The 57,671-nt window shown below is 72.6% G+C and carries 53 protein-coding genes and 1 riboswitch (1 of these 54 only partly in view); of the genes, 45 read left to right on the top strand and 8 right to left on the bottom strand.

Going from position 1 to position 57,671, the window contains the following annotated elements; all coding sequences use genetic code 11:
- From secF to ABT369_RS16075, 3 genes are all read left to right on the top strand, one after another.
- A protein-coding gene (secF, locus tag ABT369_RS16085; protein ID WP_350612624.1) for a protein translocase subunit SecF crosses the window boundary here: on the top strand, positions 1-507 show its final stretch. 660 nt of this gene lie to the left of the window's left edge; only the last 507 of its 1,167 coding nucleotides appear in the window; its start codon lies off the left edge, out of view; its stop codon occupies positions 505-507.
- A gap of 62 nt (positions 508-569) precedes the next feature.
- On the top strand, positions 570-1,106 hold the full coding sequence (locus tag ABT369_RS16080) for an adenine phosphoribosyltransferase (protein ID WP_350612623.1): 537 nt from the start codon (positions 570-572) through the stop codon (positions 1,104-1,106).
- A gap of 54 nt (positions 1,107-1,160) precedes the next feature.
- The gene (locus ABT369_RS16075; protein ID WP_350612622.1) at positions 1,161-3,743 is read left to right on the top strand and encodes a RelA/SpoT family protein; all 2,583 of its coding nucleotides are present in this window, start codon (positions 1,161-1,163) and stop codon (positions 3,741-3,743) included.
- 84 nt (positions 3,744-3,827) lie between these two features.
- Here the strand turns inward: ABT369_RS16075 and ABT369_RS16070 are convergent, their stop codons facing one another.
- Together ABT369_RS16070 and ABT369_RS16065 are read right to left on the bottom strand one after the other, a co-directional pair.
- A complete protein-coding gene (locus ABT369_RS16070) occupies positions 3,828-4,709 on the bottom strand; it encodes a peptidylprolyl isomerase (RefSeq protein WP_350612620.1) in 882 nt (293 codons plus the stop codon).
- 44 nt (positions 4,710-4,753) lie between these two features.
- A complete protein-coding gene (locus ABT369_RS16065; protein WP_502891768.1) occupies positions 4,754-5,539 on the bottom strand; it encodes a peptidylprolyl isomerase in 786 nt (261 codons plus the stop codon).
- A 289-nt stretch (positions 5,540-5,828) separates the two neighbouring features.
- On the opposite strand from ABT369_RS16065, the gene ABT369_RS16060 reads away from it, so the two are divergent.
- The 14 genes from ABT369_RS16060 to aroB all read left to right on the top strand — a co-directional run bounded on the left by ABT369_RS16060 (position 5,829) and on the right by aroB (position 23,118).
- Positions 5,829-6,512: an MBL fold metallo-hydrolase gene (locus tag ABT369_RS16060; protein ID WP_350612616.1), complete on the top strand. Its 684-nt coding sequence runs from the start codon at positions 5,829-5,831 to the stop codon at positions 6,510-6,512.
- A gap of 6 nt (positions 6,513-6,518) precedes the next feature.
- Positions 6,519-7,844: a histidine--tRNA ligase gene (gene hisS, locus ABT369_RS16055; protein WP_350612614.1), complete on the top strand. Its 1,326-nt coding sequence runs from the start codon at positions 6,519-6,521 to the stop codon at positions 7,842-7,844.
- Positions 7,845-7,886: 42 nt separating this feature from the next.
- A complete protein-coding gene (gene aspS / locus ABT369_RS16050; protein WP_350612612.1) occupies positions 7,887-9,710 on the top strand; it encodes an aspartate--tRNA ligase in 1,824 nt (607 codons plus the stop codon).
- A gap of 25 nt (positions 9,711-9,735) precedes the next feature.
- Positions 9,736-11,169, top strand: a complete 1,434-nt coding sequence (locus ABT369_RS16045; protein WP_502891767.1) for a replication-associated recombination protein A — start codon at positions 9,736-9,738, stop codon at positions 11,167-11,169.
- A gap of 1,043 nt (positions 11,170-12,212) precedes the next feature.
- Positions 12,213-14,033: a hypothetical protein gene (locus ABT369_RS16040; protein WP_350612610.1), complete on the top strand. Its 1,821-nt coding sequence runs from the start codon at positions 12,213-12,215 to the stop codon at positions 14,031-14,033.
- A 119-nt stretch (positions 14,034-14,152) separates the two neighbouring features.
- The gene (locus tag ABT369_RS16035; RefSeq protein ID WP_350612832.1) at positions 14,153-14,599 is read left to right on the top strand and encodes a DUF948 domain-containing protein; all 447 of its coding nucleotides are present in this window, start codon (positions 14,153-14,155) and stop codon (positions 14,597-14,599) included.
- Positions 14,600-14,651: 52 nt separating this feature from the next.
- Positions 14,652-14,918, top strand: coding sequence for a hypothetical protein (locus tag ABT369_RS16030; RefSeq protein ID WP_350612608.1), 267 nt, complete (start codon positions 14,652-14,654; stop codon positions 14,916-14,918).
- Positions 14,915-17,575 carry an alanine--tRNA ligase gene (gene alaS / locus ABT369_RS16025; protein ID WP_350612606.1) on the top strand — a complete coding sequence of 887 codons (2,661 nt, stop codon included), beginning with the start codon at positions 14,915-14,917 and terminating at the stop codon, positions 17,573-17,575. The genes ABT369_RS16030 and alaS overlap by 4 nt, the downstream gene beginning before the upstream one ends.
- Before the next feature lie 272 nt (positions 17,576-17,847).
- Complete coding sequence (gene ruvX, locus ABT369_RS16020) at positions 17,848-18,315, top strand: Holliday junction resolvase RuvX (protein WP_350612604.1); 468 nt, start codon at positions 17,848-17,850, stop codon at positions 18,313-18,315.
- Between the two features lie 22 nt (positions 18,316-18,337).
- Positions 18,338-19,534: an endolytic transglycosylase MltG gene (gene mltG / locus ABT369_RS16015; RefSeq protein WP_350612602.1), complete on the top strand. Its 1,197-nt coding sequence runs from the start codon at positions 18,338-18,340 to the stop codon at positions 19,532-19,534.
- A gap of 15 nt (positions 19,535-19,549) precedes the next feature.
- Positions 19,550-20,335, top strand: a complete 786-nt coding sequence (locus tag ABT369_RS16010) for a shikimate dehydrogenase (protein WP_350612831.1) — start codon at positions 19,550-19,552, stop codon at positions 20,333-20,335.
- A gap of 55 nt (positions 20,336-20,390) precedes the next feature.
- Positions 20,391-21,569, top strand: coding sequence for a chorismate synthase (gene aroC / locus ABT369_RS16005; protein ID WP_350612600.1), 1,179 nt, complete (start codon positions 20,391-20,393; stop codon positions 21,567-21,569).
- Positions 21,566-22,063 carry a shikimate kinase gene (locus ABT369_RS16000; protein WP_350612598.1) on the top strand — a complete coding sequence of 166 codons (498 nt, stop codon included), beginning with the start codon at positions 21,566-21,568 and terminating at the stop codon, positions 22,061-22,063. Before aroC ends, ABT369_RS16000 begins: the two co-directional genes overlap by 4 nt.
- Positions 22,060-23,118: a 3-dehydroquinate synthase gene (gene aroB / locus ABT369_RS15995; RefSeq protein WP_350612596.1), complete on the top strand. Its 1,059-nt coding sequence runs from the start codon at positions 22,060-22,062 to the stop codon at positions 23,116-23,118. The genes ABT369_RS16000 and aroB overlap by 4 nt, the downstream gene beginning before the upstream one ends.
- 134 nt (positions 23,119-23,252) lie before the next feature.
- On the opposite strand, the gene mptB is transcribed toward aroB, so the two are convergent.
- On the bottom strand, positions 23,253-24,605 hold the full coding sequence (gene mptB, locus ABT369_RS15990; RefSeq protein ID WP_350612594.1) for a polyprenol phosphomannose-dependent alpha 1,6 mannosyltransferase MptB: 1,353 nt from the start codon (positions 24,603-24,605) through the stop codon (positions 23,253-23,255).
- Between the two features lie 192 nt (positions 24,606-24,797).
- Between mptB and efp the strand changes: the two genes are divergently transcribed.
- Both efp and nusB read left to right on the top strand, forming a co-directional pair.
- Positions 24,798-25,355, top strand: coding sequence for an elongation factor P (gene efp / locus ABT369_RS15985; RefSeq protein ID WP_350612592.1), 558 nt, complete (start codon positions 24,798-24,800; stop codon positions 25,353-25,355).
- Positions 25,356-25,479: 124 nt separating this feature from the next.
- Positions 25,480-25,887 (top strand): transcription antitermination factor NusB, encoded by a 408-nt coding sequence (gene nusB, locus ABT369_RS15980; protein ID WP_350612830.1) that lies wholly within the window; start codon positions 25,480-25,482, stop codon positions 25,885-25,887.
- Between the two features lie 169 nt (positions 25,888-26,056).
- Here the strand turns inward: nusB and bldD are convergent, their stop codons facing one another.
- Complete coding sequence (gene bldD, locus ABT369_RS15975) at positions 26,057-26,545, bottom strand: transcriptional regulator BldD (RefSeq protein WP_033356835.1); 489 nt, start codon at positions 26,543-26,545, stop codon at positions 26,057-26,059.
- A gap of 191 nt (positions 26,546-26,736) precedes the next feature.
- Between bldD and pyrR the strand changes: the two genes are divergently transcribed.
- The 12 genes from pyrR to ABT369_RS15915 all read left to right on the top strand — a co-directional run bounded on the left by pyrR (position 26,737) and on the right by ABT369_RS15915 (position 41,517).
- The gene (gene pyrR / locus ABT369_RS15970) at positions 26,737-27,306 is read left to right on the top strand and encodes a bifunctional pyr operon transcriptional regulator/uracil phosphoribosyltransferase PyrR (protein WP_350612590.1); all 570 of its coding nucleotides are present in this window, start codon (positions 26,737-26,739) and stop codon (positions 27,304-27,306) included.
- The gene (locus ABT369_RS15965) at positions 27,303-28,217 is read left to right on the top strand and encodes an aspartate carbamoyltransferase catalytic subunit (protein ID WP_350612588.1); all 915 of its coding nucleotides are present in this window, start codon (positions 27,303-27,305) and stop codon (positions 28,215-28,217) included. Before pyrR ends, ABT369_RS15965 begins: the two co-directional genes overlap by 4 nt.
- Positions 28,214-29,440 (top strand): dihydroorotase, encoded by a 1,227-nt coding sequence (locus tag ABT369_RS15960; protein ID WP_502891766.1) that lies wholly within the window; start codon positions 28,214-28,216, stop codon positions 29,438-29,440. Before ABT369_RS15965 ends, ABT369_RS15960 begins: the two co-directional genes overlap by 4 nt.
- Positions 29,437-30,549, top strand: coding sequence for a glutamine-hydrolyzing carbamoyl-phosphate synthase small subunit (carA, locus tag ABT369_RS15955; protein ID WP_350612586.1), 1,113 nt, complete (start codon positions 29,437-29,439; stop codon positions 30,547-30,549). Before ABT369_RS15960 ends, carA begins: the two co-directional genes overlap by 4 nt.
- On the top strand, positions 30,542-33,835 hold the full coding sequence (carB, locus tag ABT369_RS15950) for a carbamoyl-phosphate synthase large subunit (protein WP_350612584.1): 3,294 nt from the start codon (positions 30,542-30,544) through the stop codon (positions 33,833-33,835). The genes carA and carB overlap by 8 nt, the downstream gene beginning before the upstream one ends.
- A complete protein-coding gene (locus tag ABT369_RS15945; RefSeq protein ID WP_350612582.1) occupies positions 33,832-34,833 on the top strand; it encodes a quinone-dependent dihydroorotate dehydrogenase in 1,002 nt (333 codons plus the stop codon). The genes carB and ABT369_RS15945 overlap by 4 nt, the downstream gene beginning before the upstream one ends.
- Positions 34,830-35,672: an orotidine-5'-phosphate decarboxylase gene (pyrF, locus tag ABT369_RS15940; RefSeq protein ID WP_350612580.1), complete on the top strand. Its 843-nt coding sequence runs from the start codon at positions 34,830-34,832 to the stop codon at positions 35,670-35,672. The genes ABT369_RS15945 and pyrF overlap by 4 nt, the downstream gene beginning before the upstream one ends.
- Positions 35,673-35,791: 119 nt before the next feature.
- Positions 35,792-36,112, top strand: coding sequence for an integration host factor, actinobacterial type (mihF, locus tag ABT369_RS15935; RefSeq protein ID WP_190253177.1), 321 nt, complete (start codon positions 35,792-35,794; stop codon positions 36,110-36,112).
- Positions 36,113-36,277: 165 nt separating this feature from the next.
- Positions 36,278-36,547, top strand: coding sequence for a DNA-directed RNA polymerase subunit omega (rpoZ, locus tag ABT369_RS15930; protein WP_350612578.1), 270 nt, complete (start codon positions 36,278-36,280; stop codon positions 36,545-36,547).
- 7 nt (positions 36,548-36,554) lie between these two features.
- Positions 36,555-37,778, top strand: coding sequence for a bifunctional phosphopantothenoylcysteine decarboxylase/phosphopantothenate--cysteine ligase CoaBC (coaBC, locus tag ABT369_RS15925; RefSeq protein ID WP_350612576.1), 1,224 nt, complete (start codon positions 36,555-36,557; stop codon positions 37,776-37,778).
- Between the two features lie 126 nt (positions 37,779-37,904).
- Positions 37,905-39,098, top strand: coding sequence for a methionine adenosyltransferase (metK, locus tag ABT369_RS15920; protein WP_350612574.1), 1,194 nt, complete (start codon positions 37,905-37,907; stop codon positions 39,096-39,098).
- 304 nt (positions 39,099-39,402) lie between these two features.
- Positions 39,403-41,517 carry a primosomal protein N' gene (locus ABT369_RS15915; protein WP_350612827.1) on the top strand — a complete coding sequence of 705 codons (2,115 nt, stop codon included), beginning with the start codon at positions 39,403-39,405 and terminating at the stop codon, positions 41,515-41,517.
- 643 nt (positions 41,518-42,160) lie between these two features.
- Here ABT369_RS15915 and ABT369_RS15910 read toward each other — a convergent pair.
- Both ABT369_RS15910 and ABT369_RS15905 read right to left on the bottom strand, forming a co-directional pair.
- Positions 42,161-42,724 carry a P-loop nucleotide/nucleoside kinase family protein gene (locus ABT369_RS15910; protein ID WP_350612572.1) on the bottom strand — a complete coding sequence of 188 codons (564 nt, stop codon included), beginning with the start codon at positions 42,722-42,724 and terminating at the stop codon, positions 42,161-42,163.
- A complete protein-coding gene (locus ABT369_RS15905) occupies positions 42,721-44,448 on the bottom strand; it encodes an ABC transporter ATP-binding protein (protein ID WP_350612570.1) in 1,728 nt (575 codons plus the stop codon). Before ABT369_RS15905 ends, ABT369_RS15910 begins: the two co-directional genes overlap by 4 nt.
- 62 nt (positions 44,449-44,510) lie before the next feature.
- Between ABT369_RS15905 and def the strand changes: the two genes are divergently transcribed.
- From def to ABT369_RS15890, 3 genes are read left to right on the top strand one after another with little or no spacing between them, the layout of a single operon-like run.
- Positions 44,511-45,059, top strand: coding sequence for a peptide deformylase (gene def, locus ABT369_RS15900; RefSeq protein ID WP_350612568.1), 549 nt, complete (start codon positions 44,511-44,513; stop codon positions 45,057-45,059).
- A 7-nt stretch (positions 45,060-45,066) separates the two neighbouring features.
- The gene (fmt, locus tag ABT369_RS15895) at positions 45,067-46,014 is read left to right on the top strand and encodes a methionyl-tRNA formyltransferase (RefSeq protein ID WP_350612567.1); all 948 of its coding nucleotides are present in this window, start codon (positions 45,067-45,069) and stop codon (positions 46,012-46,014) included.
- Complete coding sequence (locus ABT369_RS15890) at positions 46,014-47,453, top strand: RsmB/NOP family class I SAM-dependent RNA methyltransferase (protein ID WP_350612565.1); 1,440 nt, start codon at positions 46,014-46,016, stop codon at positions 47,451-47,453. The genes fmt and ABT369_RS15890 overlap by 1 nt, the downstream gene beginning before the upstream one ends.
- Here the strand turns inward: ABT369_RS15890 and ABT369_RS15885 are convergent.
- Positions 47,439-47,996 carry a hemerythrin domain-containing protein gene (locus ABT369_RS15885; protein WP_350612564.1) on the bottom strand — a complete coding sequence of 186 codons (558 nt, stop codon included), beginning with the start codon at positions 47,994-47,996 and terminating at the stop codon, positions 47,439-47,441. The genes ABT369_RS15890 and ABT369_RS15885 overlap by 15 nt on opposite strands.
- Positions 47,997-48,046: 50 nt before the next feature.
- Between ABT369_RS15885 and rpe the strand changes: the two genes are divergently transcribed.
- From rpe to ribH, 6 genes are all read left to right on the top strand, one after another.
- Complete coding sequence (gene rpe / locus ABT369_RS15880) at positions 48,047-48,709, top strand: ribulose-phosphate 3-epimerase (protein WP_350612562.1); 663 nt, start codon at positions 48,047-48,049, stop codon at positions 48,707-48,709.
- 20 nt (positions 48,710-48,729) lie between these two features.
- Complete coding sequence (locus ABT369_RS15875) at positions 48,730-49,683, top strand: GGDEF domain-containing response regulator (RefSeq protein ID WP_350612560.1); 954 nt, start codon at positions 48,730-48,732, stop codon at positions 49,681-49,683.
- Positions 49,684-49,930: 247 nt separating this feature from the next.
- A riboswitch (FMN riboswitch) is annotated at positions 49,931-50,080 on the top strand.
- A gap of 123 nt (positions 50,081-50,203) precedes the next feature.
- Positions 50,204-51,232, top strand: coding sequence for a bifunctional diaminohydroxyphosphoribosylaminopyrimidine deaminase/5-amino-6-(5-phosphoribosylamino)uracil reductase RibD (gene ribD / locus ABT369_RS15870; RefSeq protein ID WP_350612558.1), 1,029 nt, complete (start codon positions 50,204-50,206; stop codon positions 51,230-51,232).
- A 3-nt stretch (positions 51,233-51,235) separates the two neighbouring features.
- On the top strand, positions 51,236-51,835 hold the full coding sequence (locus ABT369_RS15865; protein WP_350612556.1) for a riboflavin synthase: 600 nt from the start codon (positions 51,236-51,238) through the stop codon (positions 51,833-51,835).
- Positions 51,832-53,076, top strand: a complete 1,245-nt coding sequence (locus ABT369_RS15860) for a bifunctional 3,4-dihydroxy-2-butanone-4-phosphate synthase/GTP cyclohydrolase II (protein ID WP_350612555.1) — start codon at positions 51,832-51,834, stop codon at positions 53,074-53,076. The genes ABT369_RS15865 and ABT369_RS15860 overlap by 4 nt, the downstream gene beginning before the upstream one ends.
- Entirely contained in the window at positions 53,076-53,552 is a 477-nt protein-coding gene (gene ribH / locus ABT369_RS15855) for a 6,7-dimethyl-8-ribityllumazine synthase (protein ID WP_350612554.1), read from the top strand. The genes ABT369_RS15860 and ribH overlap by 1 nt, the downstream gene beginning before the upstream one ends.
- Before the next feature lie 63 nt (positions 53,553-53,615).
- On the opposite strand, the gene ABT369_RS15850 is transcribed toward ribH, so the two are convergent.
- On the bottom strand, positions 53,616-54,104 hold the full coding sequence (locus ABT369_RS15850) for a hypothetical protein (protein WP_350612553.1): 489 nt from the start codon (positions 54,102-54,104) through the stop codon (positions 53,616-53,618).
- 107 nt (positions 54,105-54,211) lie between these two features.
- Here ABT369_RS15850 and ABT369_RS15845 point away from each other — a divergent pair, with 107 nt between their 5' ends.
- The 5 genes from ABT369_RS15845 to ABT369_RS15825 all read left to right on the top strand — a co-directional run bounded on the left by ABT369_RS15845 (position 54,212) and on the right by ABT369_RS15825 (position 57,544).
- Positions 54,212-54,787, top strand: coding sequence for a SigE family RNA polymerase sigma factor (locus tag ABT369_RS15845; RefSeq protein WP_350612552.1), 576 nt, complete (start codon positions 54,212-54,214; stop codon positions 54,785-54,787).
- Complete coding sequence (locus ABT369_RS15840; protein WP_350612550.1) at positions 54,784-55,797, top strand: Gmad2 immunoglobulin-like domain-containing protein; 1,014 nt, start codon at positions 54,784-54,786, stop codon at positions 55,795-55,797. Before ABT369_RS15845 ends, ABT369_RS15840 begins: the two co-directional genes overlap by 4 nt.
- Before the next feature lie 65 nt (positions 55,798-55,862).
- A complete protein-coding gene (locus tag ABT369_RS15835; protein WP_380139083.1) occupies positions 55,863-56,126 on the top strand; it encodes a phosphoribosyl-ATP diphosphatase in 264 nt (87 codons plus the stop codon).
- A gap of 77 nt (positions 56,127-56,203) precedes the next feature.
- Entirely contained in the window at positions 56,204-57,055 is an 852-nt protein-coding gene (hisG, locus tag ABT369_RS15830) for an ATP phosphoribosyltransferase (RefSeq protein ID WP_350612548.1), read from the top strand.
- Between the two features lie 15 nt (positions 57,056-57,070).
- Positions 57,071-57,544, top strand: a complete 474-nt coding sequence (locus ABT369_RS15825) for a PH domain-containing protein (protein WP_350612547.1) — start codon at positions 57,071-57,073, stop codon at positions 57,542-57,544.
- Positions 57,545-57,671 lie beyond the last annotated feature (127 nt).

Raw genomic sequence — 57,671 nt, 5'->3', positions numbered from 1 at the left:
GGCATCACGGGCTCGAGCACCTCGACCTACTCCGAGGCGGCCAACCTCGCGGTCAACCAGACCCTGATGCGCTCCATCAACACCGGTCTGGTGGCGCTGCTGCCGGTCGGCGGCCTGCTCTTCATCGGCGCCGGCCTGCTGGGCGCCGGCACGCTGAAGGACCTCGGTCTCGTGCTCTTCATCGGCATGGGCGTCGCGGTGTACTCGTCGATCTTCTTCGCCACCCCGGTGCTGGCGGAGCTCAAGGCCCGCGAGCCGCGCCTGCAGCAGCACGCCAACCGGGTCAAGGCCAAGCGCACCGCGCAGGCCAAGGAGGCGGCGACCCGCGCGGCCGGCCCGGCCCGCGACAGCGACGGGGTGCCGATCGGCGGCCCGGCGAAGGCGGTCGAGCGCTCCGAGCTGGCCGGCGCGGCCCCCCGTCCGGGGGCTCGCCCCGCGGCGCGGCCCGGTCAGGGCAAGCGCCCGCGCGCGGGCGGCCGTCCCGCCGGGGGCGGCGGCCGGCGGTAGCCGGTCAACTGCGAAAATCAACGGGCGCCGCGGTCCTCGCGGCGCCCGTTGACGTTTTCTGGGTGAGGAGCTCCGTGGACATCGCCGAGCTGGTCGCGAGCAAGGTCCTCGACGTGCCGGACTTCCCGAAGCCGGGGATCGTGTTCAAGGACCTCATGCCGCTGTTCGCCGACGGCCGGGCGTTCGCGGCCTCCGTCGACGCGATCATCGCCGAGCACGGCGAGGAGAGCTTCGACGTCGTGGCCGGCATCGAGGCGCGCGGGTTCGTCATCGCCGCCGCGATCGCCTACGCGACGGGCAAGGGTGTCGTACCCGTCCGCAAGGCCGGCAAGCTGCCCCGTGCCACCGTCTCGGCGACCTACGCGCTGGAGTACGGCGAGGCGGCCCTGGAGGTGCACGCCGACGCGTTCATCGCGGGGGAGCGGGTGCTCGTCGTCGACGACGTGCTCGCCACCGGCGGCACCGCCGCGGCGACCCTCGGGCTGGTCGAGCGCGCCGGCGGGACGGTGAGCGGCTTCAGCGTCCTGCTGGAGCTGTCGTTCCTGGAGGGGCGGCAGAGACTCGCGCCACGTCCGGTTCATGCCCTGTTGACCGTCTGAGGGCCGCTCACGGGGGCTTCCACCCCGTTTTCCCGGCCCCTCCGCTGACGGGAAATGTCGGCCCGGACGGGTAAGCTTGCGGTTCGGAACGTTGTCGGCGATGAGGAGCGGCCGGTGACCGGCGACATCGCACCCCCCATTGAGGGTACGGTCGACCACGTGCAGGATGAACCGCAGGACGTCCGCGAATCGACCCAGCCGGAGACGGCGGAGGCCGGCGGCGTGGTGCTGCAGTTCCCGACGCCGCCCGGCACGCCCCAGCGCCGCGCGTCCGACCAGCAGCCTCCGCGTCGCACGCCCGAGGAGATCCTCAACGAGGACACCGAGGATCTGACCGACGCCGCCAGCGGGGTCACGGGCGCCATGGCCGGCCTCGTCGGGGCCGCGCCCACGGGCCGCCGCGTGCGGGCCCGCCTGGCCCGCTTCAACGCGCCCTGGCAGAGCCCCTCCGTCAGCGAGGTGCTGGAGCCGCTCATCGCCCAGCACAAGGCCAGCCACCCGAAGGCCGACGTGCGGCTGCTCCAGCGCGCCTACGACATGGCGGAGCACTTCCACAAGGGGCAATACCGCAAGTCCGGCGACCCCTACATCACGCACCCGCTCGCGGTCGCCACCATCCTCGCCGACCTGGGCATGGACACCACCACGCTGGTCGCCGCCCTGCTGCACGACACGATCGAGGACACCGAATACACGATCGAGCGCATGCAGGTCGACTTCGGCGGCGAGGTCACGCTGCTCGTCGACGGCGTGACGAAGCTCGACAAGGTGAAGCTCGGCGACGCGGCCAAGGCCGAGACCATCCGCAAGATGGTCGTCGCGATGGCCAAGGACCCGCGGGTGCTGGTGATCAAGCTCGCCGACCGGCTGCACAACATGCGCACCCTGACCTTCCTGCCGCGGCCCAAGCAGGAGCAGAAGGCCAAGGAGACGCTGGAGATCCTGGCCCCGCTCGCGCACCGGCTGGGCATGAACACGATCAAGTGGGAGCTGGAGGACCTGGCGTTCCGCACGCTGTTCCCCAAGCGCTTCGACGAGATCAGCCGGCTCATCGCCGAGCACACCCCGCAGCGCGACTCGCTGCTGCGCACCGTGACCCAGAAGGTCGCCAACGACCTCAAGGCCGCCAAGATCAAGTCGGAGACGACCGGGCGGCCGAAGCACCTGTACTCCGTCTACCAGAAGATGATCGTCCGCGGCCGCGACTTCGGCGACATCTACGATCTGGTCGGCGTGCGCATCCTGGTCGACACCGTGCGCGACTGCTACGCGGCCCTCGGCGTGATCCACGCGAACTGGCAGCCCGTCCCGGGCCGGTTCAAGGACTACATTGCCATGCCGAAGTTCAACATGTACCAGTCGCTGCACACGACGGTCATCGGACCCACCGGCAAGCCCGTCGAGCTGCAGATCCGCACCTACGCGATGCACCGCACGGCCGAATACGGCATCGCCGCGCACTGGCGCTACAAGGAGACCAAGAACGCCACGATCGCCGGGCCGCCCGCGCACATCGACGAGATGACCTGGCTGCGGCAGCTGCTGGACTGGCAGCGCGAGGCGAGCGACCCCAGCGAGTTCCTCGACGCGCTCCGGTTCGACCTGTCGAGCCAGGAGGTCTACGTCTTCACGCCGAAGGGCGACGTGATCGCGCTGCCCACCGGCTCGACGCCCGTCGACTTCGCCTACGCGGTGCACACCGAGGTCGGCCACAAGTGCATCGGCGCCCGCGTCAACGGCAAGCTCGTGCCGCTGGAGAGCACGCTGTCCAACGGCGACGTCATCGAGATCTTCACCTCGAAGTCCGAGACCGCCGGCCCGACCCAGGACTGGCTCGGCTTCGTCAAGAGCCCGCGGGCCCGGACCAAGATCCGGCAGTACTTCAACAAGGAGCGCCGCGAGGAGGCGATCGAGGCCGGCAAGGAGGCGATCGTCAAGGCCATGCGCAAGCAGGGCCTGCCGCTGCAGCGCCTGCTCACGTCCGAGTCGCTGATGACGATCGCCCGGGAGCTGCACCTCACCGACGTGGCCGCCCTCTACGCCGCCGTCGGCGACGGGCAGGCCTCGGCCCAGTCGATCGTGCAGCGCCTCGTGCAGGGCTACGGCGGCGAGGAGGGCGCGGTCGAGGACATCGCCGAGACCGCGATCCCGACGCGCCCGGCCCGCGCCCGCACCGCCGCCTCCGACCCCGGCGTCGAGGTCCTCGGCGTCGACGACGTGTGGATCAAGCTGGCCCGCTGCTGCACTCCGGTGCCGGGCGACGCCGTCTTCGGCTTCGTCACCCGCTCCGGCGGCGTCTCCGTCCACCGCGACGACTGCGCGAACGCGGCGGACCTCAAGGAGCAGCCGGAACGGGTCCTGGAGGTCAGCTGGAAGCCCACGAGCGCCTCGACGTTCCTGGTGGCCATCCAGGTGGAGGCGCTCGACCGCCACAAGCTCCTGGCCGACGTGACCCGGGTCCTGTCCGACGAGAAGGTCAACATCCTCTCGGCCACGGTCACGACCACGCGGGACCGGGTGGCCATCAGCCGCTTCAGCTTCGAGATGGCCGACCCCAAGCACCTCAACCACCTGCTGGCGGCCGTCCGGCGCATCGACGGGGTCTACGACGCCTACCGCGTCACGTCCGGCGCCTGACGCACGACAGAGCTGCCTGACGCACGACAGACACGAAAAGGGCCGCCCACCGGATTCGGTGGGCGGCCCTTTCGCTTGCGGAACTTACGGGGTCGGGGCGCTCATCGTCAGGCTCTTGATGCGCACCTCGGTCTTCGGCTTGCCCTCGCTCGGGGCTGCGGACGGGTCCGCGGCCGGCGCCGACGGGTCCGGCACCACGCCGGCCTCCGCGACCTTCTTCACCAGGTCCAGGCCCTCGGTCACCTTGCCGATGACCGTGTAGTTCGCGTCGAGCTGGGCGATGTCCTTGTAGACGATGAAGAACTGGCTGCCGGTCGAGGCGGGCTGGCCGTTGTTCGCCATCGCGACGACACCCTCGCCGTAGGCCGGGCGCTTGCCGGTCGGCAGGTTCTCCTCGGCGTAGCGGTACGAGGGGCCGCCGTAGCCGGTGGCGAACGGGTCGCCGCACTGCAGCACGTAGATGCTCTGCAGCACCAGGCGGTGGCAGGTGGTGTCGTCGAAGAACTTCTTGCTGGCCAGGTAGGTGAAACTTTCCGCCGTGCACGGGGCGTGGGCGGTGTCGACCTCGATCTTGATCGTGCCGACGCTCGTGTCCAGCGTCATCGTCTGGGTGCCGGTGCGCGCCTCACCCGTGGCCGGGGGCTTGCCCACGTCCTTGGTGTTCTTCGCCAGCTCCGGGTCCGGCGCCGCGCTCGCGCTCGGGTCGACCAGCGGCTGCCAGGCGCACGCTCCCGGCGCGCCCGCGGAGCCCGACGGGTTCGCCGAGGCCGCGTCCTTCTTGTCGTCGCCGCTGGTCAGCGCGATCACCACCCAGGCCGCGATGAGCACCACGACCAGGGCGCCCGCCCCGGCGGCGATCGTCGTGTTCCTACGGCGCCGGCTTCGGGACTGCTCGGCCCGGTCGGCCATCTCCCGTTCCAGCCGCGAACGCGCCGCGGCGCGCTGACGGTCCCGGTTGGTGCTCACGGTTGGTACTCCTTGCTCAACAGGGATGGGGTGGACTTCACGCTTCAGGAGTTGCTGGAGGCGCCGGCCGACGGCGCGGCGGAGGCGGAGGCCGAGGACGCTCCGCTCGTCGACGGGACGGGCTCGGGCTCCGCCGGCGCCTGGTCGGTGACGGTCAGCGAGCTGATCTTCACTTCCTGGTTGGGCTTGCCGCCGCCGGCCTGGATCGAGCCGTCGTTACCGGCCGCACCGATCTTCTGCAGCACGTCGAGGCCGCCGACGATCGTGCCGAAGACCGTGTAGTTCGGCGGGAACTGCTGGTCCTTGAAGACCAGGAAGAACTGGCTGCTGTTGGTGTTCGCGCCGGAGTTGGCCATCGCCAGCGTGCCGGCCGGATACAGCGCGGTGTCCGCCGCCGGGGCGGAGGCGTCGGCGGGCGCGCTCGGGTCGGCCGACGGGGCGGTCGGCGACGGCAGGTTCTCGTCCGGGAAGCGGTACGCCGGGCCGCCGCTGCCGGTGCCGGACGGGTCGCCGCACTGCAGGATGGTGTCCGTCGAACGGTGGCAGGTCGTGTTGTCGAAGAACTTCTTCCCCGCCAGGTACCGGAAACTGTTCACGGTGCACGGCGCCTTGCTCGGGTCGAGCTTCGCGGTCACCGTGCCCTGGCCGAGCGTGATCGTCATCGTCTCGACGCCGTTCTTCACGACGTCGTTCACCGGCGGCTTGCCGACGTCGACGACGCCCGTGGCCTGGTCGACGGAGGTGTACGCACACTCCGCGGCCACGGCCGGGGCGGGAGAGAAGCCGCCGGTCTTCCAGATCACTACCACGACCAGCAACGCGAGCACCACGGCCGTACCGATGCCCGCTTGCCACTGACGGCGGCGCCGCGCCGCGGCCGCCCTCCGGGCAATCTGTCGCTCGGTCTTGGCCCGCGCCAGAGCGCGCTGCCGGCTCTTACTGGAAGCCACCTGTGCTCCCCTCCAGGAAAATACATTTGGGTGCCACGTCACACGCCCGCCAGAGTGTACGGGTAGAACCCGGAATGCGGGTCGCCGCCCGGTCACGGTTCGCTGTGCCTGACCTCCGGATAGGGTCTAGCTGGTCATTGATCAGGCATCGACAGTGAGGAGCGCCGCCGTGCTGGTTGCCGGTTTCCCGGCCGAGGCGTTCGGGACCAACTGCTTCGTGGTGGCCCCCGGGCCGGGTGAGCAGTGCGTGGTCATCGATCCGGGCATCGGGGTGACGGACCGCCTCGACGAGGTGCTGGCCGAGCATCGTCTCCAGCCCGCCGCGGTGCTGCTCACGCATGGTCACCTCGACCATACGTTCTCCGTGACGCCGGTCTGCGGCGCGCGCGGCATCACCGCGTACATCCATCCCGACGACGCCGAGATGCTCGCCGACCCCACGAAGGGCCTGAGCACCGACCTCACCGCGCTGTTCGGGGGCCGGCTGACGTGGAGCGAGCCGGAGGACGTGGCGCCGCTGCAGGACGGCCTGGTGCTCAAGCTCGCCGGGCTGGAGCTGACCGTCGACCACGCGCCGGGGCACACCCGCGGCTCGGTGATGTTCCGCGGCGGCGACGGCGACGACCGGCTGTGCTTCTCCGGCGACGTGCTCTTCCGCGACTCGATCGGCCGCACCGACCTGCCCGGCGGGAGCATGGAGCAGATGATGGCGAGCCTGCGGGACAAGGTGCTGACGCTGCCCGACGAGACCGTCGTGCTGCCCGGGCACGGCCCCGAGACGACCATCGGCCGCGAGCGGGCCCGCAACCCCTATCTCCGTGAGGCGCTCGAGGCGCCGCGTAAAGGCTGGTAGACACCGATGACCCGACCCACGCCGCTGTCCGGCTTCCCGGAGTGGCTCCCCGCCCAGCGCATCGCCGAGCAGCAGGTGCTCGACCGGCTGCGCCGCACCTTCGAGCTCTACGGCTTCTCCTCGCTGGAGACCCGGGCCGTCGAGCCGCTCGACCAGCTGCTGCGCAAGGGGGAGACCTCCAAGGAGGTGTACACCCTCCGCCGCCTCCAGGCCGCCGAGGGCGAGGACGAGGTGAGCCTGGGGTTGCACTTCGATCTGACCGTTCCGTTCGCCCGCTATGTGCTTGAAAATGCCGGAAAGCTCCAGTTCCCGTTCCGGCGGTACCAGATCCAGAAGGTGTGGCGGGGCGAGAAGCCACAGGCCGGACGCTACCGCGAGTTCCTGCAGGCCGACATCGACATCGTCGACCGCGACACCCTCCCGCCCCACTATGAGGCCGAGATCCCGCTGGTCATCGGCGACGCGCTGCGCTCGCTGCCGATCCCGCCGGTCAAGATCATGGTGAACAACCGCAAGCTGTGCGAGGGCTTCTACCGCGGCCTCGGACTCTCCGACCCCGAGGAAATCCTCAGGGTAGTCGACAAGCTGGACAAGATCGGCCCGAACGCCGTCGCCCAGCTCATCGTGGCGGCCGGCGGCAGCGAGGCGCAGGCCAAGGCGTGCCTCGCGCTGGCCGAGATCCGGGCCCAGGACGCGTCCTTCGCCGACGCCGTGCGCGCGCTCGGCGTCGAGCACCCGCTGCTCGACGAGGGTGTGAGCGAGCTCGCCGCGGTCGTGGAGACGGCCCGGGAGCACAGCCCCGGCCTGGTCGAGGCCACCCTGAAGATCGCCCGTGGGCTCGACTACTACACCGGGACCGTCTACGAGACGGAGCTGGCCGGCTACGAGCAGTACGGCTCCATCTGCTCCGGCGGCCGGTACGACAACCTGGCCAGCGCGGGCAAGGACGTCTTCCCGGGCGTGGGCATCTCCATCGGCGTGTCCCGCCTGCTCGGCCTGCTCTTCGACGCCGGCGAGCTGGCCGTCAGCCGCCCCACCCCGACCGCGGTGCTCGTCGCGCTGTGGAGCGAGGAGGAGCGGGCGACCAGCAACCGCATCGCCGCCGACCTGCGCGCCCGGGGGATCGCCACCGAGGTCGCGCCCGTCCCCGCGAAGCTCGGCAAGCAGATCCGCCACGCCGAGCGCCGGGGCATCCCGTTCGTGTGGTTCCCGGCCAGCGCCTCGGCCGAGGGCGGCGATCAGGTCAAGGACATCCGCTCCGGCGAGCAGGTGCCCGCCACGAGCGCGGAGTGGAACCCCCCGGCCGAGGACATGGCGCCGAGACTGCAGTGAAAGAATGTGGGTGACTTTGCGTAGTTCGCCGAAGGAGACCTCGTGATCCGATCCCATGAGTCCGGCACCCTGCGTGGCGCCGACGCCGGAACGACCGTGACGCTGGCCGGCTGGGTGGCCCGCCGCCGCGACCACGGCGGGGTCATCTTCGTCGATCTGCGCGACGCCTCGGGCGTGGTCCAGGTCGTTTTCCGCGAGGAGATGCAGGCCGCGCACGCGCTGCGCAACGAGTACTGCGTGCTCGTCACCGGCGAGGTGCGGCTGCGCCCCGAGGGCAACGAGAACCCCGACCTGCCCACCGGTGCGGTCGAGGTCGTCGCCACCGGGCTCGAGGTGCTCTCCGAGGCCGCGCCGCTGCCGCTGCCCATCGACGACGGGGAGGCGGCAAGCGACGACGTTCGCTACCGGTACCGCTACCTCGACCTGCGCCGCTCCGGCCCGCACAAGGCCATGAAGCTGCGCAGCCGGGCCAACCAGATCGCGCGCAACCTGCTCGCCGACCGGGACTTCGTCGAGGTCGAGACCCCGACGCTGACCCGCTCCACGCCGGAGGGCGCCCGCGACTTCCTGGTGCCGGTCCGGCTGCAGCCCGGCACCTGGTATGCGCTGCCCCAGTCGCCGCAGCTGTTCAAGCAGCTGCTCATGGTCGGCGGCCTGGAGCGGTACTACCAGATCGCCCGCTGCTACCGCGACGAGGGCTTCCGGGCCGACCGCCAGCCCGAGTTCACCCAGCTCGACATCGAGATGTCGTTCGTGACCCAGGACGACATCATCGAGCTCGGCGAGTCGATCGTCCGGGCACTCTGGTCCGACCTCGCCGGGCACGAGATCAACGGCGAGATCCCGCACCTGACCTGGCACGACGCCATGGCGCGCTACGGCTCCGACAAGCCGGACCTGCGCTACTCGGTGGAGCTGACGGAGCTCACGCAGTACCTGCGCGGCACCGAGTTCCGCGTCTTCGCCGGCGCGATCGACGCGGGCGGCTACGTGGGCGCGGTCGTGATGCCCGGTGGCGCCGCGCAGACCCGCAAGGAGCTCGACGGCTGGCAGGACTGGGCCAAGGCGCGCGGTGCGAAGGGCCTGGCCTACGTGGTGCTCGACGCCGAGACGGGCGAGGCCCGCGGCCCGGTCGCCAAGAACCTCTCCGCCGAGCACCTGGGCGGCCTGGCCGACGCGGTCGGTGCCAAGCCCGGCGACGCGGTCTTCTTCGCCGCCTCGACCGAGCGGCGCGAGGCGCAGGAGCTGCTGGGCGCGGCCCGCATCGAGATCGCCAAGCGGGCCAAGCTGGTGGACGAGAGCGCGTGGGCGTTCTGCTGGATCGTCGACGCGCCGATGTTCGAGCCCACCGACCCGGAGGCCGGCGGCACCGGGGGCGGGGCCAAGGGCTGGACGGCCGTGCACCACCCGTTCACGTCGCCGAACCGCGAGTGGATCGAACGGTTCGAGGAGTCGCCCGGCGAGGCCCTCGCTTACGCGTACGACATCGTCTGCAACGGCAACGAGATCGGCGGCGGATCGGTCCGTATCCACCGCGGCGACGTGCAGCGGCGCGTGTTCGACATCCTCGGCATCACCGCCGAGGACGCCGCGGACAAGTTCGGCTTCCTGCTCGAGGCGTTCAAGTACGGCCCGCCGCCGCACGCGGGCATCGCCTTCGGCTGGGACCGCATCTGCATGCTGCTCTCCGGCGCGGAGTCGATCCGCGAGGTCATCGCGTTCCCGAAGACCGGCGGCGGCTTCGACCCGCTCACCGGCGCGCCGACCCCGATCACCAAGGAGCAGCGGGCGGAGGCCGGCGTCGACGCCAAGCCCAAGGCCCCGGTCCCGGCCGACGTGAAGGTCCCGGTCGAGCGCTCGAATTGAGCTCCGGACTGTAGGGTCGGGGGCCGTGGACGGCTTGTTCGAAGTTGGTGGCGGCCCGGAGCTCCCAGGCGGGGATCCGGGCGCCGCCAGCGGCTTCACCGAGGTGGCGGGCGACGCGCCGCTCGCGGTCCGGATGCGCCCGGCGAACCTCGACGAGCTCGTCGGCCAGCAGCACCTGCTGGCCCCGGGCGCGCCGCTGCGGCAGCTGGTCGGCGGCGCCTCGCCGATGTCGGTGATCCTCTGGGGCCCGCCCGGCTCCGGCAAGACCACCATCGCCCACCTCGTCGCCGGATCCACCGACCGGAAGTTCGTCGCGCTCTCGGCCCTGTCGGCCGGGGTCAAGGACGTGCGCGCGGTCATCGACACCGCCCGCAAGGAGCGCCGGCGCGGCGGGCCGCCCACGGTGCTGTTCATCGACGAGGTGCACCGCTTCAGCAAGACCCAGCAGGACTCGCTGCTGGCCGCGGTGGAGGACCGCACCGTGACGCTGCTCGCGGCCACCACCGAGAACCCGTACTTCTCCGTCATCTCCCCGCTGCTGTCGCGCTGCGTGCTGCTGACCCTCCAGCCGCTCACCGACGACGACGTGCGCGCGTTGCTGGACCGCGCGGTCACCGACGCCCGCGGGCTGGACGGCGCCGTGTCGCTCGACGCCGACGCGGAGGCGCATCTGGTACGGCTGGCCCGCGGCGACGTCCGCAAGGCGCTCACGGCCCTCGAGGCGGCCGCGGGGGCCGCGATCGCGCAGGGCATGGCCACCGTCGACCTCGCGACCGCCGAGAAGGCCGTGGACGTGGCCGCGCTGCGCTACGACCGCGACGGCGACGAGCACTACGACGTGGTCAGCGCCTTCATCAAGAGCATCCGCGGCTCCGACGTCGACGCGGCCCTGCACTACCTGGCCCGCATGATCACCGCGGGGGAGGACGCCCGGTTCATCGCCCGGCGCATGGTCATCTCGGCCAGCGAGGACATCGGCATGGCCGACCCGACCGCGCTGCCGATCGCGACGGCCGCCGCGCACGCCGTCGAGTACGTCGGGCTGCCCGAGGTCCAGATCGTCCTCGCCCAGGCCGTGATCCATCTCGCGCTCGCGCCGAAGTCCAACGCGGTGGTCGCGGCCATCGGCGCGGCCATGGCCGACGTGCGCTCCGGGCACGGCGGTGCAGTTCCCGCGCATTTACGCGATTCGCATTACAAGGGGGCGAGCCGGGTCGGGCACGGGAAGGGGTACAAATACCCTCACGACGATCCGCGCGGCGTGGTGCAACAGGAGTACGCCCCGGAAGGGATTCGCGACCGGGAGTACTACCGCCCGAAGGGCCATGGCGCGGAGCGCGCCGTGGCGGAACGATTGCCCAAACTGCGGCGTATCGTGCGGGGGACCGGAGCGACCGGAGCCTCCGGGGCAGGTGACGCTCCGGAGCCGAACAGCAGCGTGGAGGAGCGACACCGGTGAGTTCGGGTCGAGACGAGGCCAAGAAGCGGCGCGGCCGCGGCAAGGCCGATCCAGGCTCGAGCGAGGACGAACTCGGCTGGCTGGCCGAGCTGCGCGGCGTGGGCAACGACCCGGCGGACGACTTCGGCGCCCAGGCCCCCGGCTACGGCGCGCCGGCCGCGGCGGACGTGCTCGATGGGGTGAATCCGCGCCGTGCGGTGCCGCCGCAGTCGCGCGGTGACGCCCCGGCCAACGCCGGCCCTGGCACCGGTGGCTTCGCGCCCGGCAACTCCGGCGGCTTCCCTCCCGGCGGTGCTGGCAGCCCCGGCGGTCCTGGCAGTTCCGGTGGTGCTGGCAGTTCCGGTGGTGCTGGTCGCGGCGGTCCCGGTGGCGGTGGTCCTGGCGGTGCCGGCGGTCCCGGTGGCGGCGGTCCTGGTGGTCCTGGCGGTGCTGGTCGCGGCGGTCCCGGTGGCGGCGGCTCCGGCCCCGGTGGTGGAGCCGGCGCGCCTGATGCCGAGCCGCCGTCGGGGCGGTCGGGTGGGCGCTCCCGTTCGTCCCGGTCGGGTGCCGAGGCTCCCGCGCCGCCGGCCGAGCCGACGCAGGCCTGGCGCGTGCCGCGCGACGCCGCCGGCCCGGCCACCGAGGCGATGCCGACCTGGCGTCCCCCGCGCGACGTGCTGCGCGAGTCCACCGAGGCCGCCCCGCCGCCTCCGGCCGCCGCCGCACCAGCCGCTCCGGCGAACCCGGACGCGACGCAGGCCTGGCGCGTCCCGCGCGGAGCCGCGCGCGAGTCCACCTCGGGTTCCCGTCCGGCCGATCCCCGCCGCGAGTCCGCCACGGATCCCCGTCGGGAGTCGACGTCTGGCTCTCGCGCCGCGAACCCGGCAGAGCCGCGGCGTGAGTCGACGTCTGGTGCTCGTCCCGCGAATCCGTCGGAGCCTTGGCGTGAGCCGGCCGCGGAACCCCATCGGGAGTCCACATCGGACCCTCGCGAGCCTTGGCGCGAGCAGCGGTCCGCCGGGGGTGCCGAGGGCGGGTCGCGCGGGCGCCGTACGGCTCGCGAGATGGCCGCCGCCTGGGAAGCCACCGCCGCCGCCACGCTGGCCCCGTCCGACTCGGCGCCTTCCGGGCCTCCCGCCGCGCCGCCGGCCGGGGGCGGGCGTCGGCGTGCGCCTGAAACCGAGGTCGAGCCGCCGACCGGACGCCGGGCCTCCCACGCGCTGCCCGAGCCGCGCCGGGGGGAGACCGAGCCGCCGGCCGGACGGCGGGCGGCCGGTCCCGCCGGTGGCGGTGGTCGCCGGCACGCGGCCGAACCCGACGAGCCCGCCGCCTTCCAGCCCGGCCACCCAGGCCCGGCCCCCGACCAGCGCACCGGCGAAGTCCGCGGCGGCGATCCGCGCGGCGGCGATGTCCGCGGTGGCGGCCCTCGGACCGGCGACGTGCGCGGCCCCGATCAGCTGACCGGCGACGCGCGCGGTGGCGACTCGCGCGGCGGTGAGCCTCGCGGCGGCGATGCCCGCGGTGGCGGCCCTCGGACCGGCGATGTGCGCGGCCCCGACCAGCGGACCGGCGACGTGCGTGACCCCGATCAGCGCGGCGGCGACCTGCGCGCGCCCGATCAGCGCGGCGGCGACGCGCGCGGCTCCGATCAGCGTGGCGGTGACGTCCGGGGTGGCGACGGGCGCGGCCGTGACCAGCGCACCGGCGAGGTCCGGGGCGGCGACCCGCGCGCTGGTGAGATGCGCGCCGGCATGCCCGCCGAGGCCCCGAGCCGCCGCGGCCCCAACGGACCCGGCAATGGCCCCGGCAGCGGCCAAGGCAACCAGGGCAACCAGGGCAATCAAGGCAATCAGAGCAGCCAGGGCAACCAGGACGGCCCCGGCGGTCGTGGCGCCGGGCCGGGCGGGCGCGGCGGTCCCGGCGACGACCAACGTGGTCGCGGCGGCCGTGGCGGTCCCGGCGCGGGTCAGGGCGGTTCCGGTGGTCCCCGTGGTCGCGGCGGCCAAGGCGGCCAGGGTGGCCCGGGCGGACCCGGCGGCCGTGGCGGTCCCGGCAACGGTCAGGGAGGCGGCCCGCTCGGCAACGGCAGGGCCCCCGGTGGCCGGTCCCAGGCCGACGGCCCGCCGCCGAAGCCGTTCGTCGATCTCGCGCGCTTCGATCCCAACCCGGTCACGTATCGCGGCACGGCCAGCTCGCCCGCCGCGTTCGACTGGGAGTCCACGACGCAGATCGCGCCGTTCGGGCTGTTGCAGCGGGCTCAGGTCAAGCGGGTGCGGCAGCTGCGGTACTTCACGATCATCTTCCTGGTGCTCGCCGTCGTCAGTGCGCCGGCCGCGTTCTTCGTCATTCGCGAGCTCTCGCGCGACCCTGTGTTCGCCGAGCTCGATGATCTTGATCTGCCCGAGTGGGCCGCTCGCAACCCCACCGACGGGGCGGTCGGCAGCCGGTGGTGCATCAACGAGTGCCGGTCCCGCCAACGTACGTGGGAGTCCGCGCGCGGGCCCGACGAGACCAACCGCGCCTTCGTGGGCAAGCTGCGCGACGCCGGCTGGGTGGAGTGGAGCATCCCCGACTGCCAGGCCGAGGGCGTGGACGGCATCGAGACGTGCTGGCAGCGCGACGAGTACGTGCTCGACCTGTGGGTCCGCGCCGCCGTCTGCGACGTGAAGGGCGCCCGCCCGACGATCAGCGCCGCCCCGCCCCCGAGCGCCGGCGCGAAGACGCCGACCGCGAAACCGTCGGCGAAGGCGTCCGAGGCGGTGCCGGGCGGCGAGGGCGACCCCGGCCCGGCACCGACGGCGATCTGCCCGCTGGCCGTCACGACGATCAAGGTTTTCAACCGCATCAGTTACGACCCCGGGGGCGGTGGGCAACCCGGCCCGTGAACCGCGCGAAGTGAAAGCGCACATCCTGCGCCGGTCGAAGCGCGGCAATGCATCACGGAGGGTAGGGTTCCTCCGTTGGAATCACGCATTCATGCGGGTTGAGGAGGAACGGCGTGACCGTGTCCCTGGGCGGTATCGCGGCGCTGGTGGCGTCGGGTGGCTTCTTCGTGCTCGTCCTCGTGCTGGCCGTGCCCATCCTGCGCGCGCGGCACACGGTCGACGCGGCCACCGATGCGTTGCGCGATGCCGCCAACCAGACCACGCCGATGCTGGAGCGGGTCAACACCACCATCGACAACGTGAACACCGCGCTGACGCAGGTGCACACCACGCTCGACGGGGTCAACATGCAGCTCGCGCGGATCGACACGATCACCGAAAACGTGTCGCACGTCAGCGCGAACGTTGCGAACCTGTCCACGGTGGTCAGTGCGGCCGCGGCCAACCCGCTGGTGAAGGTCGCCGCGTTCGGCTACGGCGTGCGCAAGGCCGCGGCCAACCGGCGCCGTGACGCCGACGAGGCCGAGGTCCGCGAGCAGATCAAGCAGCGGCGCAAGCGCGGCTGAGCAAAGCGGCCGACTGAAGGTACGACCAACACAACAAGGGAAGGGTTGAGCCATGCGGCGTCTGCTGTGGCTCGGAATCGGACTCGCCGTCGGGGCGCTGGTGGTCCGGGCGGTCGCCAAGAAGGCCCAGGCCTTCACCCCGCAGGGCATCGCGGCGTCGGCGCGGGACGGTGCCGTGGGCATCGCCGCCGGAGTGCGCAACTTCGTCGACGACGTGCGCGACGGCATGGCCGAGCGCGAGGCTGAGATCCAGGCCGCGTTCGCCGACGGCCTGACCCTCGATGACGACCTTTACCCGGAAGGCCCGCAGTACCGATGAGAACCGCCGAGATCAAGCGACGCTTCCTCGCCCATTTCGAGAACAACGGGCACACGGTGGTGCCGTCGGCTCCGCTGCCGGCGATCGCGGACCCCAACCTGCTGTTCATCAACGCGGGCATGGTCCAGTTCGTGCCGTTCTTCCTGGGCCAGCGCACCCCGCCCTACAGCCGGGCCACGAGCGTGCAGAAGTGCATCCGCACGCCCGACATCGACGAGGTCGGCAAGACCAGCCGGCACGGCACGTTCTTCCAGATGAACGGCAACTTCAGCTTCGGCGACTACTTCAAGGAAGGCGCCATCAAGCTGGCCTGGGAGCTGTCGACGAACTCCGTCGCCGACGGCGGCTTCGGGCTGGACCCGGAGCGCATCTGGGCCACCGTCTACCTCGACGACGACGAGGCCATCGACATCTGGCGGCGCACCGGCCTGCCCGCCGAGCGCATCGTGCGCCGCGGCAAGAAGGACAACTTCTGGTCGATGGGCATCCCGGGCCCGGCCGGCCCCTGCTCGGAGCTGTACTACGACCGCGGCGACGCCTACGGCAAGTCCGGCGGCCCCGAGGTCGACGAGGACCGCTACCTGGAGTACTGGAACCTCGTCTTCATGCAGCACGAGATCACCAACGTGAAGTCGAAGGAGATCTTCGACATCGTCGGTGACCTGCCCAACAAGAACATCGACACCGGCATGGGCCTGGAGCGCATCGCCTCCATGCTGCAGGGCGTCGACAACCTGTACGAGATCGACGAGGTCCAGCCGATCCTGGCCAAGGCCGCGGAGCTGACCGGCAAGCGCTACGGCCAGGCCGTGTCCCACGTCGCCGCCGAGAGCCACCCCGACGACGTGCGCCTGCGCGTGATCGCCGACCACGTGCGCACCGCGCTCATGGTCATCTCCGACGGCGTCATCCCGAGCAACGAGGGCCGCGGCTACGTGCTGCGCCGGATTCTGCGCCGCGCGATCCGCTCGATGCGCCTGCTCGGCTGGCAGGAGGGCCCGGCGCTGCCGCTGCTGCTGCCGATCGCCCGCGACTGCATGGCCCCGTCCTACCCCGAGGTCGCCGACGAGTACGACCGGATCTCGCAGTACGCGTACGGCGAGGAGGAGCGCTTCCTGCAGACCCTCAACGCCGGCACCACGATCCTCGACCTGGCCGTCACCGAGACGAAGACCAAGGGCGGCAAACTGCTGGCCGGCGACAAGGCGTTCCAGCTGCACGACACCTACGGCTTCCCGATCGACCTGACCCTGGAGATCGCGGCCGAGCAGGGGCTGCAGGTCGACGAGGACGGCTTCCGCCGGCTCATGGCCGAGCAGAAGGCCAACGCCAAGGCCGACGCCCAGGCGCGCAAGACCGGCCACGCCGACCTCTCCGCCTACCGCGCGGCGCTGGAGGAGGGCGGCCCGGTCGAGTTCACCGGCTACCGCGAGGTCGTCCGCGAGTCCCGGGTCCGTTCCCTGCTCGGCGCGAAGGTGGCGGGGGAGGGCGAGGAGGTCTCGCTGGTCCTCGACGCGACCCCGTTCTACGCCGAGAGCGGCGGCCAGCTCGCCGACTCCGGGTTCATCACGCTCGGCGCGGGCCGGGTCGAGGTGCTCGACGTCCAGTCGCCGCTGCCCGGCCTCATCGTGCACCGCGCGCGCGTGGTGGCCGGCGAGGTCCACCCCGGCGACACCGCGTATGCCGAGATCGACGTCGACCGGCGCCGGGCCGTGTCCCGCGCGCACACCGCGACGCACCTGATCCACCAGACGATGCGCAACTTCCTCGGCGAGTCGGCGACCCAGGCGGGCTCGCTCAACGCCCCGGGCCGGCTGCGCTTCGACTTCAACACCCCCGGGGCCGTGCCCGCGAGCGTCCTGCACGACGTGGAGCAGCAGGTCAACGAGGTGCTCCTGCGTGACCTGCTGGTGCACGCCTTCATCACCTCGCAGGAGGAGGCGCGCAAGATCGGCGCCATGGCGCTGTTCGGCGAGAAGTACGGCGACGAGGTCCGGGTCGTCGAGGTCGGCGACTACGCCCGCGAGCTGTGCGGCGGCACCCACGTCGAGCGCTCCTCGCAGCTCGGCCTGGTCAAGATCCTCTCCGAGGCGTCGGTCGGCTCCGGCGTGCGCCGCGTCGAGGCCCTGGTCGGCCTGGACGCGTTTAGTCACCTGGCCCGCGAGCACGTGCTCGTGTCCCGGCTGGCGGAGCTCTTCCGTGTGCCCGGCGACCAGGTCGCCGATCGCGTCGAGCAGACGGTCGCCCAGCTGCGCGACGCCGAGCGCGAGCTGGAGAAGCTGCGCACGCAGGTCGTGCTGGCCGGCGCCGGCGCGCTGGCCGAGGGGGCCCGCGACGTGCGCGGCGTCGCGTTCGTCGGCACCGAGGCGCCCGAGGGCACGTCGGCCAACGAGGTGCGCACGCTGGTGCAGGAGATCCGCGGCCGCATCCCGGCGGAGCGCCCGGCCGTCGTGGCCGTGACCTCGCGGGCGGGCGGCAAGGCCTCGCTGGTCGTGGCCGTCAACGCGGCCGGCAAGGACCGCGGCCTCAAGGCGGGCGACCTGGTCAAGGGCGCCCTGTCCGGCCGCGGCGGCGGCAACGCCGACCTCGCGCAGGGCGGTGGCGTCCCGGCCGCCGAGGCGCCGAACCTGCTCGCCGCGGTGGAGAAGGCCCTGTAAACAGCAGCAAAAAAGGGCGGTCCCGGAAGGGGCCGCCCTTTTGCTGTCCGTGCCGATTCGCCGAAATACGAAATACCGGACTCATCACCCGAGTGGGGGACAGTCCACGCAACGGGCGTGTCGGACGGTGACGCGGCGCGCACGGGCCGCGTCACCGGTCGGAAAAACCCCGCCCGGACAACGGTTCAAGCCTGTCTTAAGTCTTCCGTTGCCGGCACCCGAGGGAGCGGGGGGTGGGGCGCAACGGTGCGCGAAGCGGTTAGGGTGCGCGTGTGGAGCAGTGGACTCGGGGAAGGCGTCTCGGCATCGATGTGGGGTCGGTGCGGGTCGGTGTGTCCGTGTGTGACCCCGACGGCATCCTCGCCAGCCCCGTGGCCACCGTCGCGCGAGACCAGAAGACCGAGCCGGACAAGCAGCCGTCCGACATCTCGGAGATTCTCCGGTACGTCGCCGAATACGAAGCTGTCGAGCTCGTCGTGGGCCTGCCGATCAATCTGGCCGGCCGCGAGGGTCCGGCGGCGACCCTCATCAGGCAGTACGCGGATCGGCTGGCCGCCGCGGCGGCGCCGGTGCCTGTCGTGCTGACGGACGAGAGGATGTCCACCGCCACGGCAGCACGTAGGCTGTCGGAGCGCGGCGTCCGAGGCAAACGCCAGCGCGCGGTCGTCGACCAGGCGGCCGCGGTGGAGATCCTGCAGGGTTGGCTCGACGCCAGGCGTGCCGGAGCAGTTCGTGGCTGAGCGCCCAGGAGGCAGAGTGCAGATGGACGAGCTGGATCTGGCGTGGGAGGACGAGGAGCGGCCGCGTCACCGGCACCGTTCCAACTCCAACTCCGCCCCGGCCAGGAAGCGCAAGAAGGGCCGCGGCGGCAAGACCTTCCTCGCCTTCTTCATCAGCCTGCTGGTCGTCGGCGGCCTCGCTCTCGGTGTGTGGGTCGGCATCGACAAGGTCAAGGACATGTTCAACGCCCCCGACTACAACGGCGGGGGCACCGGTGAGGTGACGGTCGAGGTCGTCCAGGGCCAGCTCGCCGCCGACATCGCCAACACCCTGGTCGAGAAGGACGTCGTCAAGAGCGCCAAGGCGTTCATCGAGGCGGCCAAGAGCGACGAGCGCAGCCGCAAGCTCCAGGCGGGCTTCTACAGCCTCCGCAAGCAGATGAAGGCCTCGGCCGCCCTGTCGCTCATGCTCGACCCGCGCAGCCGCGTCGTGAACAAGGTGACCCTGCCCGAGGGCCTGACCTGGCAGGACACGTTCAAGAAGCTGTCGGACGTCACGAAGATCCCCTACGCGGACTTCGAGAACGCGGCCAAGGACCCGAAGGCTCTCGGCGTCGGCGACGTCTGGTACACGCGGCAGGACAAGAAGGAACGCGACCCGGGCATCGAGGGCTTCCTGTTCCCGGCGACCTACGACCTTCCGCCGAACGTCGACGCGGCCGGCATCCTGAAGATCATCGTCGCCCGGTTCAACCAGGAGATCGAGAAGATCGGCTTCATCGACACGGTCCAGAGCGCGCTGCACATCTCGCCCTACGAGGCGCTCGTGGCGTCGTCGATCGCCCAGGTCGAGGGCCTCGACAAGGACCAGGCCGGCATCGTGCGGGTGCTGTACAACCGCGTCTACAGCGGCAAGTTCCCGTGCAACTGCCTGCAGGTCGACAGCACGGTCAACTACTACCTGCGCATCACGAACAAGGGCGCCAAGCCGTCGACCGAGCTGCTCAACAGCGAGATCCACAACAAGAACAACCCGTACAACACGCACGACTTCCCCGGCATGCCGCGCGGCCCGATCAGCAACCCGGGCAACAGCGCGCTGAGCGCGGCCATGAACCCGCCGAAGTCGGACTACTACTACTTCCTCGCCATCAACACGCAGGGCGACACCGCGTACGCCAAGACGTACCCGGAGTTCCAGTCGCTGTGGACCCAGGCGCAGAAGAACGGCGTGAAGTAGGTGCCCCGTGCCGCGGTGCTCGGCAAGCCGGTGGGCCACTCGCGCTCACCGGCGATCCACCGGGCCGGGTACGTCGCGGCGGGCCTGGGCGGCTGGACGTACGACGCCATCGAATGCGACGAGAGCGCCCTGGCGGATCTGGTCGGCGGGCTCGGCCCCGAGTGGGCCGGGCTCTCCCTGACCATGCCGCTCAAGGAGGCGGCCCTGCAGGTCGCGAACCTCGTCGACCCGTTCGCGGCGGCGATCGGCGCCGCGAACACGCTCGTGCGCCGTCCGTACGGCTGGCACGCGTACAACACCGACGCCCCCGGCATGGTGCGAGCCCTGCTGGAGGCCGGCGTCTCCCGGACGCCGGCCGTGGCCCTGCTGGGCGCCGGCGGCACGGCGAGGGCGGCGATCGCGGCCGCGGCCAGCCTGGCGGCGGACGTGACGGTCTACACGCGGCGCCCGGAGGCGGCCGAGGAGCTGCGCCCGGTGGCGGAGGCCCTCGACGTGGAGCTGACGGCCAGGCCCTGGGCGGCCGCCGTGGAGGCGGCCACGGCCCCGGTCCTGATCTCGACGGTCCCGAAGGGCGCGGCCGACCACCTGGCGGTCGCGGACTTCTCCGCGCGGCCGGTGGTCTTCGACGCGATCTACGACCCCTGGCCGACCCCGCTGGCGGCGGCGGCCCAGGACGCGGGCTGCCCGATCGTCTCGGGCCTGGACCTGCTCCTGTGGCAGGCGGTGGACCAGTTCGAGCTCTTCACCTCGGCCAAGGCGCCCGTCGCCGCGATGCGCGCGGCCCTGACCGCCACCAGGTGAGATCACCGCGGCCCGGCGGGCCGCCGGGTAACACGCACGTGACAAACTGGCGAGCGTGCTGCGCTGGTTGACTGCTGGGGAATCCCATGGCCCGGCGCTCGTCGCGATCCTCGAGGGTGTGCCCGCCGGGGTGGAGCTGACGAGTGCGTCCGTGGCGGCTGAGCTCGCCCGTCGACGCCTCGGCTACGGCCGCGGCGCGCGGATGGCCTTCGAGCAGGACGTCGTCGAGTTCATCGGCGGCCTCCGGCACGGGCTGACGCTCGGCAGCCCGGTCGCGATCCGGGTGGCCAACAGCGAGTGGCCCAAGTGGGAGACGGTCATGGCCGCCGACCCGGTCGACCCCGAGCTCCTCGCCGCCCAGGCCCGCAACGCCCCGCTGACCCGGCCCCGGCCCGGCCACGCGGACCTGGCGGGCATGCAGAAGTACGGCCACACCGACGCCCGCCCGATCCTCGAGCGCGCCAGCGCCCGCGAGACCGCCGCCCGGGTCGCCGTGGGCACGGTCGCCAAGGCGATGCTGCGCCAGGCCCTCGGCATCGAGATCGTCTCGCACGTCATCGAGCTCGGCTCGGTCGCGGCCAAGCCCGGCCTGCTGCCCACCCCCGACGACTTCGAGCGCATCGACGCCGACCCGCTGCGCTGCCTCGACCCGGACGCGAGCGCCCGCATGGTCGAGGAGGTCGACGCGGCCAAGAAGGACGCCGACACGCTGGGCGGGATCGTGGAGGTGCTGGCGTACGGCGTGCCCCCGGGCCTCGGCAGCCACGTGCAGTGGGACCGCAAGCTCGACGCCCGCCTGGCCACCGCGCTCATGTCGATCCAGGCGATCAAGGGCGTGGAGATCGGCGACGCGTTCACCCAGGCCCGCTCGCGCGGCTCGGTGGCCCACGACGAGATCGTCAACACCCCCGACGGCGTCAAGCGCGTCACCGACCGCGCCGGCGGCCTCGAGGGCGGCATCACCACCGGCGAGCCGCTGCGGGTGCGCGCCGCGATGAAGCCGATCTCGTCGCTGAACCGCGCCCTGCAGACCGTCGACGTGACCACGGGCGAGGCGGCGACGGCGATCAACCAGCGCTCCGACGTCTGTGCCGTGCCGGCCGCGGCCGTCGTGGCCGAGGCCATGGTCGCCCTGGTGCTGGCCGAGGCGGCGCTGGAGAAGTTCGGCGGCGACTCGGTGCCGGAGATCCGCCGCAACCTGACCGGCTACCTCGAGAACCTGGTGATCAGGTGAGCCCGCGCGCGGTGCTCGTCGGCGCGCCCGGGGCCGGGAAGACCACGGTGGGGGAGCTGCTCGCCGAGCACCTCGGCGTGGCGTTCGCCGACGCCGACGCCCTCATCGAGGCCGAGGCCGGCAAGCCCATCCCCGAGATCTTCTTCGACGAGGGCGAGGAGCACTTCCGGGCCCTCGAGCGCGCCGCGATCCGGTCCGCCCTCGAGGGCTTCGACGGCGTCCTCGCCCTCGGCGGCGGCGCGATCATGGCCGAGGAGACCCGCAAGGCGCTGGCCGGGCACACGGTCGTGTACCTCTCCGTCGAGTTCGCCGACGCCCTGTCCCGCGTCGGTCTCGGCGCCGGCCGCCCCCTGCTCGCCCTCAACCCCCGGGCCACGCTCAAGCACCTGCTCGACCAGCGCCGCCCGCTCTACGAGGAGGTGGCCACCGTGACCGTGCCGACCGGCGGCCGCACGCCCGAGGAGATCGCCGAGCAGCTGGCGGCGGCGGTATGAAGTTCGTCGACGTGTCCGGCTACGCCGTGCAGATCGGCCGCGGCGCCGGTGACGCCGTCGCGGACCTGGTCAAGGGGGCCAACCAGGTCGCCGTGATCTTCGCCGGCCCGGTGCGCGCGCACGCGGCCCGGATCGAGGCCGCGCTGACCGCGGCGGGCGCCACGGTGCTGCCGATCGAGGTCCCCGACGCCGAGGCCGGCAAGGACATCGAGGTCGCGGCCCGCTGCTGGGACGAGCTCGGCGCGGCCGCCTTCACCCGCACCGACGCGGTCGTCGGGGTCGGCGGCGGCGCGGTCACCGACCTGGCCGGCTTCGTCGCGGCGTGCTGGCTGCGCGGCGTGCGCCTGGTGACGGTGCCGACGAGCCTGCTCGGCATGGTCGACGCGGCCGTCGGCGGCAAGACCGGCGTCAACACCGCGGCCGGCAAGAACCTCGTGGGCGCGTTCTACCCGCCGGCCGGGGTCCTGTGCGACCTGGCCGCCCTGGACACCCTCCCCGCCGAGGACCTGCTCGCGGGCATGGCCGAGATCGTCAAGTGCGGCTTCATCGCCGACCCGGTGATCCTGGACCTCGTCGAGGCCGACCCGGCCGCGGCCCTCGACCCGCGCGGCGACGTGCTCGCCGAGCTGATCGAGCGCTCCGTGGCCGTCAAGGCGCGCGTGGTCTCCGAGGACCTGCGCGAGAGCGGCCTGCGCGAGATCCTCAACTACGGCCACACGCTGGGCCACGCGATCGAGCGGCGGGAACGGTACCGCTGGAAGCACGGCCACGCCATCAGTGTCGGCCTCGTCTACGCCGCCGAGCTCGGCCGGCTCTCGGGCCGCCTCGACGCGGACGTGGCCGATCGGCACCGGGCCATCCTCGAGCGCCTCGGCCTCCCGGTCTCCTACCCGGCCGACGCGTGGGAGGACCTCCACGCCGCGATGCGGGTCGACAAGAAGGCCCGCGGCTCGATGCTGCGCTTCGTGGTGCTCGACGCGCTGGCGGCGCCCGGCACGCTGGAGGGTCCCTCCGACGAGCTGCTGCGGGCCGCGTACGCCGCCGTGGCGGCGTAACCACCCTCGAGGGCCGGGATTCCTGGCGGGAGCGACGGTCCGGACCCCGGCGGGCCCGAGCAAAATATCCCCCGTCAGGGTATAAATCCGACATGTCGCGTCACGCAGTGTCCGACATGTCGGGTGCGGCGTGCTCAGGCGGCGGGCACGGCCGCCAGCGGTGCCGCGACCGGCGGACGCATCCGCAGGTAGAGCAGTCCGGCCACGGTCCCGACGACCGCCGCGACCACCGCCTCCGGATACCCCGGCGCGCCGGTCGGGAGCAGGAAGAGCGCCAGGCCCACCGAGCCCCACACGGCCGCCTGCGGCACCCGGCGCAGGCCCGCGGCCAGGGGCACGAAGGCCCACAGCAGGTACCACGGATGCACGACGGGCCCGAGCAGGATGATCGAGCTGAGCGCCAGGCCGAGCCCGGCCACCGGGTTCGGGGCGCGCAGCAGCGCCCAGCCCGCCAGCAGGCAGCCGGCCACCGCGGCCACGGTGCGGATGATCTGCATCGGCTCCGGCCAGCCCACCGCGCCGAGCAGCAGCCCCAGGTCGGTGCTGAAGGACAGGCCGTTGCGCACCGACGCCGGGGTGCGCATCGCGCCGATCCAGCCGAGGCCGAGCCCGGACGCGAGCTGCAGCCCGGCGGCCGACGCGGCCGCGGCCGCCCCGATGCGCAGCCACGCGCGCGGGGCGAGCACCAGCACGGTGAGCAGGGCCAGCGCGGCCGGGGCCTTGATCAGGGCGGCGGCGCTGATGAGGGCGGCGCCGAGCGCGGGGTGGCGGCGGACCGCGGCGTAGATGCCGGCCGTCATGAGGCCCACCATGAGCGCGTCGTTGTGCATGCCGGCCACCAGGTGCAGCAGGAGCAGCGGGTTCAGGGCGCCGAACCACAGGGCCCGCTGGGGCGGGACGCCGACGCGCGCCGCGATGCCGGGCAGGCACAGCACCACCAGGGCCACGCCGGCCAGGGAGATCAGGCGGAAGGCCCAGACGCCGAGCATCACGTGCTCGCCGGTGAGGTTGACCACGGCGGCGGCCGCGCGCAGGAACAGCGGGCCGTAGGGCGCCGGGGTGTTCTGCCAGATTCCGGGGACCTCCGCGGCGAAGGGGCCGCCCATGGTGCTGGGGCCGAACTTGTAGGCGTCGAACCCCTCGTGCACCATCGCGCCCTGGGCCAGGTAGCTGTACACGTCCTGGGAGAACATCGGCGGGACGAGCACCAGCGGGGCCGCCCAGCACAGCAGCGTCCGCATGAGGTCGGCCGGGCTGTGCTCGTCCAGCGTGCGCCGCAGCCGCAGCCAGGCGCCGCACAGCAGGGCGATCCCCACGTAGGCCGTCGCGATCGCCACCAGGGGGAAGTGCCGCAGCTCGCGGATCACCGGCCAGTGGGCGAACGGGTCACCGCGTTCGGGAAGAGCGCCGGCGGCCAGACCGCCCAGTGCGATGGCGACGGATCCGGCGAAGCCCAGGGTACGGTTGAGGAGGTCCGGTCTTCCCACCCCGGCACGCTGGCAGAGTCAGGTGTCTCGATGGATACGGAAAGATGAACACGGGCCGCTGCGCCCGGTACACTGCGTCGGGCCACTCCTGCCTTCCCGGTACACTTCACCGGGCCTTTTTCCCGCGTACCGCTCGGGATCACATCTTCCCGGTCCGCTGGGCCGGCAGTGACGAAAGTGACGTCGAATCACATGGCATCCACGAACGACCTGAAGAACGGCCTGGTGCTCAACCTCGACGGCGACCTGTGGACCGTCGTTGAGTTCCAGCATGTCAAGCCGGGCAAGGGCGGCGCGTTCGTGCGGACCACCCTCAAGAACGTGCTCTCCGGCAAGGTGGTCGACCGTACGTTCAACGCCGGCACCAAGGTCGAGACCGCCACCGTCGACAAGCGCACGATGCAGTACCTCTACGCCGACGGCGAAGACTTCGTGTTCATGGACCTGGACACGTACGACCAGATCACCGTTCCCGGCGGGGTCGTCGGCGAGGCGAGCAAGTTCCTGCTCCCCGAGGCCGAGGTGATCGTCGCCACGCACGAGGAGGCGCCGCTCTACGTCGAGCTGCCGACCTCGGTGATCCTCGAGATCACCTACACCGAGCCGGGCCTGCAGGGCGACCGCTCCACCGGCGGCACCAAGCCGGCCACCGTCGAGACCGGCGCGACCGTCAACGTGCCGCTGTTCATCTCGACCGGCGAGAAGATCAAGGTCGACACCCGCGACAGCCGTTACCTGGGCCGGGCGTGACCGGTCCGGAGCGAAGCGGAGGGGCCGGTCACCAGGGGCACAGGCCCAAGTCGCGGCGCCGGAGCGAAGCGGAGGAGGCGTGACCAGCAATAACTCGTTCTTGGGCGGTGACGTCACCGCTCAGATGACGGCCCGCCGCAAGGCTCGTAAGCGGGCCCTGGACGTGCTGTACATGGCCGACCTGCGCAAGGAGCCGCGCGGGTCGGTCCTGGCCGCCTACGTGGCCAACCTGGAGGAGCCGAAGCCGTCCTACCTGCCCTACACGGTCCGCCTGGTCGAGGGCGTCGAGGACCACTCGGCCCGCATCGACGAGCTGCTGGCCAGCTACGCCGAGGGCTGGACGCTGGAGCGGATGCCGGTGGTGGACCGCAACCTGGCCCGCATCGCCGTCTACGAGCTGCTCTACAACGACGAGATCGACAACCCGGTGGCGATCACCGAGGCGGTCGAACTGGCCGAGACGCTCTCCACCGACGACTCGCCCCGCTTCCTCAACGGCATCCTGGGCCGGATCGCGGACTACGCCACCTGAGAGTGCGTTCCAGGGCCCGGACCGCGTCACCTGCGGACCGTTCCTCCCGGGCGACTCGGGCCGGGGCCCAGCTCCGCCGGCCCTGGCCCTGCGACTGCGCGGTGCCAAGAGCAAAGGGCCGCACTCGATCCCGAGTGCGGCCCTTTCGTCGTGCGCTCATGCGTCGTGCTCAGCTCTGGAACAGGCTCCGCGGGTCGGTGACCAGCACGCCGTGCTCGTTGAGGCGCTCGACCAGGCCCGAGGGCGAGGCGTCGTAGACGATCGCCAGGGCGCGCAGGTCGTCGGCGCGGATGGACAGCACGCGGCCGTTGTAGTCGCCGCGCTGCTGCTGGATGGCCCGGGCGTACCGGGCGACGTAGGCGAGGTCCTCGGCGCCGGCGTCGTAGAGGCGCTCCAGGTCGAGGACGATCTTGTTGGTGGGCTCGTGGCGCACACCGCTGCCCTCGGGCAGCAGCTCGGCGACGGGCACGCGGTAGAACTCGGCCAGCTCGGCCAGGCGAGAGACGGTGACGGCACGGTCGCCACGCTCATACGACCCGACGACGACGGCCTTCCAGCGCCCGGCCGACTTCTCCTCGACACCCTGCAGAGACAGCCCCTGCTGCTGTCGGATGGAGCGCAGGCGAGCACCAAGAGACTTGGCGTACTCAGACGGCATACGGACACTCCCAGTCACTGGCCTGAGGGGTTTCCCCAGCGATCGCTACGGAGCGTGACCGTAACTGGCGCACGACGCGGGGTCAAGTGGTCGAGACCCTTCCGTTGCCCTGGTCAGGGCGGTTGTTAGGGTAGTTGACGTTCGACGTCCTTTAACGACCCGTCCGGAGAGGCGGGGAAGGAGGTCTGGTTTTGTCGTCCCCGACAACCGGCACTGAGCTGGGTAAAACCATCCTAACGGCGACGGATGTCGCCCGTGTGGTGGACCGGATTGCCCATCAGATTCTGGAAAAGACGTCCGGAGCGGCCGAAACGGTGCTGCTGGGCATACCTACTCGTGGCGTTCCGCTGGCTCGCCGTCTGGCTGCCCGGATCGCCGCGTTCGAGGGCTTTGATGTCCCGGTGGGTGTGTTGGACATCACGCTCTACCGAGACGATCTGCGGCTCCACGCGACGCGTGCTGTGGGTCACACGGAAATTCCACCCGGCGGCCTCGACGGGCGCCGCGTGATCCTCGTCGACGACGTCCTGTTCTCCGGGCGCACGGTCCGCGCCGCGCTCGACGCGCTCAAGGACCTCGGCCGGCCCCGCGCCGTCCAGCTGGCCGTGCTGGTCGACCGCGGCCATCGCGAGCTGCCCATCCGGGCCGACTACGTGGGCAAGAACATCCCGACCTCGATGGACGAGAACGTGCGGGTGCTGACGGCCGAGATCGACGGCAGCGACGCCGTCCTGATCAAGAGCAGGGGGGACCGGGCATGATCAAGCACCTGCTCAGCGCGGCCGACCTCGACGCGCCGACCGCCACCCTGGTGCTGGACACCGCCGAGGAGATGGCGAGCCTGGCCGCACGGGAGGTCAAGAAGCTGCCCACGCTGCGCGGCCGGACCGTGGTGAACCTCTTCTACGAGGACTCCACCCGCACCCGGATCTCCTTCGAGGCCGCGGCCAAGCGCCTGTCCGCCGACGTCATCAACTTCTCCGCCAAGGGCTCCAGCGTCTCCAAGGGTGAAAGTCTCAAGGACACGGCGCTGACGCTGCAGGCGATGGGCGCCGACGCCGTGGTGGTGCGCCACCCGGCCAGCGGGGCGCCGCACCGGCTCGCCAACTGGGTCGACGGCAGCGTGGTCAACGCCGGCGACGGCACCCACGAGCACCCGACGCAGGCGCTGCTGGACGCGTACACCATGCGCAGCCGCCTCCGCCGCCTCGCCGGCCTCAACGTCGTGATCGTCGGCGACGTGCTGCACTCGCGGGTCGCGCGCTCCAACGTGCAGCTGCTGCACACGCTCGGGGCCAAGGTGACGCTCGTCGCGCCGCCGACGCTGCTGCCGGTCGGGGTCGAGGCGTGGCCCGCCCGCACCTGCTACGACCTCGACGCGGTGGTGCCCGACGCCGACGTGGTGATGATGCTGCGCGTGCAGCGGGAGCGGATGAACCAGGCGTACTTCCCCTCCGAGCGCGAGTACTCCCGCCGCTACGGCTTCGACGTGCCCCGCATGCGCCGCCTGCCCGAGCACGCGATCGTCATGCACCCGGGCCCGATGAACCGAGGCATGGAGATCGCGCCCGAGGTGGCCGACTCCGCCCGCTCCACGATCGTCGAACAGGTCGCCAACGGCGTCTCCGTGCGGATGGCCGTGCTCTACCTGCTGCTCGGAGGAAAATCGTGATCATCTCCAACACCCAGCTCGGCGAGATCACCGTCGAGGACGGCGTCATCGCCGCGATCGACCCGGCGAAGACCGGGCCCGCCATCGCGCTGCCCGGGCTCGTGGACCTGCACACCCACCTGCGCGAGCCGGGCCGCGAGGACGCCGAGACCGTCGAGTCCGGCTCCCGGGCCGCGGCGCTGGGCGGCTACACCGCCGTGTGCGCGATGGCCAACACCTCGCCGGTCGCCGACACCGCGGGCGTGGTCGAGCAGGTGTGGCGGCTCGGGCGCGAGGCCGGCCTGGTCGACGTCCAGCCGATCGGGGCCGTGACCGTGGGCCTGGCCGGCGAGCAGCTCGCCGAGCTCGGCGCGATGGCCGACTCCGCGGCGAAGGTCCGGGTCTTCTCCGACGACGGGCACTGCGTGCACGACCCGCGGCTCATGCGCCGCGCGCTGGAGTACGTGAAGGCCTTCGACGGGGTGATCGCCCAGCACGCCGAGGAGCCGCGGCTGACCATCGGCGCGCAGATGAACGAGGGCGCGGTCGCCGCGCGGCTCGGGCTCACCGGCTGGCCGGCCGTCGCCGAGGAGGCGATCATCGCCCGCGACGTGCTGCTCGCCGGGCACGTGGGCGCGCGGCTGCACATCTGCCACGTCTCCACCGCGGGCAGCGTCGAGCTGATCCGCTGGGCCAAGTCCAAGGGCTGGCGGGTCACCGCCGAGGTCGCCCCGCACCACCTGCTGCTCACCGAGGACCGCGCCACCCAGTACGACCCGGTCTTCAAGGTCAACCCGCCGCTGCGCACCGAGGCCGACGTGCTGGCCCTGCGCGAGGGCCTGCTGGACGGCACCATCGACTGCGTCGCCACCGACCACGCCCCGCACAGCGTGGAGGACAAGGAGTGCGAGTGGGCGTACGCCCGGCCCGGCATGCTCGGGCTGGAGACGGCGCTCGCGATCGTGGTGCAGACGATGGGCCCGCGCTGGGACCGCATCGCCGAGTGGATGTCGGCCGCGCCGGCCCGCATCGCCGGGCTGAGCGGGCACGGGACGCCGCTGGCCGTCGGGCAGCCCGCCAACATCGCGATCTTCGACCCGAGCGTGCGCTGGACCGTCGACCCGACGGCCCTGGCCAGCCGCTCCCGCAACACCCCCTACGCCGGAATGGAGCTGCGCGGCCGCATCGACGCGACCTACCTGCGCGGCGAGCCGACGGTGCTGAACGGAAAGGCGACACGGTGAGGCGCAGAGAGGCCCTGCTCGTCCTGGAGGACGGGCGCACCTTCCGGGGTGAGGCGTTCGGTGGCATCGGCGAGACCTTCGGCGAGGCCGTCTTCAACACCGGCATGACCGGCTACCAGGAGACGCTGACCGACCCCTCCTACCACCGCCAGGTGGTCGTGCAGACCGCGCCGCAGATCGGCAACACCGGGGTCAACGACGAGGACGACGAGTCCGACCGGATCTGGGTGGCCGGCTACGTGTTGCGCGACCCGTCCCGCAGCCACTCCAACTGGCGCGCCACCGGCAGCCTCGAGGACCGGCTGGCCGCCGAGGACGTGGTGGGCATCAGCGGCATCGACACCCGGGCGCTCACCCGGCACCTGCGCGAGCGCGGGGCCATGCGGGTCGGCGTCTCCAGCGTCGAGTCCGACCCGCAGGCGCTGCTCGAGCGGGTCCGCCGCCAGCCGCAGATGCTCGGCGCCGACCTGTCCGCCGAGGTCAGCACGGCGCAGCGGTACACCGTGCAGGCCGAGGGCGAGCACCGGTTCACGGTCGCCGCGATCGACCTCGGGATCAAGCGCAACGTCCCGCGCCGGCTCGCCGCCCGCGGGGTCACCACCCACGTGCTGCCCGCCTCGGCGACGCTCGAGGACATCCGGGCGCTCGGCGCCGACGCGGTCTTCTTCTCGCCCGGCCCCGGCGACCCGGCGACCGCCGACGGCCCGGTGAGCCTGGCCAAGGCGGTGCTGGGCGCGCGCATCCCGCTCTTCGGCATCTGCTTCGGCAGCCAGATCCTCGGCCGGGCGCTCGGCTTCGGCACCTACAAGCTCGGCTACGGCCACCGTGGCATCAACCAGCCGGTGCTCGACCGCACCACCGGCAAGGTCGAGGTCACCAGCCACAACCACGGCTTCGCGGTCGACGCGCCGCTGGACGCCAGGGCCGACACCGAGTTCGGCGCCGTCGAGGTCAGCCACGTCTGCCTCAACGACAACGTGGTCGAGGGCCTGCGCTGCCTCGACACGCCGGCCTTCACCGTGCAGTACCACCCGGAGGCGGCAGCGGGGCCGCACGACGCGGATTACCTGTTCGATCGATTCGCGGAGCTGATGCAGACCAATGCCTAAGCGCACCGACCTCCGGCACGTCCTCGTCATCGGATCCGGTCCGATCGTCATCGGGCAGGCGTGCGAGTTCGACTACTCCGGCACCCAGGCCTGCCGCGTGCTGCGGGCCGAGGGCCTGCGGGTCAGCCTGGTGAACAGCAACCCGGCGACCATCATGACCGACCCCGAGTTCGCCGACGCGACCTACGTCGAGCCGATCACGCCCGAGTTCGTCGAGCAGGTGATCGCCAAGGAGCGCCCCGACGCGCTGCTGGCCACCCTCGGCGGGCAGACCGCGCTCAACACCGCGGTGGCCCTGCACGAGGCGGGCGTGCTGGAGAAGTACGGCGTCGAGCTCATCGGCGCCGACATCGACGCCATCCGCCGCGGCGAGGACCGGCAGCTGTTCAAGGACATCGTCGCCCGCGCCGGCGGCGAGACGCCCCGCTCGCGGGTGTGCCACTCCATGGACGAGGTGCACGCCACCGTCGCCGACCTCGGCCTGCCGGTCGTCATCCGGCCCTCGTTCACCATGGGCGGGCTCGGCTCCGGCATGGCCCACACCCCCGAGGACCTCGAGCGGCTGGCCGGCGGCGGCCTGGCCGCCTCGCCCGTGCACGAGGTGCTCATCGAGGAGAGCGTGCTGGGCTGGAAGGAGTACGAGCTCGAGCTCATGCGCGACAAGCACGACAACGTCGTCGTCGTGTGCTCGATCGAGAACGTGGACGCGATGGGCGTGCACACCGGCGACTCGGTGACCGTCGCGCCGGCGATGACGCTCACCGACGTGGAGTACCAGAAGCTGCGCGATCTCGGCATCGCCGTGCTGCGCGAGGTCGGGGTCGACACCGGCGGCTGCAACATCCAGTTCGCGGTGAACCCGGCCAACGGGCGGCTCGTGGTCATCGAGATGAACCCGCGGGTGTCCCGCTCCAGCGCGCTGGCCTCCAAGGCGACCGGCTTCCCGATCGCGAAGATCGCGGCGAAGCTGGCCATCGGCTACACGCTCGACGAGATCCCCAACGACATCACGCTCAAGACGCCGGCCGCGTTCGAGCCGTCGCTGGACTACGTCGTGGTGAAGATCCCGCGCTTCGCCTTCGAGAAGTTCCCCGGCGCCGACGCCGAGCTCACCACCACGATGAAGTCGGTCGGCGAGGCGATGTCGCTCGGGCGGACCTTCGCCGAGGCGCTGGGCAAGGCCATGCGCTCGATGGAGACGAAGGCCGCGGGCTTCTGGACGGTGCCGGACGCCTCGCTGCTCGGGGACCTGCGCGTCCCGCACGACGGGCGCCTCTACACCGCGGAGCTGGCCCTGCGCCAGGGTCACACCGTCGAGGAGGTCGCGGCCGCGTCGGGCTTCGACCCGTGGTTCGTCGACCAGCTCGCCGCGCTCGTGGAGCTGCGGGCCGAGATCATCGACGCCGCCGTGCTCGACCTGCCGCTGCTGCGCCGGGCCAAGCGCGCCGGGCTGTCGGACCGCCAGGTCGCGGCGCTGCGGCCCGAGTTCGCCGGCGAGGACGGGGTGCGCTCGCTGCGCCACCGCCTCGGGCTGCGGCCGGTCTACAAGACGGTCGACACCTGCGCCGCCGAGTTCGCCGCCGGGACGCCGTACCACTACAGCACGTACGAGGACGAGACCGAGGTCACCCCGTCCGACCGGCCGAAGGTGATCATCCTCGGCTCCGGCCCGAACCGCATCGGCCAGGGCATCGAGTTCGACTACTCGTGCGTGCACGCGGTCATGGCGCTGCGGGCCAAGGGCTTCGAGACCGTCATGGTCAATTGCAACCCGGAGACCGTCTCCACCGACTACGACACCGCCGACCGGCTGTACTTCGAGCCGCTCACCTTCGAGGACGTCCTCGAGGTCGTGCACGCCGAGGACAGCTCGGGCCGGGCCGCCGGCGGCCCCGGCGTCGTGGGCGTCATCGTGCAGCTGGGCGGGCAGACCCCGCTCGGGCTCGCCGAGCGCCTGGAGCGGGCCGGGGTGCCGATCGTGGGCACGTCGCCCAAGGCGATCGACCTCGCCGAGGACCGCGGCCTCTTCGGCCAGCTGCTCACCGAGGCCGGGCTGCGCTCGCCCGCGCACGGCACCGCGACCACGTTCCCGGAGGCCAAGCGGATCGCCGACGAGATCGGCTACCCGGTGCTGGTGCGCCCGTCCTACGTGCTCGGCGGGCGGGGCATGGAGATCGTCTACGACGAGCCGACCCTGCGCGACTACATCGGCCGGGCCACCGAGATCTCGCCCGCGCACCCGGTGCTCGTCGACCGCTTCCTCGACGACGCCATCGAGATCGACGTCGACGCGCTGTGCGACGCGACCGGCGAGGTGTACCTCGGCGGCGTGATGGAGCACATCGAGGAGGCCGGCATCCACTCCGGCGACTCGTCCTGCGCGCTGCCGCCGATCACGCTCGCGGCCGTGCACCTGGCCGAGGTGCGCCGGTACACGGTCGCCATCGCGCGCGGGATCGGGGTGCAGGGGCTGCTCAACGTGCAGTACGCGCTCAAGGACGACGTGCTGTACGTCCTCGAGGCCAACCCGCGCGCCTCCCGTACGGTGCCGTTCGTGTCCAAGGCGACCGCGGTGCCGCTGGCCAAGGCGGCCGCCCGCATCGCGCTCGGGGCCACCGTCGCCGAGCTGCGCGCGGAGGGGCTGCTGCCGGCCGAGGGCGACGGCGGGTCGGTGCCCGAGCACGCGCCGGTCGCCGTGAAGGAGGCGGTGCTGCCGTTCAAGCGGTTCCGCACCGCCGAGGGCAAGGGCGTGGACAACCTGCTCGGCCCCGAGATGAAGTCGACCGGCGAGGTCATGGGCATCGACCCGTCCTTCGGGCACGCCTTCGCCAAGTCGCAGGCGGCCGCGTACGGCTCGCTGCCCACCTCCGGCACCGTGCTCGTCACGGTGGCCAACCGGGACAAGCGTGGGATCGTCTTCCCGGTCAAGCGCCTCGCCGACCTCGGCTTCGCGATCGTGGCCACGGCCGGCACCGGGCAGGTGCTGCGCCGCTACGGCGTGGCGTGCGAGATCGTGCCCAAGCACTTCGAGGAGGGCGCCGGGCGCAACGCCGTCTCCCTCATCGCGGGCGGCGAGGTCGACCTGGTGATCAACACCCCGCAGGGCTCCAGCGGGCGCCAGGACGGCTACGAGATCCGCAGCGCCGCCGTCGTCGCCGACATCCCCTGCATCACGACCCTGCCGGGCGCGGCGGCCGCGGTGATGGGCGTCGAGGCGCTCATCCGCGGGGAGATGACGGTCCGCCCGCTGCAGGAGCTGCACGCGGCCCTGCGGCAGGCGCGGTGACCGGCCTCTACGAGCGCACGGTCCGCCCGGTCCTGTTCCGGCTGCACGGCGGCGACGCCGAGTCGGTGCACGAGCGGACCCTGCGCATGCTCGCACGGCTGCCCCGGGCGCGGCGGGCACTGAGCCCGCCCGGGGCGCGCCGGACCGTGTTCGGGGTGGACTTCCCGAACCCGGTCGGGCTCGCCGCCGGCATGGACAAGGACGGCCGGGCCCTGGGTGCCTGGCCGCGGCTGGGCTTCGGCTTCGTCGAGGTCGGCACCGTCACCCGGCACCCCCAGCCGGGCAACGACCGGCCGCGGCTGTTCCGCCTGCCGGAGCACGAGGCGATCGTGAACCGGATGGGCTTCAACAACGCCGGCGCCGAGGCCCTCGCGGCCCGGCTGCGGGCGCTGGGGCCGCTCCCGGTGCCGCTGGGCATCAGCCTGGGCAAGTCGAAGGTGACCCCGCTGACCGGCGCCGTCGAGGACTACGTGCACAGTTTCCGGCAGCTGTACGGCCTGGGCTCGTACTTCGCCGTCAACGTCAGCTCGCCCAACACGCCGGGCCTGCGCGAGTTGCAGGACAAGGCGCACCTGTCGGCCCTGCTCGGCGCCCTGCGCTCGGAGGCCCAGGCGCTCGGCGGCGAGGTGCCGATCCTGGTCAAGGTCGCCCCCGACCTGACCGAGACCGCCCTGGGCGACCTGCTCGACGTCTGCCTCGGGCTGGGCGTGGCCGGGCTCATCGCGACCAACACGACCATCGAGCGCCCCGGCGTGACGACCCCGGAGGCCGGCGGGCTCAGCGGGCGGCCGCTCGCCCCGCGGGCCCTCGAGGTCGTGCGGTTCGTGGCCAAGGAGTCCGGGCTGCCGGTCATCGGCGTGGGCGGCATCACGCGCCCCGACGACGCCGCCCGGATGCTCGACGCGGGCGCCGCGCTCGTGCAGCTCTACACCGGCTTCATCTACCACGGCCCGGCGCTCGTGCGCGGAGCCGTCGCAGCGACGAGGAGCGCGACGTGACTGATGCTTTCGGGGCCCGTCTGCGGGCCGCCATGGACTCGCTGGGGCCGCTGTGCGTGGGCATCGACCCTCACCCCTCCCTCCTGGCCGCCTGGGGCCTCTCCGACGATGTCAAGGGCCTGGAAGCGTTCGGTCGGACGGTCGGAGAGGCCCTGGCCGGACGGGTCGCGGCGATCAAGCCCCAGTCCGCCTTTTTTGAGCGTTTCGGCTCAAGAGGCATAGCGGTGCTCGAGTCGGTTATCCGACAGTTGCGCGGCTCCGGGAGCCTCGTGATTCTCGACGTCAAGCGGGGCGACATCGGCTCGACGGCCGCCGCGTACGCCGACGCGTACCTCGATCCGGCCTCCCCGCTGTGCGCCGACGCGGTCACGGTCAGTCCCTACCTCGGCTTCGGTGCGCTTCGCCCGATCATCGACAAGGCCCGCCAAAACGGGCTCGGCGCGTTCGTCCTGGCCCTCACCTCCAATCCCGAGGGCGCGGCCGTCCAGCGGGCCGTCGCGGCCGACGGGCGCACCGTCGCGCAGACCATCATCGACGAGATTTCGCAGGTCAATGCGGGTGTGAGCCCGATGGGCGACATCGGCGTGGTGGTCGGCGCGACCGTCGGGCCGACCGGCCACAGGCTGACCGATCTCAATGGACCGATCCTCGCGCCGGGCCTCGGCGCGCAGGGCGGAAAGGCCGAGGATCTGCGCGCCGTATTCGGGAACGCGCTCGATCTCGTTCTGCCGTCGTGGTCGCGTGAGGTCCTCTCGGCGGGTCCGGATCAGGCCGCGTTGCGGGCCGCGGCGGACCGTGCGCGTGATTCCTGTGCGTCCGCAATTGCGGTCACTGCGTGATCATCGAATCTTCACAAGGCGTCGATCTTGCCTTCCGACGTTGCCGAAATGGCTTCTGACCGCTAGTTTTCCCGGCGCTAGACCATCAACACTTTTTTCAAGGGACCTGAGGAGACCTGGTGCCGCTCCCGTCACTGAGCCCGGAACAGCGCGCGGCCGCTTTGGAAAAGGCGGCTGAGATCCGTAAGGCTCGCGCTGAGCTGAAGGAGCAACTCAAGCAGGGCAAGACGACGCTTGCCGCCGTGATCGACCGTGCGGAGTCCGACGACGTCGTCGGCAAGCTCAAGGTCTCGGCCGTGCTCCAGGCGATGCCCGGCATCGGAAAGATCCGGGCAACGCAGATCATGGAGAAGCTGAAGATCGCCGAGAGCCGCCGCCTGCGCGGTCTCGGTGACCAGCAGCGCAAGGCCCTGCTCGGGGAGTTCGCCGGCGGCAAGTGAGCCCCCGGCGGTCCCCCCGGACCGGTTGCATCATCCCGACGCGCTCGGACCTCTCCGGTCCGGGCGCGTCGGCGTTCCGGCTGCTCAGTCGGGCCGGGGCTCTGGTAGGGTTGTGCGGTTCGCTCGCAAGAGCCGTCAATTCCGAAAGTGTTGAGGTTTAGATCCGTGGCCGGAACCGTGGCAGACCCGCAGGGGATCACCAACCCGCCGATCGACGAGCTGCTGGAAAAGACGACGTCGAAGTACGCCCTGGTGATCTTCGCGGCGAAGCGTGCCCGCCAGGTCAATGCCTACTACAGCCAGCTGGGCGAGGGCCTGCTCGAATACGTCGGTCCCCTCGTGGAGACCACGCCGCAGGAGAAGCCGCTCTCCATCGCCCTGCGCGAGATCAACAGCGGGCTGCTGACCGCCGAGCGCATCGAAGAAGTCGTCTGAGCAAGCAATGCCTGACCAGCCCGCCGAGGCACGCCCTCGGGTCGTCCTCGGCGTGGCCGGTGGCATCGCCGCCTACAAGGCCTGCGAGCTGCTGCGGCGCCTGACCGAGTCCGGTCACCGGGTGCGGGTCGTCCCCACCGCCGCCGCCCTCACCTTCGTCGGCGAGGCCACCTGGGCCGCGCTGTCCGGGCAGCCGGTCAGCGCCGACGTCTGGACCGGCGCCCACGAGGTGCCCCACGTCCGCCTCGGCCGCGAGGCCGACCTGCTCGTCGTCGCCCCGGCCACCGCCGACATCCTCGCGAAGGCCGCGCACGGCCTCGCTGACGACCTGCTCACGAACACGCTGCTCACCGCCCGGTGCCCGGTGCTCTTCGCGCCCGCCATGCACACCGAGATGTGGGAGCACCCCGCCACCCAGGCCAACGTCGCCACCCTGCGCGCCCGCGGCGCCGTGGTGCTCGAGCCCGCCGTCGGGCGGCTCACCGGCGCCGACACCGGCAAGGGGCGGCTGCCCGAGCCGGCCGAGATCTTCGCCGTCGCCGTCCGGCTGCTGCGCCGCGGGGCGGGGGAGTCCGATCTGGCCGGGCGGCATGTCGTGGTCACCGCCGGCGGCACCCGCGAGCCGATCGACCCGGTCCGGTTCATCGGCAACCGGTCCTCCGGCAAGCAGGGATACGCGATCGCCCGTGCCGCCGTCGCCCGCGGGGCCCGCGTCACCCTGATCGCGGCGAACGTCACACTGCCGGACCCGGCGGGGGCCGACGTGGTGCGGGTCGAGACCACCGAGCAGCTGCGGGTGGCCGCGCTCGCCGCCGCCAAGGGCGCCGACGCCGTGATCATGGCCGCCGCGCCCGCCGACTTCCGGCCCGCGCACCTGTCCGAGACCAAGATCAAGAAGGTGGACGGCACGGCACCCGTGCTGGAGCTGGTCACCAACCCCGACATCGCCGCCGAGCTGGGCGCGGGCAAGCCCGAGGGGCAGGTGCTCGTCGCCTTCGCGGCCGAGACCGCCGACCTCGAGCGGGCCGTCGTCGCCGGGCACGAGAAGCTGCTGCGCAAGCGGGCCGACCTCATCGTGGTCAACGAGGTCGGCGTGAACAAGACCTTCGGTGCGGAGCGCAACCAGGCCGTCATCCTCGGTGCCGACGGCAGTCGCGATCCGTTGCCCGACCTACCCAAAGACGAGCTGGCGGATAGGATTTTAGACCGCGTGGCCGCCTGTTTCGCCTGATCGACGGGGTGTGAGGCGCAACGGAGCGCCGTGATACCCAGCCGGGGGTCGACCGCGGCGCCAGTCCGAGGTCGTACACTCTGGCGAAACTCATCTCTCGTCCGCCGTATCTCCTGAGGAGCACCATTGGCACGCCGCCTGTTCACGTCAGAGTCGGTCACCGAAGGCCACCCGGACAAGATCGCCGATCAGATCAGTGACGGTGTTCTCGACGCGCTCCTCGCCCAGGACGCGCGCAGCCGCGTGGCGGTCGAGACGCTCATCACGACCGGCCAGGTCCACGTCGCCGGCGAGGTGACCACGACCGCCTACGCCGACATCGCGAAGATCGTCCGCGAGACGATCCTGGGCATCGGCTACGACTCGTCCAAGAAGGGCTTCGACGGCGCGTCCTGCGGCGTGAGCGTGTCCATCGGCTCGCAGTCGCCCGACATCGCGCAGGGCGTCGACTCGGCCATCGAGGTGCGTGAGGGCGCCGGCGGCGACGCTCTCGACCTGCAGGGCGCCGGCGACCAGGGCATGATGTTCGGCTTCGCGTGCAACGAGACGCCGGAGCTCATGCCGCTGCCGATCGCGCTGGCCCACCGCCTCGCCCGCCGCCTCTCCGCGGTGCGCAAGGACGGCACGATCCCCTACCTGCGCCCGGACGGCAAGACTCAGGTCACCATCGAATACGACGGCCTGCGCCCGGTGCGCCTGCACACCGTCGTGGTGTCCAGCCAGCACGCCCCGGACATCTCGCTCGACTCCCTGCTCACCCCGGACGTGCGCGAGCACGTCATCGCCCCCGAGCTCGAGGGCCTGGGCCTGGAGACCGAGGGCTACCGGCTGCTGGTCAACCCGACCGGTCGCTTCGAGATCGGCGGCCCGATGGGCGACGCCGGCCTGACCGGCCGCAAGATCATCGTTGACACCTACGGCGGCTACGCTCGCCACGGCGGCGGCGCGTTCTCCGGCAAGGACCCGTCGAAGGTGGACCGTTCGGCGGCCTACGCGACGCGCTGGGTGGCCAAGAACGTGGTGGCCGCGGGCCTGGCCGACCGCTGCGAGGTGCAGGTGGCCTACGCGATCGGCAAGGCACACCCGGTCTCGCTGTTCGTGGAGACCTTCGGCACCGAGGTCGTGCCGGTCGAGCGCATCGAGAAGGCCATCAACGAGGTCTTCGACCTGCGCCCGGCCGCCATCATCCGCGACCTGGACCTGCTCAAGCCGGTCTACCAGCAGACCGCGGCCTACGGTCACTTCGGCCGCGAGCTTCCCGGCTTCTCGTGGGAGCAGGCCTCCCGCACGGCCGAGCTGAAGTCCGCCGCCGGCGCCTGACGCATTCTCGAAAACTTTTCCGACGTTGGCCGATCAGCCCGGATCCCGGTTTGATCGGCCTTCGTCATTTCCGTCGCCCGACGGAAATCCGTCAGAGTCTATTCATTCAGCTTCACCTCGCAATGATGCGCGCTCAACCGATCCATCAGAGCCTATTGAACCGGCGTTGTTCCCCGAGTCGGAACTGAAGCCGCGCGCGGCCGCCGAGCGCATTGCCGGAAACGCCGGCGGGAAGGCGCGCGCGGCGCGCAAGGCGGCTCCGCCGAAACGCGCGGCCGACGATTCGCCGATCGCCCGCGTGTGCGTGGACAGCCCGCTGCCCCACCTCGACCGCCCCTTCGACTACCTGGTGCCGGCCGAGGCCGCCGCGGCCGCCCACCCGGGCACGCGCGTGAAGGTGCGCTTCGCCGGCCAGCTCGTCGACGGGTTCGTGCTCGAACGGGCCGCGTCGAGCGAGCACGAGGGGCGGCTGTCGTACCTGGAGAAGGTCGTCTCGCCCGAGGTCGTGCTCACGCCGGCCGTCGCGCGGCTGGCCCGGGAGGTCGCGGACCGGTACGCGGGCACCCTCTCCGACGTGCTGCGCCTCGCGATCCCGCCCCGCCACGCACGGGCCGAGGCGGCCGAGCCGGCTCCCGCGCCCGAACCCTTCGCCATCCCCGCCGGTGCCTTCTCACCCCGCCCTGCATCGTCGGCTCCCGGCCCCGCCTCGTCGTCTTCGGTTGCCGGCTCCGGCGGGTCGTCTCCGGTTTCCGGCTCCGGTGACTCGTCCTCGGCGGTCGGCTCCGGCGGTTCGTCCCCCGCGGTCCGCTCGGCTGATGGGGCTTCCGCGGCCGGCGGGGGCGGGACCCGTCGCGACGGCGGTGCGGGTGACGGTGGGTTCGGGGCGGGCTGGGCGCGGTACACGGCCGGCGCCGCGCTGCTGAGGGCCCTCGCCGACGATCGGGCGCCCCGTGCGGTCTGGACGGCCCTGCCCGGCGAGGACTGGCCGTCCCGCCTCGCCGAGGCCGCCGCGACCAGCCTCGCCGCCGGCCGGGGCGCGCTCGTCGTGGTGGCCGACGCCCGGGACCTCGACCGCCTCGACGCCGCCCTGCTGCGGGTCCTCGGCGGCCCGGGCCACCACGTGGCGCTGTCGGCCGCGATCGGGCCGGCCGAACGGTACCGTCGCTTTCTCGCCGTAGCCCGCGGCACCGCCCGCATCGTCATCGGCACCCGCGCGGCCGCCTTCGCCCCGGTGCACGGCCTCGGCCTCGTCGCCATCTGGGACGACGGGGACGATCTGCACGCCGAGCAGCGCGCCCCGTACCCGCACGCCCGTCAGGTCCTGCTCGCCCGCGCCGAGCAGGAGCGGTGTGCGGCGATCGTGGGGGGCTTCGGACGTACCGCTGAAGCACAACAGCTCGTCGAGACCGGCTGGGCGATCGAGGTCGGCGCCGCCCGGGACGAGCTGCGCCGGGTCATGCCGCGCGTGCTGACCGTCGGGGAGCACGAGCGTGCCCGGGACCCTCAGGCCCAGGCCGCCCGCCTGCCCACGATCGCCTGGCGCGCCGCCCGCGAGGCCCTGGCCGGCGGCCGGCCCGTGCTCATTCAGGTGCCCCGCCGCGGGTACCTGCCCGCCGTCGCCTGCGCCGACTGCTACACCCCGGCCCGCTGCACCCACTGCTCCGGCCCGCTCGCCCTCCCGGCCGCCGACGGGATTCCCGTGTGCCGCTGGTGCGGCCGCCCCGCCGCCGGCCACGCCTGCCCCGAGTGCGGCGGCCGCCGGCTGCGCGCCGCGGTCGTGGGCGCCCGCCGTACGGCCGAGGAGCTCGCCCGGGCCTTCCCCGACACGACCGTGCGCACCTCGGGCCGCGACGAGATCCTCACCGTCGTGCCGCACGAGTCCACCCTCGTCGTCTCCACCCCCGGCGCCGAGCCGCTGGCCGAGGGCGGCTACGGCGCCGTGCTCCTCCTCGACGCCTGGGCCTTCCTCACCCGCGCCGACCTGCGCGGCACCGAGGAGGCGCTGCGGCGCTGGTTCGCGGCGGCGGCCCTGGCCCGGCCGGGCGCGCCGGTGGTCGTGGTCGCCGACGGCGGGCTGGTGGCCGTGCAGGCGCTGCTGCGCTTCGACCCGGCCTGGCTCGCGGCCCGCGAACTCGCCGACCGGCGCGAGCTCGGCTTTCCGCCGGCGGCGCGGATCGCGGCACTGACCGGGCCGCCGGCCGCGGTCGCCGAGTTGCTGTCGCTGGCCGAGCTGCCGCCGGGCGCGGAGGTGCTCGGGCCCGTGCCGGCCGCGGAGGGGCAGGAGCGGATGCTGGTCCGGACGGCGCGTTCAGCGGGGAAAGCACTGGCGCTGGCGTTGAAGGCGGCGGCGGGGGCGCGCTCGGTGCGCAAGGCCGCCGACCCGGTCCGCATCCAGGTCGACCCGCTCGACTTGCTGTAAACCGCTTCCGCCCGGCCCCGCCCACGCAGCCGCTCGGCCCAGCTCACCCCGCCGCGGCCCGACTCGGCCCGCCCGGCTTGTCTCGCTTATCTCATTTGTCCCGCTTGGCTCGTCTCGCTCGGCACCCGCTCGACCTGCTCGGCCTGCTCGACCCGCTCAGCGCGCTCGACCCGCTCGACCCGCTCGACCCGCTTGGCGCTCGACCCGCTCGACCCGCTCAGCGCGCTCGACCCGCTCAGCGCGCTCGACCCGCTCAGCGCGCTCGACCCGCTCAGCGCTCAGCCCGCTCAGCGCGCTCGACCCGCTCGACCCGCTCAGCGCGCTCGACCCGCTCGACCCGCTCAGCGCGCTCGACCCGCTCAGCGCTCAGCCCGCTCGGCGCGCTCGACCCGCTCAGGCTGCGTGGCCGGCTCGACCCACGCGGGCCACGCAGGCGCGTGAGCCGCACACTCGCTTGGCTCACATGGCCGCCCGGCCCGCTCGGACCTCCCTGGCGGCAGCGCCACCAGGCCGGCGTTGATGCCGTGCGACGTAATCCGTCTTTTCCGGCATTTCGCAAAGGCAGAGCCCTGCCGAAAGCTGCGTTCCGGACATATCGCCGGTCAGGGTATAAATCCGATAAGTCGTGCGCGGAGCGCCCGACTTATCGCGCCAAAACCGACGAAAGCGCCTCCAACAACGGCGGCGCCCCAGCCCGATTGTCGACCTCCACATGCGGCACCACAGGCGCCCGATCCGGCGGAATAGCCGCCAGAAACTCCGCCCACCGAGCCAGCTTCTGCCCGTCCCGATCCGACCCCCGCGCAATCAGCCGCTCCCGCAACGTCTGCGGATCGGACCGGACCCAGACCAGCGACACCGGATCCCCGCCCAGCGCCGCGGTGAACGCCCGCCAGCGGGCCGCGTCCGAGATCTGCCCGGTGAACGGCGCCGAGAGCAGGACCGGGCAACCGTGCGAGCGGATCTCCCGTGCGGTCGCGGCGAGGCCCGCGTACTCGTGGATCTTGATGTTCGCGTCGTACCACGGGCCCTCGCGCTCGCCGCCGGGCCGGCCGGCCGCCTCCAGCGTCGCGGCCACGAAGTCGCCGTAGACGGTGTCCTTGTCCAGCAGGGCCGGCGTGGGGGAGAGCAGGCGCAGCAGCAGGGCGGCGACCGTCGACTTGCCGGCGCCCGGCGGCCCGGCGACGACCCAGGCGGCGGCGGTCATGCCACCAGGAGCTGGTTCGTGGCCAGCTCGCGGTAGAGGGGGCTGGTCTCCAGCAGTTCCTCGTGGCGGCCGACGGCGGCGACCCGGCCCGCCTCCAGCACCACGATCTGGTCCGCGTCGACCACGGTGGACAGGCGGTGGGCCACGACGATCATGGTGCGGTCGCGCGCGACGGTGTCGATCGCCTCGCGCAGGGCGACCTCGTTGCGCGCGTCGAGGTTCGAGGTCGGCTCGTCCAGCAGCAGGATCGGGGGCGCGGAGAGCAGGGTGCGGGCGATGGCCAGCCGCTGCCGCTCGCCGCCGGACAGCAGCACGCCGCCCTCGCCGACCTGGGCGTCCAGGCCGTGCGCGGTGCGCCCGACGATGTCGGTGAGGTTGACCGCCGCGAGGACGTCCAGCATCTGGGCCTCGGTCGCCTCCGGCATGGTCAGGCGCAGGTTCTCCCGCAGAGTGCCGGCCAGCACCGGGGCCTCCTGCTCGACGTACCCGAGGTGGGCCCGCAGCGCCCTGCGCGGCAGGTCGCGCACGTCGGCCCCGGCCACCCGGACCGCGCCGCCGGTGACGTCGTAGAAGCGCTCGACGAGCTGCAGTAGCGTCGACTTGCCGGCGCCGGAGGGGCCGACGAGGGCGGTGCGGGTGCCGAACGGCACGGTGAACGAAACGTCCCGCAGCACCGGCTCCGGCGCCGCCGCGTAGCCGAACGTGACGTGCTCGAAGACGACCGCGGCCGGGCCGGCGCCCGGGCTCGCGGTGCCCGCGTCGGCCTCCAGGGGCACGGCGAGGATGTCCTCCATGCGCTGCAGCGCGCCGAGGCCGGTCTGCAGCTGGGTGTACGCGTGCATCGCCTGCCCCAGCGGCATGACCAGGAAGAACAGGTACAGCACGAACGCCACCAGGTCCCCGACGGAGATCGAGCCCGCGGCGACCCGCGCGCCCCCGACGCCGAGCAGGAGCAGGAACGAGCCCTGGATGGCCGCGATGCTCGCCGGGCCGACGAGCGCCTGGAGGCGGGCGATGCGCACGCCCGCGTGGTACGCCTCCTCGGCGCTGGACTCGACGGCCGCGATCTCCCGGTCCTCGGCGTTGCTGGCCCGGATCGTGCGGGCGGCCGAGAGCGCGCGCTCCACGGCGCTGGTCATCTCCCCGATGCGCTCCTGTGCCGCCTCCGAGGCGGGCCGCACCCGGCGGGAGAAGACCAGCGCGATCGACAGGCCCACCGCGAGCCCGAGCCCGGCGGTGAGGAACAGGATCGGGTCGAGCAGCAGCATCGCCACCGCCGCCCCGACCACCATCACCGCGCCGGTGACGGTCTCGAACAGCCCCGACGTGACCACGGCCCGCAGCAGCGTCGTGTCCGCGCCCACGCGGGAGAGCAGGTCGCCGGTGCGACGGGAGTCGTACTCGCTGATCGGCAGCCGCAGCAGGTGCCGCGTCAGCCGGCGGCGCGAGCTGAGCACGAGCCCCTCGGCCGTGCGCTGGAGCAGGAAGTCCCGGACCGCGTTGAGCGCCGCGACCGCCGCGAGCACCACCACGAGCAGGGCGACCGTGCCCCACACCGCGCGCGACGCCTGCAGCCCGTCGAGCACCTCCCGGGTGAGCAGCGGCTGGGCGAGCGTGGTGACGGAACCGAACAGTGAGAGGACCCCGACGACGACGAGGGTGGCCCGGTGATCACGGAGGTACGGCAGGAGTGACCGCAGCGAGACGCGAGGCGAGTCGGACACGAATCCAAGCTAGCCTAGACTTGGACGGCTGAATTCTGCCGAACTCCAAGATGAGGTGCCGCTTGACCGTCCAGTCCGTCCGTCTGTTCGGCGACCCGGTGCTGCGCACTGCCGCCGACCCGGTCGCCGACTTCGACAAGGAGCTGCGCAAGCTGGTGAGCGATCTGCTGGACACGATGCACCAGCAGAACGGCACCGGCCTGGCCGCCCCGCAGATCGGGGTCGGGCTGCGGGTGTTCTCCTTCGACGTCGACGAGGTGGTCGGGCACCTGGTCAACCCGGTGCTGGAGTTCCCCGACGAGGAGGAGCAGGACGGGCCCGAGGGCTGCCTGTCGATCCCCGGGGTGTATGTCGACACCAAGCGGCGCCAGAACGTCATCGCCAAGGGCTTCAACCAGCACGGCGACCCGATCCAGATCGTCGGCACCGGGCTGATGGCCCGCTGCGCCCAGCACGAGACCGACCACCTCGACGGCGTGCTGTTCGTCGACCGGCTCGACGCCGAGCGGCGCAAGCAGGCGATGAAGGAGATCCGGTCGGCGGAGTGGTACAACCCGGACACGCCGCCGGTCGTCAAGACGAGCCCGCACGGGCTCTTCGGCATCCGGTGAGGCTGCGGTGAGGCTGATTTTCGCGGGCACCCCGGTCGTGGCGCTGCCCGCCCTCGACGCCATCGCGGCGTCGCAGCACGAGCTCGTGGCGGTCGTCACGCGCCCGGACGCGCCGTCCGGCCGCGGCCGGCAGCTCGTCCCGTCCCCGGTGAGCGCCTGGGCGAGCGAGCGCGGGATTCCCGTGCTCACCCCGGCCAAGCCGCGCGACCCGGAGTTCCAGGACCAGCTGCGCGCCCTGGAGCCGGACTGCGCCCCCGTGGTCGCTTACGGCGCTTTGGTACCACGCAGTGCCCTCGACATTCCGCGGCACGGCTGGGTGAACCTGCACTTCTCGCTGCTGCCCGCCTGGCGGGGCGCCGCGCCCGTGCAGCACGCGGTCCTGCACGGCGACGAGGTCACCGGGGCGAGCGTCTTCCAGCTGGAGGAGGGCCTGGACACCGGGCCGGTCTACGGCACGCTCACGGAGGCGGTCGGCCCGCGGGACACCTCCGGCGACCTGCTCGAGCGGCTGGCCGGGTCCGGCGCCGAGCTGCTCGTGCGGGTGCTGGACGGCATCGCGGCGGGGGCTCTGTCGGCGGTACCGCAGCCGCAGGAAGGCATCTCGAACGCTCCGAAGCTGACCGTGGAGGACGCCCAGGTGCGGTGGTCCGATCCGGCGTTCGCGGTCGACCGGCGGATTCGGGCCTGCACCCCGGCCCCGGGCGCGTGGACGACGCTGCGCGGCGACCGGCTCAAGCTCGGCCCGGTGACCCCGCTCACGGCCGCGACCGTGATCGCCGGCGGCCCGGCCGCGCCCGGCCCGGGCGAGGTGGTCGTCGAGCGCAACCGCGTGCTCGTCGGCACCGGCACCGTGCCCGTGGTGCTCGGCACCGTCACCGCGCCCGGCAAGAAGGCGATGCCCGCGGACGCGTGGGCCCGCGGTGCCCGGGTCGAATCCGGGGAGCTCGTGTCTTGATGCGCTCTGCTCCTCGGCGCGGCCCGGGTCAGCGGCCGGCCGGTGGGCGCGACGACCGGCTCGCCCGGCCCCCGCGCGGCGGCCGGCCGGCGATCGACCCGGCCCGCGAGGCCGCCTACGAGGCCGTGGCCGCCGTGCACCGCGACGACGCCTACGCCAACCTGGTGCTGCCCGGCATCCTGCGCGAGAACGGCGTGTCCGGGCGGGACGCGGCGTTCGCGACCGAGCTGACCTACGGCACCCTGCGCCAGACCGGGACCCTCGACGCGATCGTGGCGGCCGCGGCCGACCGGGCGATGGAGCGCATCGACCCGCCGGTGCGCGACGCGCTGCGGATCGGGGCGTACCAGCTGCTGCACATGCGCGTCGGCGCCCACGCCGCCGTGGCGACCACCGTGGACCTCGTGCGCTCGCTGGTGCCGGGCGCGGCCGGCTTCGCCAACGCGGTGCTGCGCCGGGTCGCCGAGTCCGATCGCGCGGCCTGGGTCGAGCACCTGGCGCCCGCGGACCCGATCGCCCGGGCCGCGCTGGTGCACGCCCACCCGGCGTGGATCGTCAACGCGTTCGCCGACGCGCTGGGCTCCCTCGACGAGGCCGAGCTCGCGCTGGACGCGGACAACCTGCCGCCGGCCGTGCACCTGTGCGCCCGGCCGGGGCTGGTCTCCGCGGCCGACCTCGCGGGCGGGCTGCGCGGGGCGACGGTCGGGCGCTACTCCCCGTACACGGTCGTGCTCGCCGGCGGGGGAGACCCGGGCGGGATCGCGGCCGTGCGCGACGGGCGCGCGCACGTGCAGGACGAGGGCAGCCAGCTCGTGGCCGCCGTGCTCGCGAACGCGCCCGTGGACGGGCCGGACGAGCGCTGGCTGGACCTGTGCGCCGGGCCGGGCGGGAAGGCGGGCCTGCTCGGCGCGCTCGCCGCCCAGCGCGACGCGCACGTGACCGCGGTCGAGGTCGCCCATCATCGGGCGGCGCTCGTGGCCCGGGCGACCGAGGGGCTGCCGGTCTACACCATCAACGCGGACGGCCGCGACGTCGGCAAGGACCCGGACCTGCCCGAGGGCGCCTTCGACCGGGTGCTCGTCGACGCGCCGTGCACGGGTCTGGGCGCGCTGCGCCGCCGGCCCGAGGCGCGGTGGCGCCGCCAGCCGTCGGACCTGCCGCCGCTCACCCGGCTGCAGCGGGAGCTGCTCCAGGCGGCCTTCCGGGCGGTCCGGCCGGGCGGGGTCGTGGCGTACGTCACGTGCTCGCCGCACCAGGCCGAGACGGAGGTCTCGGTCACGGAGGCGGCCCGGCGCTCGTCGATCGACATGGAGCTCGTGGACGCGCGGCCGTATCTGCCCGCGGCCCTGCCCGAGGTGGGGACCGGCCCGACGGTGCAGCTGTGGCCGCACCGGCACGGGACGGACGCGATGTTCGTGGCCCTGCTACGCCGCGCCTAGGCTCTCCTGCGAGCCCCGCTGGTGGGGCGGCCGGGCGTCGGGGACGAGCGCGGCGACCGCGTCGCGGTGCCCGCATCCGGCCCCGATCAGCCGGTCCCGCTCGGCCAGCCAGGCGACCCCCAGGGCCGAGCGGGTGGCGGCGTCGAGCTGGAGACGGGCGTCGTTGAGCAGCGTCCGCTCCTCCTCGTCGACGTGGTGGGCGAGGGAGTTGGCCAGCTTGCCCACGGCGCGGTCGAACTCGGGCGCGAGCACGTCGGCGACGTCGAGCAGGGCGAGGAGCTTGCGGTGCCCGTCGATGTGCTCGTCGGCGCCGTGCTCGACGTGCGCGCCGCCGCCGGACAACTCGCGCAGCTTCGGGTAGACCTCCGACTCCTCCGCCGTGGCGTGTGCGACGAGGAGGCCGGCGAGCTCCGTGCGGGCGCTCTCGCGGCGGGCCCGAACCGACTCGGTGTCGGTGTCACGGGTGCGCAGGACGCGCAGGAGATGTTCGAACCGCACGTGGTCGCTGACGATGGCCTCGACGACATCCCCGGCAATATCCATGGAAGCCATTCTCGCAGCCGAGGTGGGAGATCACCGATAGCATCACGCCTGTGTCGGACAACGTGGTGATCGCGCCCTCGATTCTCGCTGCGGACTTCGCCCGCCTGGCCGAAGAGGCCCGGGCGGTCGAAGGGGCCGCGGACTGGCTGCACGTGGATGTCATGGACTACCACTTCGTGCCCAACCTCACGATCGGGCTGCCCGTGGTGCAGAGCCTGCGCCGGGCGACCACGCTGCCGTTCGACTGCCACCTCATGATCGCCGACCCGGCGCGGTGGGCGAGCGCCTACGCCGAGGCCGGGGCCTACAACGTGACCTTCCATGCCGAGGCGGCCACCGACCCGGTGGCGATCGCGAAGGACCTGCGCTCGGCGGGCAGCCGGGCCGGGCTGGCGATCGACCGGGACACCCCGGTCGAGGGCTACCTGGAGCTGCTGCCGCACTTCGACCTGCTGCTCATCATGACCATCAAGGCCGGCTTCGGCGGCCAGGCGTTCATGCCCGGCCTGCTGGATAAGGTCCGCACGGCTCGTCGCCACATTGACACCGGTCATCTCGAGTTGCGCATTGAAGTCGACGGCGGCGTGGCCGAAGATACGATCGCGGCGTGTGCGGAGGCGGGGGCCGACACGTTCGTGGCCGGAACCGCCGTCTACGGCGCGGAGGACCCGGCCGCGGCGGTCCGTAAGCTGCGCGGCCTCGCCGCCGCCTAAATCGAGCAGACGGGACAAAGGTGGGCGAACGCGACCTGATCCTCGTGGTCGACGACGACGTCGACATCGCCCGGTTCATCAAGGTGAACCTCGATCTCGAGGGTTTCGAGGTGATGATGGCCAACGACGGGGCCACCGCGCTGAACATGATCCAGGAGTACAAGCCCGCGCTGGCCGTGGTCGACTGGATGATGCCGCAGCTGGACGGGCTCGAGCTGACCCGACGGCTGCGGGCCGACCCGATGACCGCCTCGATGCCGGTGATCCTGCTGACCGCGCGCGGGCAGACCGCCGACAAGGTGATCGGGCTGCAGGCCGGCGCCGACGACTACCTGGTCAAGCCGTTCGACACCATGGAACTGGTCGCCCGGGTGCGCTCGACGCTGCGGCGCAACCAGGAGAACCGGGAGGTGTCGCCGCTGACCGGCCTGCCCGGCAACACCCGCATCCTGCGCGAGATCACCGACCGGGCCCGGGCCGGCACCGACTTCGCCGTCTCGCACGTGGACATCGACCGGTTCAAGCCGGTCAACGACGTCTACGGCTTCCAGCGCGGCGACGAGTTCATCATCGGGCTCGCCCGCGCGCTGCACCGGGCCGTGGTCGAAGTCGGGCTGCCGCCGGCGTTCCTGGGCCACATCGGCGGTGACGACTTCCTCATCGTCTGCACCCCGGAGCAGCTCAAGGGCCTGACCACGAACGCGATCCTGGCGTTCCAGGCCGTCTCCGACACACTGTACGACCCGGTGGACGCCGAGCGCGGCTACATCGAGGTCGTCTCCCGCACCGGCGAGGTGCAGCACCCGAACCTCGTCACGCTGTCGATCGGGGTGGCCGTCGCGACGCCCGAGAGCGGGAAGTTCACGGATCCGCGCGAGGTCATCGCCATCGCCACCGAGATGAAGAAGGTGGCCAAGAAGCACAACGGCAACTACGTGGCCGTCGACCGGCGCAGCGTCGTCGACCTCAGCTGAGGCGATCCCAGGGGCTGGATCGAAGTGGGGGCCGGGCTGCGGCGGACTCAGGCGTCGCCTGGAACCACGCCGGTCACACCCGATACAACCCCGGTATCGGGGCGCGCCCGGCGCGGCCCCAGCCGACGCCTGAGCCTCGCCTCGCTCCGGCCCCCACTTCGATCCAGCCCCTAGTTGTGACACATATCCCGGAACCGGGCCGGTAAGGACCGGGGGTTGTGTGTCAGACTCAGGGTACGTACCCACCACGCGCTGGCGGGGCTCGGTGAAATTCCGAACCGGCGGTAACCGCTCCTGAACGGGAGCGGAAGCCCGCGACCCGGTCGAAGCCATCGGCCGGTGGACCTGGTGTGAGTCCAGGGCCGACGGTCATAGTCCGGATGGGAGTTCAGCGCGCGGGATCCGGTGTCGCCCACTGCGGGCGGTTCCGGAGGGTCGCCGCGCGCTCCCCGGCGCAGTTGTTCCGGGGGTGCCATCGGCGTCCCCCCGCGTGTGATCACAGACCACGCGGGAGAGGGCCATGGCAGACGACGGGACGTTCATGCGACGCGCCATCGAGCTGGCGCGCCTGAGCCTCGGCGAGACCAGCCCGAATCCGAACGTCGGCTGCGTGCTCGTCGCGCCGGACGGGCAGATCGTGGGCGAGGGGCGAACGGCCCCCGCCGGCGGACCGCACGCCGAGGTCAGGGCGCTGCTGGCGGCGGGCGAGCGGGCCCGCGGGGCCACCGCCTACGTCACCCTCGAACCGTGCGACCACACCGGCCGGACCGGGCCGTGCTCGCGCGCGCTCGTCTCGGCCGGGGTGGCCCGGGTCGTGGTCGGGGTCGCGGACCCCAACCCGGTGGCGGCGGGCGGGGCCGAGACGCTGCGGTCCGCCGGGGTCGCCGTGGAAGTGGGTTCGGTACTGCACGAGTCCGCCCACGACGCCATGGAGGGCTGGCTCACCGCGGTGACCCGCGGCACTCCTTACGTGATCTGGAAGTTCGCGGCCACGCTCGACGGCCGCTCCGCCGCCGCCGACGGGACGAGCAAGTGGATCACGTCCCCGGACGCCCGGGCGGACGTGCACCGGCTGCGGGCCGGGGTCGACGCCATCATCGCCGGCATCGGCACCGTCCTGGCCGACGATCCCCAGCTCACGGTGCGTTCGGCCCAGGGCGTGCTCGCCGAGCGCCAGCCGCTGCGGGTGGTGGTCACGGGCGAGCGCGGCGCCGAGCTCGAGCGCGGCGGCTTCCGGGTCATGGACCGCGCGGCCGCGACCTGGGTGGCCCGGGGCGGTGACCTCCCGGCCATGCTGCGCGAGCTGTACGCGCGCGGGGTGCGGGTGGCGCTGCTCGAGGGCGGCCCGACGCTCGCGGGTGCGTTCCTGGCGGCCGGTCTCGTGGACCGGGTCGTCGCCTACCTCGCGCCCAAGCTGCTCGGGGCCGGCCCCGCGGCCCTGGGCTTCGCAGGAATCTCCAGCATCGCCGAGGCATTGACGCTCGACGTTGTCGACCTTGCCAGGATCGGGCCCGACGTGCGCCTGACGGCAACAGTGAAAGGTGCGTGAGCAGTGTTCACCGGCATCATCGAAGAGCTCGGGACGGTCGCGGCGATCGACGAGCTGGGCGACTCCGCCCGGCTGGAGATCCGCGCGGCGACCGTCACCTCCGACGCCGCCCACGGCGACTCGATCTCGGTCAACGGGGTCTGTCTCACGGTCGTGGACAACGCCGACGGCGTGTTCACCGCCGACGTGATGGGGGAGTCGCTGCGGCGCTCGACCCTCGGCGCGCTGCGACCGGGCTCCGCCGTGAACCTCGAGCGCGCCGCGACCGTCGCCACCCGCCTCGGCGGCCACATCGTGCAGGGCCACGTCGACGGGGTCGGGCAGATCCTGTCGCGCGAGGCCGGCGACCAGTGGGAGACGGTGACGTTCGCGCTGCCCGAGGGGCTCGGGCGCTACGTGGTGGAGAAGGGCTCCATCACCGTCGACGGGATCTCGCTGACCGTCATGGCCGTCACGGACGACACGTTCTCGGTCGGGCTCATCCCGACCACGCTCAAGCTCACCACGCTCGGCGCCAAGGGCGTCGGCGAGCGGGTCAACCTGGAGGTCGACATCATGGCGAAGTACGTGGAGAAGCTGCTCGGGAAGGCCGCACAGTCATGAGCGAACCTGTCACGGACCTCGACCCGATCGAGCGGGCGGTCAAGGACATCGCGGCCGGGCGCCCGGTGATCGTCGTCGACGACGAGGACCGCGAGAACGAGGGCGACCTGATCTTCGCGGCCGAGTTCGCCACGCCGGAGCTGGTCGCGTTCATGGTCCGCTACACGTCCGGCTACATCTGCGTGCCGATCACCGAGGCCGAGGCCGACCGGCTCGACCTTCCGCCGATGTACCGCACCAACCAGGACCGCCGCGGCACCGCCTACACCGTGACGGTCGACGCCCGCTTCGGCGGCACCACCGGCATCTCCGCCGCCGACCGCGCCCGCACCATCAAGCTGCTCTCGTCGGCCGACACCCAGCCGCACGACCTGTCCCGGCCCGGGCACATCGTGCCGCTGCGGGCCAAGGACGGCGGCGTGCTGCGCCGGGCCGGGCACACCGAGGCCGCCGTGGACCTGGCCACCATGGCCGGGCTGCGCCCCGCCGGCGTGCTGTGCGAGATGGTCAACGACGACGGCACCATGATGCGCCTGCCCGACCTGCGCAAGTTCGCCGAGGAGCACGACCTGGCGCTGATCAGCATCGCCGACCTCATCGCGCACCGCCGCCACACCGAGGAGCAGATCGAGCGCGTCGCCGAGACCCGGCTGCCGACCGAGCACGGGGTGTTCCGGGCGGTCGGGTACACCCAGAAGTACGGCAACGGCGAGCACATCGCCCTCGTCTACGGTGACCTCGGCGACGGCGAGGACGTGCTCGTGCGGGTGCACTCGGAGTGCCTGACCGGCGACGTGTTCAGCTCGGTGCGCTGCGACTGCGGCCCCCAGCTGGAGGCGTCCTTGAAGATGGTCGCGGCGGAGGGGCGCGGCGTCGTGCTCTACATGCGCGGGCACGAGGGCCGGGGCATCGGGCTCATGCACAAGCTCCAGGCGTACCAGCTGCAGGACCTCGGCCGCGACACGCTCGACGCCAACCTGGACCTCGGGCTGCCCGCCGACGCGCGCGAGTACGGCACCGGCGCCCAGATCCTGGTCGAGCTCGGCATCAAAACGATGCGGCTGCTCACGAACAATCCGGCGAAGCGGGCGGGGCTGGAAGGGTACGGTCTGTCCGTACTGGGTCGTGTGCCCCTGCCGACCCGGCCGCACCCCGAGAACGTGCGCTACCTGCGCACCAAGCGGGACCGTATGGGGCACCTGCTGGACGAGCTCGACGAGGTCGCGGAGGGACTTGCGTAATGGCTGGGAGTGGGGCACCCGTCCTGCAACGGGTGGACGGCACGGGACTGACGCTCGGCATCGTGGCCACGCGGTGGCACGGCGAGCTCGTCGACCACATGCTGAACCGGGCGATCGAGGCCGGGGAGGCCTCCAACGTGGACCACATCACGGTGGCCCGGGTCGACGGCGCGGTGGAGCTGCCTGTGCTCGCGCAGGGGCTGGCGCACCGCTTCGACGCGGTCGTCGCGCTCGGCGTGGTCATCCGGGGGGACACGGCGCACTTCGAGTACGTCTGCCAGTCCGTGACCGACGGGCTCACCCGGGTCGCCCTGGACTGCTCGACGCCGGTCGCCCACGGGGTGCTCACGGTCGACAACTACGAGCAGGCGCGGACCCGGGCCGGGTTCGCCGACTCCTCGGAGGACAAGGGCTACGCGGCCGCGCTGGCCGCCCTGGACGCGGCGGTGGCGCTGCGGCTCGTCGCCAAGTCCTGAAGGCTCGCCGCCGAGTCCTGACGTGGTGGGTGGTGGGAGGCGCCGCGGCCTCCCACCCGCACGTCAGACCTCGAGGGCCGCGGCCAGCTCGTCGCGGAAGGTGCGCTCGGCCGCGGTGACCTGCTCGCCGCCGATGCCCAGCACGCCGCCGGAGCTCGCCGCGCCCACGACCACGTCGGCGACGGTGACCACCCAGTAGCGGTAGGCCTCGGCGTCGGCGTGCTCGGCCTTGGCCGCCAGCAGCTCGTGGGCCGCGCCGGCCCGCGAGATCACGTCGGCCAGCCCCGCGTCGCGGTCGGGGAACTCGATCACCGGGGGCTCGTCGCCGTCGGTGATGTTGCCCTGGCGGCTGACCACCTCGGCGGCGACGCTCTTCACGAGCTCGCTGGACGAGCCGCGCCCGTCGGCGATGGCGGTCATGCCCGCCGCCCACTCCTCGCGCGTGCGCCGGGCCCCGTCGTGTTCGGCCTGGGACGCGGCGATCAGGACGGACTGGGGGAGGCCGACGAGCAGGCCCCACTCTTCGTCGGTGTACTTCGGCTCCGTATCCACGAGGCACAGGGTAACCAGGTGATCAGCCCGGTAAACCGATGGGCGGACTCGCGCGTCGTCTGGGTGTGATGGCGGAGGCCGCGGCCGCGGCGTGGGACCGTAGGCCGGTGCAGGCAGCGACTCCCGGGAGCCCGGCCTTCGAGCCGGGCCGCGAGACGGTGCCCGACGAGACCGCCCGGGGATGGAGCGCCGACGACGCGATCGGGGCGCTGTTCGCCGCGCACTACCGCGGGCTCGTGCGCCTCGCGGTGCTGCTCCTGCACGACGAGGGGGTCGCGGAGGACGTGGTCCAGGACGCGTACGTCGCGCTGCACCGCCGCTGGTGGCGCCTGCGGGACGCGGACAAGGCGCTGGCGTATCTGCGCACCAGCGTGGTCAACGGGGCGCGCTCGGCGCTGCGCAGGCGGGGCGTCGCCGAGCGGCACATCGCCCGCGGCCCGGACGGCCCGCAGGTCGTGGCCAGCGCCGAGACGGGCGCGCTGAGCCTGCTGGCGCACCGGGAGGTGCTGGAGGCGGTACGCAGGCTGCCCACCCGCCAGCGCGAGGCGATCGTGCTGCGCTACTACGGCGAGCTGTCCGAGGCCGAGATCGCCGACGCCATGGGGGTCAGCCGCGGCGCCGTCAAGAGCCACGCCTCCCGGGGCATGGCCGCCCTGCGCGAGAGCCTGGAGCGGGCCCGATGAGGCCGGGGCAGTCGGCGGAGGAACGGCTCCGGGAGGCGCTGCGGGCCCGGGCCGCCGAGGTCGAGCCGTCGCCGGACGCCCTCCCGCGCATCCGCCGGCGCACTGCCCGCGCCTGGCACCGCGGCGTGCCGGTGCTGGCCGCCGCGGCGGTGGCCACCGCGGCCGCGATCGCGCTGGGCGTCGTGGCGGTCGGGGCCGGCCGCGGCGAGCACCGGCCCGCCCCGCCCGCCGGCTCCGTGTCCCAGACGCCGGCCCCGCCGGAGGTGCCGCCGAGCGGCCCGGAGCCCTCGGGGACGGCGCCGCAGACCGTCAACCTGCCCGCCTACTTCACCCGCAACGGCCGGCTGTACCGCGAGTTCCTCCCCGCCGCCGCGGGCGACGACCGGGCCCGCGTCAGGGCCGCCGTCGAGCTCTCCCTGCAGGGCCGGGCCGAGGACCCCGACTACCGCAGCCTGTGGCCGGCGACCGTGCGGGTGCACGGGGTCACGATCGACGGCGGCGTGGTCACCGTCGACCTCGGCGGCGTCGGCTCGGCCCCGGCGGACGCCAAGCTCGCCGCCCAGCAGCTCGTCTACACCGTCCTGGCCGCGGCGACCTACACGTCGGTCCGGCACGCCGACGGGGTCCGGGTGCTCGTCGACGGCGCGCCGGTGGCCCGCCTGTGGGGCGTCGTCGACACGAGCGGGCCGCTGCGCCAGGGCACCCTGGCCGATCTCCAGGCGCCGGTCTGGGTCATCGAGCCCGACCAGGGCGCGGTGGTGGGCAAGAGCTTCACGGTGTACCTCGCCGGGGTGGTCCCCGAGGGCACGGTCAACCTGCGCGTCCGGGATGCCGCGGGCAACCCGGTGTACGAGCGGATCGTGCAGCTCAGCGCGGGTGCGCCGGCCCTCGGCGAGGCGCGCGTGCCGGTTTCGCTGCCGACCGGGCGGTACACCGTGGAGGCTTTCTTCCTGTCTGCGCAGGACGGCAGCGTGCAGTGGGTCGACGACCACGAGTTCTCCGTGGGGTGACCGGCGACACGCCTGTCAGTAACCGGATTCCGTTTCCGGCCCCAGGCCTGCGAGAATCCCTGCCCGTGAAGACCTTCGACGAGCTGTTCGCCGAGCTGAGCGCCAAGGCGGCGGCCGGCACCCCGGGATCCGGCACCGTGGCGGCGCTGGAGAAGGGCGTGCATTTCATCGGCAAGAAGGTCGTCGAGGAGGCCGCCGAGAGCTGGATGGCGGCCGAGCACGAGGGCCGGGAGCGCACTGCCGAGGAGCTGTCGCAGCTGCTCTACCAGGTGCAGTGCCTGATGCTGGCGACGGGGTTGTCGCTGGAGGACGTGTACCGACATCTGTAGGCCGGTTCTGCACCTATAGGCCGGTTCCCGGCCTGCGCCTGCCCGTCGTGCCGACCCACCCGTCTGGAGACCAGCCCATGCTTCGCATCGCCGTGCCCAACAAGGGCACCCTCGCCGGCCCCGCCACGCAGATGCTCCAGGAGGCCGGCTACCGCCAGCGCTCCGACCCCAAGGACCTGCTCTGCCGCGACGACGCCAACGGCGTCGAGTTCTTCTACCTGCGCCCGCGCGACATCGCCACCTACGTCGGCTCGGGCGACCTCGACCTCGGCATCACCGGCCGCGACCTGCTCATCGACGCGGGCAGCCCGGCGGTCGAGGTGCTCGACCTCAACTTCGCCCGCGCCACGTTCCGCTTCGCCGCCGTCCCCGGCTCGGTGAAGGGCTCCGCCCCGTCCGACCTCGAGGGCCTGCGGGTCGCCACCGCCTACCCCGGCGTGATGGAGCGCTACTTCGCCGAGCACGGCGTGCGGGCCGAGGTCATCCGGCTCGACGGCGCCGTGGAGAACGCCATCCGCCTCGGCGTCGCCGACGTCATCGCCGACGTGGTCGAGACGGGCCGGACGCTGCGCCAGGCCGGCCTGGAGACGCTCGGGGAGCCGATCCTCAAGTCCTCGGCGCTGCTCATCCGGCGCGCGGGGGAGGAGCTTCCGGCGGGTGTACCGCAGCTGCTGCGCCGCCTCCAGGGCGTCCTCGTCGCCCGGCAGTACGTGATGCTCGCCTACGACGTGCGGGCCGACTCGCTCGACGCGGCCGTCGCGCTCACCCCGGGCATCGAGTCGCCCACCATCTCCCCGCTGCACCGCGAGGGCTGGGTCGCCGTGCAGGCGATGGTGCCCCAGGCCGAGGTGCACCGGATCATGGACGAGCTCTACGAGGTCGGCGCCCGCGCCATCCTGGTGACCGGAATCCACGCCTGCCGGCTGTAGTGGCAGACTGGGGCCGTGAGCAGCAGCGAGCAGAGCACGGCCCCACTCGTCGCCCGTCCGCAGCGGGCGCGGATCATCGCCTATGTCCTGGCGCTCGTCGTCGCCGTCGTCTTCACGCTCATCGCGTTCGGCCTGCACGGCAAGACCGGCGACGGGCCCGGCTATTTCCAGCGCGGCGACCAGGCCGCGATGATCGGCCTCGGCCTGTGCGCGGCCGCCGCCATCCTGCTCATGACCCGCCCCCGCGTCGAGGCCGACGAGCACGGCGTGCGGGTGCGCAACATCATCGGCGGCTACGACCTGCCCTGGGATACCGTCCGCGGGGTGACCTTCGGCCGCGGCGCCCCCTGGCTCACCCTCGACCTGCACGACGACGAGCGGGTGGCGGTCATGGCGGTGCAGATGGCCGACAAGGACTACGCCGTCAAGGCCGCCCGGCGCCTGCGGGCACTGCACTCGGCGAGCTTGACAACATCCGTGGTAGAGTAGTCGGCGTCGACCGCATCCCGTCCCAACCGGGGTGTTCGAAGCGGGGCCTCGGCTCCCACCCGTGCAGCTGATCTGGCGGCCGGGTCCGGTCCGACCGTGGCGGCCAATCGGTCGCGGTGGTCGAACG

The organism is Dactylosporangium sp. NPDC000244, assembly GCF_040300725.1.
In the GTDB taxonomy this organism is placed as follows: Bacteria; Actinomycetota; Actinomycetes; order Mycobacteriales; family Micromonosporaceae; genus Dactylosporangium.
The sequence above is the reverse complement of the archived record's forward strand: the minus strand, read 5'-3'. Positions and strand labels throughout refer to the sequence as shown.

What these genes read in the sequence shown, in the direction of transcription:
- ABT369_RS16075 (WP_350612622.1), top strand. Translation starts at nt 1,161, where the DNA reads ATGTCGGCCCGGACGGGTAAGCTTGCGGTTCGGAACGTTGTCGGCGAT.
- hisS (WP_350612614.1), top strand. Translation starts at nt 6,519, where the DNA reads ATGACCCGACCCACGCCGCTGTCCGGCTTCCCGGAGTGGCTCCCCGCC.
- ABT369_RS16040 (WP_350612610.1), top strand. Translation starts at nt 12,213, where the DNA reads ATGGCCGCCGCCTGGGAAGCCACCGCCGCCGCCACGCTGGCCCCGTCC.
- ABT369_RS16030 (WP_350612608.1), top strand. Translation starts at nt 14,652, where the DNA reads ATGCGGCGTCTGCTGTGGCTCGGAATCGGACTCGCCGTCGGGGCGCTG.
- alaS (WP_350612606.1), top strand. Translation starts at nt 14,915, where the DNA reads ATGAGAACCGCCGAGATCAAGCGACGCTTCCTCGCCCATTTCGAGAAC.
- mltG (WP_350612602.1), top strand. Translation starts at nt 18,338, where the DNA reads ATGGACGAGCTGGATCTGGCGTGGGAGGACGAGGAGCGGCCGCGTCAC.
- aroB (WP_350612596.1), top strand. Translation starts at nt 22,060, where the DNA reads ATGAAGTTCGTCGACGTGTCCGGCTACGCCGTGCAGATCGGCCGCGGC.
- efp (WP_350612592.1), top strand. Translation starts at nt 24,798, where the DNA reads ATGGCATCCACGAACGACCTGAAGAACGGCCTGGTGCTCAACCTCGAC.
- nusB (WP_350612830.1), top strand. Translation starts at nt 25,480, where the DNA reads ATGACGGCCCGCCGCAAGGCTCGTAAGCGGGCCCTGGACGTGCTGTAC.
- bldD (WP_033356835.1), bottom strand. Translation starts at nt 26,545, where the DNA reads ATGCCGTCTGAGTACGCCAAGTCTCTTGGTGCTCGCCTGCGCTCCATC.
- ABT369_RS15965 (WP_350612588.1), top strand. Translation starts at nt 27,303, where the DNA reads ATGATCAAGCACCTGCTCAGCGCGGCCGACCTCGACGCGCCGACCGCC.
- carB (WP_350612584.1), top strand. Translation starts at nt 30,542, where the DNA reads ATGCCTAAGCGCACCGACCTCCGGCACGTCCTCGTCATCGGATCCGGT.
- coaBC (WP_350612576.1), top strand. Translation starts at nt 36,555, where the DNA reads ATGCCTGACCAGCCCGCCGAGGCACGCCCTCGGGTCGTCCTCGGCGTG.
- ABT369_RS15910 (WP_350612572.1), bottom strand. Translation starts at nt 42,724, where the DNA reads ATGACCGCCGCCGCCTGGGTCGTCGCCGGGCCGCCGGGCGCCGGCAAG.
- ABT369_RS15890 (WP_350612565.1), top strand. Translation starts at nt 46,014, where the DNA reads ATGCGCTCTGCTCCTCGGCGCGGCCCGGGTCAGCGGCCGGCCGGTGGG.
- ABT369_RS15885 (WP_350612564.1), bottom strand. Translation starts at nt 47,996, where the DNA reads ATGGATATTGCCGGGGATGTCGTCGAGGCCATCGTCAGCGACCACGTG.
- ribD (WP_350612558.1), top strand. Translation starts at nt 50,204, where the DNA reads ATGGCAGACGACGGGACGTTCATGCGACGCGCCATCGAGCTGGCGCGC.
- ABT369_RS15860 (WP_350612555.1), top strand. Translation starts at nt 51,832, where the DNA reads ATGAGCGAACCTGTCACGGACCTCGACCCGATCGAGCGGGCGGTCAAG.
- ribH (WP_350612554.1), top strand. Translation starts at nt 53,076, where the DNA reads ATGGCTGGGAGTGGGGCACCCGTCCTGCAACGGGTGGACGGCACGGGA.
- ABT369_RS15840 (WP_350612550.1), top strand. Translation starts at nt 54,784, where the DNA reads ATGAGGCCGGGGCAGTCGGCGGAGGAACGGCTCCGGGAGGCGCTGCGG.
- hisG (WP_350612548.1), top strand. Translation starts at nt 56,204, where the DNA reads ATGCTTCGCATCGCCGTGCCCAACAAGGGCACCCTCGCCGGCCCCGCC.